Genomic DNA, 57,671 nt, shown 5'->3' on the forward strand with positions numbered 1-57,671 from the left:
GGTGAGAACGTCCATTGACAACAGGGCTTCACTGCCGGTAACATCGGGAACGGCATAACGGGTGGCAAGGCCAAAGCCAGGGTCATCGTCCCAAAAGTACTCCACGCGGTCGATTACACCATCTGAGGGAGCTATATTCTGAGCATGCAGCGAAATTACAAGCAGACACCCCAAACCACACATAGCCAACCACCGGACGCATTGTCTCTGTAGGCGGTGTGCATTATTCATTTTGAACCTTTATTTTCAGTTTAACGTTGATTTTGCCGTCAATGGGCCTATCGGAAACAACAGCATTCTCTACATAAGGCAGGAAATGAGGATGTCCGGAAACCACATACGGAAACATTCCGTCATAAGCACCGCAGTCACAACCATTATAACCGTAACCTTTAGCAGGGCTGTCCGCCTTCAGTCTGTAACGCTCTTCTTCCGTTCCTTGCATAGTAAACACATCCTCGGGCTTGGCGCCAATGAACTTGTTGTCGGGATGGTCGGCAAAAGCATGGGAAGCATCGGTACTCAACACGTTGTTGGTTATCGTATTATTGTCGGAAACAGAGACGTTGGCTATAGTATAGTTGCTGTAACTATCCGTCTGCTGGTCTCCGTCAGTAGCGTATTCTGTAGATGTGTTCAGTATTATGTTATTGGAGATTTTACTGTTTTGTATGTTAGTTAGTAAAGCACCTTTCTTTGAACACAAAATTGTATTGTTCGTAAAAGTTGAATATGAAAAATTATCAATTCTACCTTTTATTATACAATTAGAAATATCCACATCTAAAACGGTTCCTCTTTCATGAATCAATTCACCAGAAATATAGCAAGAATTTATTTTAATATTATTAATAGTGGTGTATGAGTCGCCAAGGTTAATGCTCCCCACCACCTTACATCGCTCTATTACGATATTGCTTATTCCTTTACCACCATATATATATAATGAATTTAAATAACATCCCTCTATCTTAACATTACTACTTGTTATATGAAGATTTATCAACGTTTCTTCGGTTACATTTTTCAGATTATATCCCGTACCTATTATAGTTACGGACTTTCTAACTTGCTGTGATGAAGTTAAAAGACATCCCGGATCAAGATAAAGAGTATCACCATTCAGTACGTCACTACTTGACGTAGCTTTCTCTATACTCAGAAAATTGGCCTTGGCTTCAGGCTTCGAGTTGATTCGCCATGAGCGGGCATCAACATTATTACTAAACAATGACAGCCCTATGGCTGCCATTGCTGAAAAAAGGATTCTTTTCATTATATATTATTTTTTCTTTATTATGAACTAAATTTACATCTTTCCTGACCGCCATCACCAGCGGCTCCTGTCTATATCGAGTTTCACGGTTGTAGTGCCTGAGCCACCGCAATTGCGGCATATGCCGGGATTCTGCGCACACTTACGGCATACGGACGGGTTAAGGAAACCGTCGCCGTCACAGTATTCGCACACACCCGTGCCGTCACACTTCACGCATGTGTGCTCCGCAGTGTCGGTGCCGCCACCGAACATAGCTCCCATGAGGCCGCCAAGATCCATACCGCCCATACTGCCACCACCGAACATATCGCTCAACACCTGTCCCTGAACAGCATTGCCGTCCACTTGTATCGAAGCGGGGTCCATACATATGACACTCGACCCTATCATCGGCTCCTCCTTACCGGACCCGAAGTCATACATAGACACCATAAAGTTAAATGATGTGGGCTTGTTCTGCAAATCGATCCATCCGTATGGAATCCTAACCTCCACCTCGCATGAATAACTGTTTGACGGCACCTGTACGGGAATGAGGTATCCTGTAGCGCCGTTGCCGTCGGCCTGTCCTTCTCCATTTTCGTCAAGCACATCAAACGACATTATAAGACGCTTTCCGGCCTGACCCTTAACAGTCATAGCCACTGTGCCTATCAGGCTCATGCCAGTATTACTGAGAAATATGCCCGCATCGCGCATCCTCACCACCGGCTTGCCCATACCGACATTGTTTATCACCATTCCTGTAACGCTGACAACATTCTCTCCTTCAAGCGCCGTTATTTTCGTGGGGCGTACCGGAACGTCCACCGTCTTCCCCTCCGCATTGGTTGCGGTTTTCCTGCGGCTTTGTGTCTGCGTCGACGAGCTGCCGACGTTCGACCGGGGTGTTTTCTGACCCGTAGATTGCCCCTGGCCTGCCATCTTCAGCAGGTCGAGTAATCCTTGCGCTTCCAACGGCTGTATACCCCCAAAAAGCATTGCCATCAAAGCGATGACAAAGCATGTCTTGTTTGCCTTTGTTTTCATTTCACTTTATGTTATTTTATGAGTTTCACAAAACGGGTGCCGTCCTTACGTGTCACAGCGACAATGACGGGAGACAGCCCATGCTGTACATCTACTGATATTTCCTGTGATCCCGCGGGCCATACGGCAGCGGCACGCTTCACACCGTCGACAGTGACAATGTCGACACAGGCCTCACCGATGTTGTCGGTACGGGTTAGGACAATGCGGCCGGCCATACGGCGGATGCCTACATCCATAATGCTCTTCACCTCCGCAACTCCCGCATTCACAGTTACGGAGAAAGGCGTTACAGTGAAAGGCAGCCAATTGCCTGCCGCGGTCCTGATTCTCACCGTAAGCGAATGGTTGCCTACTGCCATACCGGCCGTGGGCACGATAAACGCAGTCTCGGTTTTGCCGCTGATGTCGATGGCATTGGCTTTGCCCTCACCGGGGTCTGCATCGACAAACCATTCGGCTCCCGCCGCATCCAACGGCTCGGCCACATAGAGCGGCGATGTCAACGTGGGCGACCACTGGCCGGAAAGGCTGCGGCTGCGCACACAGATGAGGTGCATGCCCGACGACATTCCTTTGGTAGAGATTACCAAGACGTTGCTCCCCGCCGAAGCCGGCATGCTTGTGCCCTTGCCATAGCCCGGATCGGTGTCTACAAACCATTCGGCAGCGGCCACATCGGTCTTCGGAGCAAACACATATATGGGTGAAGTCAGCGTGGGCGACCAACGGCCCTCACCGTCCGCGCTGCGTATGCCAAGCAGATGCATACCTGCATCAAGCTGCGACGTGCGCAATGTCAAGGCGTTGTCTCCCGCCTTGGTTGTTTCCTGCGTTGCCTTGCCATGACCGGGGTCTGTATCGAAGAAATACTCAGTAGTGAGCTGTCCGTACATATCCACCGCTGCCGTCAGCAACACGCAGGTAATAAAATGTATGCGTTTCATCTTGATGTTCCTATCTTAACCGTTACCTTCATTTCATTGCCCTGCGCAACAGATACGGGAACTGTTATATCCTCGATATACGGACCGGGAGCTATGCCCGAAATCACATACGGGTCATCACCGGCAAAGGCACCGTGTTCGGTGGAGATTTCTGCGTCTTTTGTCATATATACGGTATCCAGATTGCCTGAATACATTGACTTTTCGATATTGTTAACGTAAGTGTTTCGTTTGTCATTATTATTAGAAGCTCCTATATTATATTCAAATACACAACCATCAGTATTCCATGGATCCAAGTAGTACTTGAAAGTATTGTATTTCACCACAGAATTAACCATAGAAATAATGTTCTTCATCTCATATGTAACAATATTGTTGGTTATTTGTAGATTAGAAGGACGTGGGTCTGTATGGCCACCTATTCCTCCAATAAAATTCTGATGAATAATAGCTCCTTTTATGCCAGAACCTATGTCCACTCCTGTATTACATCTTGTAACCACACATCCGTCCGCATTACATTTTATAGTACGGGCAGCAATAGAAGATACTTTCGCTCCGGAGGCGGTCATATTAATAGTACCAAAACTGGCTGTCTGCATTCCTTCCTGAATAATCCCGTTGTCAATAAGCCAATATCCCGGACCCTGAAGCGTCACGGTCTTGTTTATCTCCACATCACCGTAACTGTCTGGCGAAGCATCCACCATTATCACGTCACCGTCCTCGGCTGCCTCGAGTGCATCCTTTATTGTAGAATATGGTGCTGTGCTTCCGTTCACGTTGCTCACTCTGAGAATCTTCGCATTGGCACACACTACTGATGCTACAACACACAAAATAACTGCCAGTCTTTTCATTGTTTCAAAAGTTATAAGTTTATACTGAGATTATTGTTTAATGTACGGTATGACTTTTCACTATCATTTTTCGGAGGATAAAATCCGGTTTCTTGTTGTAAATTTAGCACTTTTTACAATCTTATACAAATGGTATTGCAGGCTATTTTCACCGGAAGATAAAAAATTAGGGAAAACCCAAGGCTTTTTATTAGGGTTTTCCCTAAGTAAAAAAAAGCGATACCCGATGGATAACGTTTTTTATGTAAGTCCGTCAACAGAGTTAAACCACATTATCGTCCGGACATAGGATGTGTGCGCCCTGGATGCGTCGCAATCTTCTGCAAACTTAAAGAAAAGGCAGCAAGTACACAGCCACCACGTTAATGTGCATTCAGCTATCCTAAAATGTCGATAAGTTCGTAGATGGATGCGCCTTGAAAAGGCAGCAAGCACATAGCCCGGGGCAGAGCGAAGCGGCACCCCGGGTATCCATGTGTTGGAATCCCCGCGCCCTGAAAGGGCAAAAGCATAAAAAACATACAATACACAAAACTGTAAACACTTGATAATTAATGCTTTTGTCCTTTTAGGGCGCGGGGTGTCGATGTTTGATTCCCAGGGTGCCGCTTCGCTCTGCCCCGGGCTATGTGCTTGCTGCCTTTTCAAGGCGCATCTGTTCAAGGCGCATCTGTTCCTATGTCTACACATGACATACTCATTCTTATACCACATCAGGCGTATTCATCCTTATACCATATTTGACGTATTCATAATATGCGGGGTCTTCTTTTCTAATTCTGGGACATCTTGACATGTATTGGTATTTGCATTCCGATACACATCTTAGTATGATTTTGCGTCGGAATGCACGAACTTGACATGTATGGGTATTTACATCCCGATACACATTATATTCTGTATTATTGTCATGTTAATTCTGAAATTTTAACTTTTCTTTTTTCCCAAATTAGAAAAGCCGTGAGGCCCTCTCTGCTTTCTTGACACACGTTTTTTGCATGGAAAACTTGCCGTAAGGGCCTCCCGGCACTCCCGCGAGGGCCGTTTCGCATTGCAACAAGGCCGTAGTTGCAATGTAATAAGGGCCTTATTGCAAGGTGATAAGGGTCTCTCTGCTTTATTGACAAAATGTCTCTGTCGTAACATGCTGAATATCAGGGCTTCCCTTTTGGACTGAAAATCGTGTTTTTCGGAACCTTGTCTGTAAATAGGACTTTTGTTGCTGCTTAACATATGTTAAAGTAAAGAAAAATCATATGTGTAAAAGCAATAATCAAGGTTCATGTTTTTATATGTCTAACTTTACGAAATTTGGGTGGTACAAAGTTACATATTACATTATAAGTTAATCAACAGAATCAAACTGTATTATCCTCCGGATATAGGATGGATAATGCTGTTTGATTCTGTTGACTAACTTACTTATGTTCGGGACAGAGTATTGTCCCGAACTCAAGCTAATATTTCAGGACATTGGCCGACACTTTCTTATATTGTGGCATAGTCACGCCAATGGGAGCACCTATATATGTAGGGTCGCATACAACATACTTCTGCCCGCCAACCATGACGAAATCGCCATTGACACTTTCATTGAAACGCACGGCAGTGGCAATATGGTCAGGATAGTCAAGCAAAACGACATCAAGCCCGAGAAGTTCCCTGACCAGAAAAGAATAGAGGATTGACCTGTCTTCACAGTCGCAATAAGGATAATAGAAAAGCTCTTCCACAAAGAAAGGCTTTTCGTAGCCGAACTGCTGGCCGTCCGTAGCATATTCAAAACCTGTCTGCACAAAATTTATCAGTATATTGGCGGCCTCTGCCTCTCCCTTGCCCTGGATGCACGGACGTAAAGATTCAAGCAACGGGGTTTTGACTTCCGAATTGACAGGAGCGGTGAAATAGACACGGTAGTCGCACTGCGGATACAACTTGTAGAACTCCATAAGCGAATTGGGTACTCCGAGCGTTACGGTCACGTCTTTACTGTCGTTCGTATGCGTAGAACTTGTAATCTTGCCTGAAAGATTCGGTGCACTTTTCAGGACCATGCCCATCTGCTTCCTGGCTTTTGCCGCATCCTGCTGGCACATATAGAACTGGCAAGGGTCACTCTGCGACATGCAATAGAATTTTTGTCCGTCTTTCACAAAGAACGGATGCGCATATACGGAACAATCGGTGGCGACAAAAAGAAGCATCTGGTTCGCTCCGGCCTTGCGTGCCATCTTTGCCTTGTAGCCCAACTCGTTGAAGAGGAATTGCTGCATCACTACAGCATCGTTGTTGTTGGCACAAAAAGATTTTGTCACCGCCTCAACCAGCAGATACAGCCCCCAATCATTCAGCCGTAGCTCAGAAATCACTTGCCTGAGATCTGACAGCAATGTCTTGTAATCGCTTTTGCACAATCTTTCGTATGCATCGGCAATGTCATTTTCCTTCAGTCCGCTCAACGAGCAACGACCTTTCAATCCATCACTCATATAGTATGTCATGCCTAAATACGTAATCCTGCTGCGCCCCTCACCTCCAACATGCAGAGGTGTGGACGGAGCCGGCTTAACGGCCGGTTTAGTCGGAGTTACTGACGGTTTCGCCACCGGCCTTTCAACCGGTTTGACCGGTGTGACGACCGGTCTGGCCGGTGCCTCTACAGGTTTCGTGACAGGTTCGTCCTTGGTTTTTTCCCCGACAGAAGGAACCGGCTTGTCCTTGGGCTTTTCCTTGACAACAACCGGTTTGTTCTGCTTTTTGGCCACAACCTCCGGCTCGTCAAATGTAATATCCTCGACATCGTTAATCTTTACGACCGGCTTTTGCTTGCCTTCGTTTGAAGTCAAATCCAATATTTCCTCAATCGTGAGACATACGGGCTTTTCATCTTTTGGCGATGTCTTCTCATCGTATTCAACAGGTTTGACCGGTTCCGGTTCTATCCTCTTCTCTACCGGCTGTTCCGACTTGAACTCCTTCCACGGGTTACGCAGGAAACTTATGAACTGCTTGTTCGCTTCGTCAATGAAATCGTCAAACGATTTCAGCTCACTATTCATAAAACTGTCAAAATCGTCATCTGTCTGCGCCATGGACACACAAGGACAGAGAAACAGCACCGTCAAAATAAATCCTATCTTCTTCATGATTGTAAGTCTTAACAATATTGGATAAAAAAAGCGGTAAAGATTGCCTGCAACCCGAAGTTACACGACAGCCTTTCCCGCTAAGACACGGAGTCAATACTCCTCTACCGGCTCACCGATGAAATCTTCAACCTGCTCGGAAAGATCTTTAAGCGCGGCCTTCTTTCTTGCCTCCCTGGCAGCTTCCTCGCGTGCTTTCTTTGCCAGTTTCTCATCAATGCTCATAAAGACATTGAACTCTTTCTTACCGTCTTTATCCCTGACCAGCACAAAATGCTGCTTCACAAGACCTGAGATCTTGGTATTCACACCCGATTCGTATGCAGCGCCGAACTTGTCGATCTCTTCGTCCATTGCCGTGGATGCATCTGAAGACATTACCGACTTCATCTTTCCCACCACCTGGGCTTTTGCACGCGAAGCATAGCTCGTGATACCGTTCATGATGGCATTCTCGCGGCCAATCTTAGGATTTGAGCCGACAGCAATTCCTATAAGTTCGATTCTGTTCTCTTCATCTTCCGCGATGTAATTGCGGTACTTTGTCAAGGCAAATTCCAAAGTCGACGTGCTGCCCAACAATGTCCAGCCCTCTTTCTTAAGTTCCTTAACTCTTTTCTTCGCATCTTTCTGCACAGCTTTAGACTGGGCCGAGACTGTGACAGATGCTCCGAACGCCATGGTAAGAAGCATCACGAAATACATAAAACACTTTTTCATAATCATTTCTTTTTAATGTTAATATATGGAACCGGCATGCACATCATGACACATACATGCCGTCCGATCATGTTTATTCCCAATTGGTGACATACGGAAGCGACAGACGAACACGCTCCACGGCCTGCGTCTGCGGATTGACAATCATGACGGCACCCTGAACAAAAGACAATGCGGAGCTTTTCTTCTGCCTGGCTGTAAATTCGCCCTCGGCAACTACGTTCACCTGAATCACACCCTTTGTCGTATAGACCGAATTGATGTCATCAAAAACGATAGGTACGGACAATTCCGGCACTTGCAGTTCAAGTGACTTCAATCCGAAAGGCTGACCGCCACGGTTGTTGAGTGTCAGACGTATACTGATATCCTTTATCTTCCTGTCGGCAGCCGACACCGACTTTGCAGCAAGCACCACCTTGCCCTCCGGGACAACAAGGAACTTGCCGTCAGTAGAGTTGGCATTGATGGAGAACTTGCTCTCAACGCGCTTGCCGTCGATACGGAACAGGACGTCAAGATAGTTTTCTTCCTCCGGAAGGCAGTCCGTGTCATCGTATGTAATGATGAACTTCCCGTCCGACTGGCGCACGACTATCTGAAAAGCACAATTCGACGTCACCTTGGGAACCACACCTACCTTCACCGGTCTGCCGTTGAGCATCATCTGGCACTCATACTTTCCTTTTCCCGCCGGTGTTCCGTGTATCGCCATAGTAGAATAAAGCTGCTTGTACTGCTCTATCAGGCCGTCGACCTGGCTCACACGTACATCGTCGAAGAAAAACTCTTTCAAGGAGGCAAGCCGGTTTATGGAACTTTTTATCTCTTCCACGCTCTCAAGATTACCTATCTTGTCTCTCAGAGCCTCATACTCTTCTGTCTTCTCTTTGTCGAGCTGCTCAAATTCTTTCTGAAGACGACGCTGTTCGACCGCAGAATAAGGATATTTCACCCAATATTCGTAGTGCTCCTTCTTCGTAGACTTGTCCTGGACTTTCTGCCAATATATCTCCTCTATCTTTGTCGGAGAGATACCTTTGAGAAACGGCAGGTTGGCAGACTTCATCTTCGACACACGCTTGTAGGCATCCGTCGACTCGACTCCACCATCGGTCGTGACCTCAGACATCACATCTGTCTGAGACACAGACACAGAGGTTGCCACCGACTGGATGATACGTTCCGTAATCTCCTGCACCGACTTCTTCTGAGCTTCGGCAAGCGTCGGTGCTGTCACAGACACTATCAGATAATCAGGCACAGCCGTATTGGCCCATGCCGGCATCTTCTTGGCACTCTTGTCCACTACTTTCGTCTGGGCGGTCGCACCCGCTGCCAACAGCACCAGGCAGACCATACTTATCAGTCTTTTCATTGAATTCATTGTTGTCAGATTACCATTGTACCGGGAGATTACGAATCTCGACAGTCGTTCCACCTATACCGAGCTTGACAAACGACAGCCCCGGAATCTTACTGTTAACCCCGGTGATATAGAAATTGCGCGGTCTGGTCACTCTCGAAGGATATTCCTGATAAAGTCCGTCTGTATCCAAGCTGTTCAGCTTAACTCCGTCGGTTGTGAAAGCCGAGCGAAACTCAACCCTCTCTTGATCGAAATTTCGATCTGTAACATTGGTTACCGCAGCCTGAATGGTGATTCGCTTCTGGGTCATGTCGCCGAAACACTTCAACACCTTGAAAGTATAGTCCTGAGTGGAAATGCTTATCTCACAATCGAGCTTTTCCGCTACCGGTTCTCTATCAACTGTTTTTTCTTCCACGGGAACAGGTTTTTCAACAACCTGTTCTACAGGAACAGGCTTTTCAACGACTCTGTCTATCACAACAATCACCGGCTTCTCCACAACCTGTTCTACAACCACAGTATCGGGAGAAGTGTTTGTCGGGATATTCCTTACAATCTCCTGTCTGAGCATGTTGGCCTCCTCGTAGCAAGGAAGAGACGGCGAAACGGCCTTAAGATAAAGCTGAGCCTCCTCGTAACGTCCTTCCTCAAACAATCTTTGCGCCTTCTGCAAAACAGTGCCGCAATTGGCTGCGTAATATTCATCTATCTTCTGACGTGCAATACGGATGAAACGGGTGTATACAGCGTCAGTCACCTTGATATTCGAAATCATCTTCAGCATGGCACTTTCCTTGCTGCCCAGCGCATCGCCCTTTACAGGAATGGTAGCTGAATAGTACATTGTCCCGTCTACCATGTTCCTGGCAATCAACGTAAGGTTGCCCTGTGCCACAGACACATTCTGCACCAGTCCCTCGGTAGAGACGACATCAGTAAGCTCAATGGCGGGGTCTATGGCAAACACGTTGTACACATCTGCCGCAGCGGCACTGTTACGGTTCATTACCTGCTTCAGTTTCAAGTCCAAAGCATCCGCCACTTTACCCGTTATGTTCTCCTGTGCCGAACGGTTGATATGAAACTGTATCTTCTCCTGTGAAAAGCCGGACAAAGCAGTCAGGCCAGACACTACAAACAGCAATAGTCTCTTCATCGCACTAAGTTTGTTTTTAAAGGTTCATAATAAAGACCGTCCGGGTCTATTCTATCGTCACTAAGAGCTTCTGTCCCAACGCTGTGACCGAAGCCTTATAAGAATCTCCGAACTGCTCTTTAAAGAACTTCCTTACGTCACTTCCGAAGTTGGAGATAGAGTAAGAACGGTTCTTCTCCATGTCCCAGAGCGGGATGTTGACCGTTGCATGGACATACTTGTCGGTGTTCAGACCCATGTCATAAACACCCTGATGCGAGTGCTTGCGGAGCCATTCGTCAAAAACGTCCTTGAAATTATTCGAACCGTTAGGAGTATCTTGGTCGAAATCCCAGTCGCTCACAGTCTCTGAGAGTGTCAGCTCGATTACAATCTCACGTCCCTTTTTCACAATATCCTCAAACGAGGACTGCAGACCGGTGAAGAAATCCTTTGATATTTTACCGAGAGCATGATCGGCCAGACGCACGGTATCGGTAGTCGAATACTGGCCGCTGACAAACGACGCACTGGCCAGATTGCCGCTTGTCTGTCCTTCAACGGCACTGATATTCAGCTGGCAGTCGCTTTTGCCATTTCCATTGGTGTTCACGATTACATCTACCGTCACCACAATGTCACCGGGTATCTGCTGTACTATTTTTGTCTTCTCGTCAGACTGGCTTCCAAGTGTCAGTACCGTATTCGTCTTTGAGTTCTGAAGCATTGTGATGAAGTCACGTGTCTTATAACCGTTCTTTCCGAACTCACCGGTCAGTTTACCTATGATTGTCTTAAGCGCAGGCCTTGCATTGACCTCATTGCGCATTGCCGCAAAGTCTGTATTCTCTCCTCTCACATAAGGCACAACCACAATTGTGGGGTTGAGGGCCGCTGTGGCCTTTACGGCTTTTGAATCTGACCAGCCCGGATTCAAGGCCATCTTGTTTTTCTCAAGGTCGGCAACAAGCGATTTGAGCTGTATGGAGACCCTCACTTTCACCCTGTATTTGCCTCCTATCTTCTCGTCGTCAATATTGTTTATTTCTCCGGATATATAACTGATGTAGCGCGATTCGTTGAAAAATCTGTAGTCATAGTCCTTACGTTCCACTGATACCATGGGGACACCGTTCTTCAGCCCGTCAACACCGGCATGGAACAAGGTGTGGAATGCCGACTTTGCCGCAAGCAGGCTTGCGTCCTTTTTCTTTTCGGCAACGGCCGTCGCTTCAAGAGTCACGGTGTTGCCGCTTTCTTCAACAAGAGTCACATCGGTTGAATAGTTCTGCGCGCGTAAATCTGCGCACAGAACCATCATGAATGTCAACAGTAATACAAATCTGTTCATAACGTTACATTATATTATAAGCTATTGGCGGCTTTCGCAGCCTTGTCAAGGAGTCCTCCACCTTTGTTTTTTGTCCTTACAATGACAGTCTGTCCCCCATCAATAGCGGCTTTAATCTCTTTGCCGCCTTTCTTTACCTCGCACAAAGTCAAATTCTCGCTTTCAACATTTTTCACCTTGAGTTCGCCAATCAACTTAAAAGACTTATGTTCTTGAATAGTGCGCTCAAGACAAGCCTCAAAATACGTACCGGCACCAACTCCATGGTCAGAACCGATGCTGATGTAAACTTCCTTAGCCTCATCTTTCTTCGTCTCGCTGATTTCAAGAATCTTTCCTTGAATCTTGAAAGCATCATCAACCAATTTGCGAACAGCCTTAATAGCCTGACGACAAACTTTTGCTATTGCCTCATCTTCCGTATTACCTGTTGCAAGATTGATAATTCCGTCACCATGCTTGAAGGTCTTCGTGGTAACCAGCTTACCGTTTGACGGATTGATCACTTTCAATGTGTATGCACAAGTCGCACCGTAATAGACAGTGCCGTCATCGAGCTTTTTCTTCTCGGTTGCCATCGAGGTGACATATCCCTGAATGAGAAAGTTAGCGCCTTCAGTGGTCATGACTTTCAAACGCTCCATGTCACCTCCGTCGGTCACATTCTCATCTGTACGGCGCTCTGCCTCCAACTTCAACGCAGCCTTGGAGTCAACATCAATAAGATAGACACGTCCTGTCGCATTGATTCCCTCTATGACGCAATTACGAAGATTCTCAACCCAAGGGAACGGCACCGATGTCGGGCGATAGAAATAGTCGATAAACACATTCGGCTTGCCGGCCGATTCTTCCTGGGCATGTCCTGCTACCGAAAACAATGCACATACCGCGAAAATCAACATCTTTAAATTCATTTTCATCACACAATAATTTTAAATAACCCGTTGTCGGAACTAATTTAGTGCGTACTTAGTTCCGCCTATGAGCTTTACATTAATGTTGTTTACATATTGTAAAACGGTTAGCGCACTAATTTTGCCAATTATCATGGCAAACAGACCGTTTGTATATTTAATACCAATGATAATATCCCGGACAAAAACGGGATTACTCCCTGACGTTATATGAAACTGACATGTATCATTGTAGATTGATTTTAAGATTATGCCTTATCACTTTTATGGGCCGAATCAGTAAAACGGCAGCCGATTTCTTCTTACAAATTTAGTACTTTTCACAATTTCAAACAAATGTTATTACGAACTATTTGCAGTGAGAAACAAGAAATTAGGGAAAACCCCAGGTGTTTTATTAGGGTTTTCCCTAATTTTTATGAAACATGCCAAATGTTATAGAACCAGAATATTCCCGGTAAGAAAGAACCGACTTACGCCAGTATGCCCATCTCTATGGCACGCTTGGTGGCCTCGGCTATTGTCTTTGAACCGAGCTTGTGCAATATGGAACGGCGGTGGAATTCGATGGTCTTCTCGCTTATGCACATTTTCTCGGCTATCTCACGGCTTTTGCAGCCCGACGATATTTCCTTTATTATCTCTATCTCCTTCTTGCTGAGAATACCGGTCGATGCCATTACCTCATTGCTCATCTTCTTGAATTTCGGACTGATATGTGTGTTCCCGTCAAGCACGTCTCTTATCGCGAGGAGCAGTTCATTGGGATTTTCACCTTTCAGCACTATCCCTTCGGCCCCGATGTCCATAATGGTCCTTATGTTCCACAGTTCGTCGTGCATGGTGAACACTATTACCGGCACGTGCGGCAGAATGCTACGAACATGCTCTATAAGCCTTATTCCATCGGTTGTAGTGGGGAGCGACAGGTCGCAGACCATGAGGCTTATGTCACTGACATGGCCGAACAATGTGGCCGCCTGTTCGCGGCTGGTCGCCGTAAGTACGCTGTAGCCATTGTCTGCAAGCATAGAGACAATGCCTTTAAGCACTATGGGATGGTCGTCGACAACAAGTATCTTCTTCATTTCCTTGTACTGATTATTAATGTTGTATTGTTATTCTGTATATATCTCCGTCGGCCCCGATGCTTATCGTAGCCCCGATGTTGGCGGCCCGTGCCTGCAGTGTCTGCCTGCCTATGCCGGTTCCTTCGCGCGGACCGGCCGTGCCGTCGGTTATAATGCCGTCGTTCTCTATTGTCATGCTGTAGCGGCCGGCAGCGTCACCGCCGAGTGTCACGGCAATGTAGCCCGGCCGGGCATGCTTGAGCGCGTTGCCCACCGCCTCCTGCATCATGCGGTAAAGTTCGAATCCGTGTTCTGACGGCAACGTAGTCCAGTCATAGCACCCCTCGTCGGTTATGGTGATGTCCGTTTCGGGATGAGTGGCGTTCATCATCATCACATAATTCATCAGCAGCTGGCATATGTTGCCGTCCTTGAACTGCGGCGGCATCAACTCGTGCGACAGCTGCCGCACCTTGACCGTCAGTGTGTTTATCTGTGCCAATGCCTCTTCGTCGTCGGCCAATGCGAATGTCATGGCGGCCATCTCGTTGCATATGCCGTCGTGCAGTTCCCTCGCTATGCGCTCGCGTTCGCTTTCAAGGCCGCGTATGTACACCTCCCTTTTCTCGAGTTCGGCTTTCTGCCTCATCTTCTCTTTCTTGTATCTCAGCAACGCCGTCACCGATATGACGAGAATTGCCAGAACAGCCGACACGGCTATCCATACGAGCCGCTCCTTTCCGAGCCTTTCGATCTCCAGTTCTTTCTGCAGGGTGCCATATCTTACCGACAGGTCGCTCATTTCGTCCTCCACCCCGCTTTTCCTTATAGAGTCGACTGCCGCATACGCCTGTTTCATCATTGTGTATGCACGGTGACCGTCGCCGAGATTGTCGTAGCATTCGGCACGTTCGAGCAGCAACATGTCTTTGGTCTTGCCGTGAGTGCCAAGCGAATCGATGCGGTTGTATATCTCCAGCTGCTCACGGTAGCGCTTTTCCTTGCCGAGCAGTTCGGCCTTGGCGTTGAGCATCACCACCGCTGTCTGGTGGTTTTCGGGGAATTGGGCGATAAACGGCTCGGCCATTTTCATGTAATACCTTACCGAGTCGGTCTTGTCAAGAGCCAGATAGGCCTTGATCACTGGTGTAAGGAACTTCATCACATAGCCTCCCGCCGCAATGCCCCTCACCATCGGCATGTAGGGCATCTGCACGTCAAGAGCCTTCCGGTATTGATGTTCTCTCGTGTAGATGTTACCTATGGTGGCTATGGCCGACACCATGGCTGTTGTGTCCCGCATTTCGCAGGCAATGTCGAAAGAACGCTTCGAGAAATGAAGTGCCTCCTCCGTACGAGAAGTCTCGCTATAGAGTATCGACAGCAGGTCGCTGATGTACTGCTCGTATTCGAGATTCTTCTCGTCGGTGGCCATATTCAGGGCCTCGCGGTAGAACATCAGTGCCGAGTCAGCCTTGCTATAGCGACGATAGAACACACCTTTTGACGCCAGTGCATTGATTGTCACTTCGCTTATGCCGTGCTTCCGTCCGAAGCCTATCACAGTGTCACTGTATTCCATCGCCCGACCGATCTCGCCCATATTGCCGAATGCCAGCATTCGCTCCAGCATTATGTAGGCCCTGAGCGAGTCGCCTATGTTGAGTGCATTGATTGAGTCGGCTGCCGCTATTGCCTCCTTGTACCGGCCTTCGGCCCCAAGCGTCATGACCTTGTCGTAGAGCCGGGTCTCGTCGTCGGGAGATACCGGCTGCGGCCTGTGGCAGGCACACAGCATAAGCACCGCGGTCAGCAGGCTGAATATTCCTCTTGTCATAAGAATGATGATGTTCGATCGCATGATTGTCAGATAGATTTAAAGATTTATATATTTGTCATATATTCCGCTTTATCGGATTTTATACGTCTCTTGGGTTATGGCTGATACCGGTTGTGACCTATTTTACAAGTCATAAAAACGGTTGTTCGCTTTGGTCATCACCTGTTCCATATGGCAATGCCCCAAATATCGGCTTGTCATTTCCATTTGCAAAGATAATGATTTTATACAATTTATGTTTTTACCCCCCGGAATAACATTCTTTAACGTTCAGATATTATGATTCCGGCACTACACAAACGGGCTCACCTATATTACAGCAATGAAAAAGCCTTAAAAAGGTAATAAATGTTCAATAAAATCGCGAGATGATACACTAGTATGATGACGAAAATGATTTTTATTTAGAGGAAATATTCAATAAAATCGCAAGATTATACACCGATATGATGAAAAAAATGATTTTTATTTAGAGGAAAACTACAAATATTAAGTTGGTCAACAAAATTAAACTACATTATCCTCTGGATACAGGATGAACATACTGTAATACGTAACTTTGTACCACCGTGCCCCGGATGGATGCGCCTCGGACAGATGCGCCCCAACGGGGCAACAAGCACATAGCCCGGGGCAGAGCGTAGCGGCACCCCGGGAATCATACATCGTCAATCCCCGCGCCCTGAAAGGGCAAAAGCATAAAAACATATGGATATAAAAATTGCAAGTGTTTGATAATTAACGCTTTTGCCCTTTCAGGGCGAATGAGTAATTGGACATAATACCCGGGGTGCCGCTACGCTCTGCCCCGGGCTATGTGCTTGTTGCCCCTGCGGGGCGCATCCATTTATGGTGCGTTCATTCAGAGCACGTTCATTCAGAGCACGTTCATCCAAAGCACACCATTCCCGACAACCCGCATTATTCCACGTCTTCAACACACCGGATAAAACATGCGGAACTGGTGGTGCCGTTTAACGGTTCATTTGCTCCAAGACTAAAGTCCAGGGTAAAATAATTGATATCAAGATATGATTTACTGCCATCATACTTATTAACCCAGTAAACTGCACCGGGGCCGATATACACGTTCTCAAACAATGGTCTGTACTGGAGTGTCCCCCATCCGTCGTTGTAATCAGAATACCTCTTGCTGCGCCACGCATATTGCAGCGCACCGGGAAGATATACTCCGGAACCATACCATGACTTGTCTGTTCTACGTCTGCCGTATCCGGATGCACCTATAGGGAAGAACAGATTCTTGCCATTGGTTTTATTATACACGAAGCATCCACGCATTCCGAACCTCGCATCTCCATCCCTATAATATCCGTATACCTCACTGACCTTGTCCAAAGTTTCCGTGGCACTGTCACCATAAAGCACGCCGTAGCCAAATTCCCTGTTTTCTCCATTACGCAAGTTTTCATAATCAGCCTGAGATGCCACACGGACCTTAACTTTGCTTCCACCCGGATTGACAACATCGGCCACGCTTATCTCGTGTTTGGAGAATCCGTCCGGAAAATCTCCCTCTCCGCCTTTTATAGTGCCCCATGCCTTTGACCCGCCGCCGGCCAGGTCGAGCGGCTCCGAACCCACCGGAATCTGAAAGCCGTACTTCTTGTTGTTTTCGGCAAGAATCGCATCATCCAGGTTTCCGTATTTGAAAAGCGAGCCTTCCTCTACCGGCGACTTGGTCTCTTCCGTGGAACTATACAAATTGAAAGAGTGCCATTTTATTTTCCTGTCATTCAGAGACAGCGGCGCATAACCCTGACGTACAAATATACGATGATGGCAGGTGTAATTGTTGTATTCAACCAAAACAATGGCCGAACGTACTGTGTTGGCGTCCTGACACCGACCGGTGAAATCGATATGAAAATCCATCGGAGTGTCGATGGTTCCGTGGACATAACCGTCATTATCGGCCTCCCTGAGCCTGATCATATGGTCTTGGTCTATTTCAACTTTTGCACGCCAAGGGCCTTTAGAGTCGTATGTCTCGAATTCATCCGCACCTTCGTTGGGAAGAATTTTCATTACGACATGAAAACTTTTCGTGTTATCCCAACTTCGCCATACGCCTTTAGGATTTACACATCTGCGCACCTGAATGATAGATATCGTATCAATCAGGTCCTTGCCCTTGCTGTCCAACAGCACCTGTCCGTTATTCTTATCCACCAGCTTCACTTCCAGCTTCGCCTCACGGGGATAAGCCACATAAACATTGTTTCCGGTATAGCCGCTGGTTGGAATCATCTGCTTAGGGCGCGTATAAAACGGCATTTTCAGATTTCGGGTGCCATTCTCAGCCGCCACCACCGAGTAGCTGCCGTGGGAACCAATCGTCAAGTCGTCGAACGTCCGCTTTCCATTTCCGGAAACACGATTCCATTCTTCTTCGTTCCAGTCCTTATTATTCAGGTAATGCTTGTCGTCTCCAATAATCTTTCTGCCATCATAAGAAAGCGACAGGAAACCATTCCACACGGCCTCACGCACACGCCCTACAGGATAGACTTTTGTCGTATCTGCAAACTCATAGCCATCACCTTCTTCCAATGTGGGCCACCAATGGTTTTCGATTATACGTATTTCCATCTTTACATTTTCATAACCGCTTCCTCTGAGTGTGATAGGAAGCGAGGCAGACTGGTTGTAAAGATAGGAAATGTAATAAGGGTTGGGAATGATTATTTCCTTGTCCTCTTTATACTCTATGTGCCAGTCGACATCGTTTGCATAACCGTTAAACCTGAGCGTCAGCTTATAGTGGATATTGCGTTCGGCATTGTAGTCTTTGTAAACATCCCTGCCGAGCATGAAACGATAGATAATCTTACCTTCACCGGGACGGTCGCTCAGACGCGCGTCGTAGTAGCCCTCGACCTCTATATATGTCCCGAACTCGACCCCATCCTTCAGGATATAAGTAGTGTCCCCGGGCAATCCGCCGGCATCGAGTCTGCCATCTTCGTCGGCGTCCTGCCGTTTGTCTTTAATCCCGGGTTTGGTGCTTTCGTCTCCCTGCAGGTTTTCATAGAAATAGAGGGCCGGTGTGTCTTCCGTATGAAAATCGGCTATCTCCGGAGACTCGGGCAAGGGCTGGCCGTCCGGCATAAGGCCATATACGGATTTGCCACGCGAAACGTACGGCCATGATTCGAAATCCTGATTGTCAGGATCACCGGGTTTTCCGTTATAGTAGTACACTTCTCCGTTTTCGAGAAGTTCTTCCGCCGGAGTCTTTCCGTTCTTATCCTTAAACGTTTCCGATGTATACCCGGGCGTGTTTCCGCGACCCAGATAGCATGTCTTGGGGATATGTTTTATTTTCACCGATTTAAGATATATTCGGATACCGTCTTTAAGACCGGTGGCATCAAAAGCCACCGTCACTTTCGACGCTGCACGACGCAGCCAGGCATGCAGGCCCAGCGTGCTGCTGTTGACAACAAGCGGCTGGTCCTCGTCCTGCCTGGAGTCTTTCTTAGTGAAGTAACCTATCATCTGGCCATTGGCCGACACATTGTCGTTATCCCATGTAAGGACAATGCCCTTCAGTCCGTCCACAGTCTGTATGGCTCCGGAATATTCCGCATTTACAAGCAAGTCTGGGATGTTGGCCACAGCATACATATAATACTCACCGAAGTCTATATCCTCCGGCAGCTTGAATACGGCACGTTTAGTGGTTGTTTCAGCATTCGGCCTCTTGTATTCCGGGGCACTGTCCTTGCGGACTTCATCCGACACGGTATATTCTTCTATCTTCCAGCTCTTTTTCAGTTGTCTCGTATTACCGTCATACAACAACACATACAGGCTTCCTATACCTTTCAAGGCATTCCCGGCGGCCCGTGTCCGGGTAAGTGCCGAAGACATGGGTTTGAAGTCTACCGTGGCTGTAACCATCGCCCTGCCGTCACCGTAGGATTCTCCCATCATAAGGTCATCATGACAACCTGCTGCGGCAAGCGCCATCAGGGAGACTATCATAAACCGTACAAAATGCTTCATACTAATTCTTCTCTTTGTTCTTTTCTACATCCAATCCAAAAACCGGATCAAGCTTCACCTCGCCGTATGGAATGACATCCACTACGATTTCCCTGTTATTCATCGATACATCCACCACCACACTCGTGTTGCGGAAAAGGGATTTCAGATTTGGCAGCGGACAGACGAACGGGTCTTTCTTTCCGGCTATATTGATTGTCATAGTGTACTCCTGTTCGCCGTGCGCCGCTTCTCCGGCCTTGAGGTTCATACTCTCAGGCAGGTAGAAGACGGGAGTCTCATCCGCCACACCGGGTCTTGAGTTGTCAGGGTAGTCTATATCAACATGCGGCCGTCCTACCGTCACCGTCCCATGCGTATAGGTCAATCCGCTGTTTGCCTGTTCCGGCAGGTCGTAGTCCTTCAACCAGCCGGCGGCCTCGGTGGTGGCGTAAGAGTCGTTCTCGGACGAGGCGTCGGATACCTCCTTCAGCCACTCTATCCAAGTTTTCCCTTTGAAGAGCAGGCGGTTTTGTTCGCTGTCGTTGACATGCGCCATCAGAAAGTTCCTGTCGGCATGGCCGGATATGGAGAAGCTGCTTACGGTCACATCCTCGCCCTGACGCCAGTTGTTGAAGTTCACGGTGAACTTGGTGGCCACACGCACCACATATAGCGTCTGTCTGACCACACCGCGGGCCGGAACCGCTATCTCGTACATCGATGACATCGGAATAGGCTTGCCGTCCGAATAGTCGGGAGCGAAATAGAGACCGGTCACAGCGTCCTCAAAGCCAGACGATCCCGCCGTATAGGATTCGAAGAAGCGGGTCAGCGACCGCCTATCGTCCTGAACACCCTCAACCACGGCCACGCTTTCCTCGTTGGCAAATAGAAATATCTTCTTTGTCTCGTCGGGCGCTACATTGAGCAATACGCCGAATTCCTCCCGTGCGCCCTCCAAGGCATAGAAGCGGTTGTGTTCCACCGTCCCGTTCTGACGCAGAACAACTACACGCAGGCTGTGCATCTCCTCATTCTCGGACTGAACCGCCGCTCTTGTCTGCTTCATTGAAGCAATGTTCAGATACAGAACTCCTCTCGTAGAGTCGTCAGACGAAGCCCCATCCTGACCGCTGCACGCCACCATCATAAAAGACAGTGCCAATGTAGCCAGGCAAACCACAATGCTTTGTATAATGTTAGGTCTCATCTGTCCAATGCTTATTGCCGATTGTTAAAGATTGACGTCGTCCAACACCACCATCCAGGAGTGAATCAATATCTGACTGCTGAGCCACTCGTTGTTCTCGTCAAGGAACAAGGTCATCACATAGTCGTCCTCACGGTCGAGAAACTCCTGGTCGCTCATCGGATGTCTGTACTCCTCCTCGTAATAGTCCTTTGCCAACAAGGCATAGTCAATCACCGGTATGCGGGCCACCGTATGCCCGTCGCGGCCGGTTACGGTCAGCACCATATCCTTACGGTGCGACTCCATCATACGCCCCACGGTAAGGTCAGCTATGGCTCCCCTGACACTGACGACGGCACGGGTGTCCACCTTGCCCACACCAGCCTCACCGCTCTGCGTTTTCCACGGGCGATATGTGATGTTCTCGTCAGGCACCAGCTCGTTGTCATGGGCCATCAACCCATTCTCATCGTCTATGCGGAAAGAAAACTGATTGACATCGACATCCACACCTGAAAGATGCTGCAATATGACGCGTATATGGTTGGTGTTCTTGGTCAGATACATGGTGTAATCATAGCTGCCTCCGTCCTCGTTGGCGGGCAGCGACACGTCCATCGCTCCGTGGAACAGCCGATACAGACTTTCATCGCTGTAGGCACCGGCCTCGTCGCGCTTGCGGTCCAATGCACACTGCAGCTGCTCGATCCGCGTCTCGCCGATACGGGCTTCGGGCACAGAGAAAGATTCTGCGCGGACACCGTCGTTGCGCAGACCGCACCACGCCAAGAGCCGATAGTCGCCTGCGGGCAGATCGAGCGACATGTAATAGTCACCCGCCACCGACGGGTCGACCCGCTCCTCCTGCTGCCATACCAGTATGCCCGACGGGTCGAAGGCATACAGATGTACCGACGACACTTCATTGGCGAAAGCGTCCGCCCACTTCAGGTTCATGTCGTAGCGGAACTTGAGCCGGTAATACACCGAGCAGTCGCCTTCCTCGTCATAAACCACTCCATCGCAGGCAGCAAGCGGGAACAGCAAAACTGCAGCCGCCACAAGCCAGACATTTCTGATACAAGCCGATATATTCATGTCAATCTTCTTTGTTCACCGTATATAATCGTATCCGGCCAATGCCGGAGTATGAATTTCCATTTCAAGTGGGAAACGCCTTACAGACAGGGTGTTTCCTGAACCGCATCTCTCCTTGCACCGATGCGGAAGTGCCTGTTCTGTGAAATAAGTGAAAACGGGGAGGATTTCACTCCGGAATATGCCTCCCCGCAAGTATGAATCATTATTTTTGCACTGTCAGCAATCTGAATTACCAGTCGAGAGTCACGTCGTTTGCTACAACACGCCAAGAGAGGATGTTGATTTGGGCTGCAATGAAAGAGTTGTCATCGTCTTCCGGCTTCTCAGGATAGATAATCTCGTCAGGATTATAGACCGGAGTGCCAAGACCTGTCAGCGCAGTGATGTTGGCGTCATAGATATGGTTACGTACTACACCGTTCTTTTTGTTACCGAGATGCTTGATGTCGAAGTAATAGTAGGTCCGGCCTTCGCTCCATACCTTGGCTGTGCCGAGAGCCTTCAACGAGCCATTGGCATCTGCCGTAGACAATGCCACCGCATCCTTATTGTTGCTTGGATACCATTCTGTTTTTTCGGCATCGGTTGTGAGCTGGGCGTACACCTTGTAGCGGCCTGCTTTATTAATGTCGGGTTTGTGATTGTCGTTGTCCAAATCACTGATTGTCTTGAAAGTAATATCTTTTGGCTCTATCTTTGTAAATGTCGTTACAGCATCGGCGCCTTCACCCGTTACGGTCTTTCTGTAAAGACCGCAGTTGTCGGCATACAGTTTTTTGAGTTCGGAAACTGTTGTCCGGGTGTCACCATACTCTGCAATATCAATCGGGTTGCCATTCTCATCTACGAGCTGTGCCGATATAATAACCTTGGTAGGTGTTGTAGGATCTTTACCGTCATCCATGTTTGCCACATCGGTTGCATTCTCATTGATATATACCCACTGCGACTTATCGAATTTGGTCATGGCCTGAGCCTGGAATTTATTGTCGTCAGCAGATCCGTTCTGGAATGCGCCATACTGGTAAGCAACACCGGAAGCATTGACAGCCCAGAAAGAACGTGAGAATTCGGACCAGTTCCAAGGCATGTTTTCACCTAACAGGTTTGCGGGCCACTTAGTGCTGATCTCCTTTACAAGCCGTGACTTGTCGGCAACGGCGGTGGTGTTCCAGCCGAGGAACTTCACAAATATCTCCTTCTCCACAGACTCACCTCCTGTCATTTCCGTAAACGTCTGCTTTTCTTCGCCTTTAGCAGTCGAATAGATTTTCACACCTTCAATTTCTTTTACAGCTGTAAGGCCGCTGTTTAGGCGGACCTTGGCCATCGTACGCTCTACATAGATCTGCACAGGGTCGTTAAGTGCCTCACCGGAAGTCGCTTTAACCTTGCCCTCCACGCTGACTGTCATTTTCTTGTTCTTGACATCACCCGCCGCCATATAATAGGTGGAGTTGCTCATCACAAATCCATTGCTGACATCTCCATAGTTGCCGGTTATCTCAGCCAAAGAGGCAAGTGAAAGTTTATCGTTTGCATCACCTTCCGGATTGACAATGGCAACGAGCTGGGTCGTCTCGGTTGTATTATCTCCTAAAGGGGACTGTAGAACCAATGTGGCACTGAGAACCTTTTCTACATTAGGCATATCTGAGCCCTCATCAGATATATTCTTGTTCCAGTCCAGATAGTTGGAAAAACCGTCGGTTGTCTTTCTCACTGCTGCCGGATTGCCGCTTGCATCGAAGAAATAGAAGCGCACCTTCTTCACTTCGTTCTCATTGGCCAGTCCCTCCTCATACTTTGCATTGTTCGGGTCGTCTTCAGTCAGGTCGCCTGCTGCACGGGTGCCGTTGGTAGAATTGGTTACAAGATTCACAGTAAGATACTGTGTCTCGCTTGCGATACCTTTGTTGTCGCCACCATCGACAACCGCATCGTCGCTCGAACAGCCAACAAGCGCCGTTCCGACGCACATTGACATAAATAAAGTTTTAAATCTCATGTTGTTTAAATTAAAAATTAGTATTGTATTTATTTCTCACTACGTCATTTCCTGCGTCCGTTGTCCAAATCCTCCAAGACAAGCGCAGCCTGCTCCAACCCTATCTCTTTAGCCTTGTTCAGGCAGATGCGTGCGGCCTCATAGTCTTCTTCGCGTATGGCCAGTGAGGCGCGCGCATAATGGGCTTCAGCCGAATTGCCCGCCTTGTCAAGATATTTGCGTGCCGTCCTGAAGTCATCCCTGCGGATGGCGGCATTGGCGGCATTGAGATTGGCCACCGTATCGTTTGGGAACATGCGCACCGCCGTCTCATACACTTCGGTAAATTCTTTGGTGCCCTCTTCGTATGAACCTGCCACAAGATAAAACTCGTTCAGGCTCAGGTTCTGCGGACGTTCCGCCATGATGCGCCTTATTTCCTCCACCCGGTTGAACTTGCGTATGGTATAGTCTATACGGTAGTCTGTGCGCCGAAGTGCCGGATAGCAGTTTTGCAGCAGGAAGCGGTAGTCGGCAGGGTAAAGACGCTTTATCTTCGCCTCCTTGGCATCCGGTTCCATATCGCTGTCTATCAACGCAAGAATCTCCGTGCGGTGGTCTATGTTGGATTTCTCCACGTAGCGTCGCAGTCCCTCCCAATTCTCCGGTTCGTAATCGGTCCGGATTATGCTGTCGGCAAAATGGTACAGCCGCTTTATATGCTTTTTAAGGGCGGCTGTACGTCCGATGGAAAGGTCGGTGTTGTGTCTATACGGGCTCTCCGGCGAGGCAAAGCCCTTGAGCCATACGGAAGTGATGGTGACATCCTCATCATTGCGCACGGAGTCGATGGTAGCCTCTATTTTGGCAAGTTCGTGCATATTGCGGCGGTAATCGGGATAGATTACCGTCTGGTCTACAGGGAAGTCAATGAAAGCCGAGCCTGACAACGAGCGGCTTTTTACGATTTCCGCCGCGGGCTGCACAAATATCAGATCCGGGAAGAAAGCCTCGTCATGGCGTCCCAGTATGCCTTCGTATTCTGCAAGTATCTCCTGGCAGCATCCCCAGTCACTACGGTGAAACTTCAGCGTGGCACCGTTCATCCAGTCCTCGTAGATGATGGGGCTGTTGTACGCCAGCCGTTCCGGTTTTTCCGACACCCGGAAAGCCTGTTCCGAATCGCCCGAGATGGTGTTCATACCGTTACGTACATAATAATAATACCGGCGGCGTCCATAGACACCCACCGACGGCAGGTCCAGCGAGTCGGTCCCGTTGACCAACCGCGGTGTAAGCAGCACGGCACGATTGGAATTGACGTCAAGTCCGGCCATATCGATGCCCATCTCAACGGTGAGATATTTACCGTTGCGGCTCATATCGAAATTGTCGATGGAGACACCGGGTATGATACTTTTTGTATGTTGGGCCACCGCCTCCGGCACATTTAACATGCCCAGCATGGCCGCCAGTATGAATATAGTCCTTTTCATCTTTGTTGCAATTTTAGAATAGATAAACCAAGTTTACGGCCGCCTTAGTGGGTCCCACATAATGATGCGGCCGGTCCGTCTCCACCTTTTTCCCGCATCCCGCACACCGGAACCGGTCATAACGGGTATAGGAATAGCCTATGCCGATTTCGCCCTCCATATTCCAATGGCGGCCAAGCACCAAAGCATAGCCATAGGATACACCCGCACCGGCAAACCAACCTTGAAAGCGCGATTTCTTCAGTTTACGGGCATCCGTTCCCAACATGTTGAGTCTGCCGTCGAAACCACCGATATTGAACTGACCCCCATGCAAATGGGCGCCAAAGAAATGCCCTCCGAACCGGTCGCACAGCCAATATCTTACGCCCGGCTGTACCGACCAGTGTTTCCAACGTCTGTTGTGCGAAAGGGTCCATCCGTTGAACTGTCCCACGACACCAGCCGTCCACTTCGGTGCCAATCCTATTTCAGCACCAACATTAGGGCTTAAGACCGCATCGGAGAGCAGATTGGTTTTTATCGCAACATCTTGTCCACAGACGCGTTGAACCGCACCGGCAAAGACCATTGCCAAAAATAAAAGATTCCGTTTCATTATCCTATTTTCCATATCTGTCATATTTGTAATTTTATCTCTTTTATCACTTCTCTCCGTAAGAGAAGTAACCGGTTTTCTCCGTAAGAGAAGTAATAAGGGAAACGCGAATTGAAACAGATCAAGCAAAGGGAGAAAACAAATTAGTTAAGTTAGTCAACAAAATTAAAAACAACATAATCGTCCGGACATAGAAAGAACGCGCCCCGCCGGGGCAACGAGCACACAGCCCGGGGCAGAGCGTAGCGGCACCCCGGGAACAATACGATTGCACATATGCGCCCTGCAAGGGCAAAAGCGTTAATTATCAGATATTTACAATTTCTATATCCCATATATTTTTATGCTTTTGCCCTTGCAGGGCGCGGGGACGTCGATGTTATATTCCCGGGGTGCCGCTACGCTCTGCCCCGGGCTGTGTGCTCGTTGCCCCGGCGGGGCGCGTTCTAGTTTAATGCTATGACTGACTTAATATATTTTGACTATGATTTCAGAAATGAACGACAAGTTTTGGACACCCTACCCGGCGGGGCGCGTTCATCCTATGTCCAAACAATAATGTAGTTTAATTCTGTTGACTAACTTATAAATGAGATTTGCTCAACATTCTGCACTCAAATATTAAAAAAAAAAAAAAATGCAAGTTTTTAGAGTTTTCTTACATCTATATTCAATAATATTAAGTAATTTTGCACTCTAATACTTCTCTTACGGAGAGAAATACATTCTATCACCAACCGTTTTAGATTTTACAATGATTTCAAGATAATACTGTTTGCCTTGTCTACAACCGAAGTATCCAAAGAGGCAAGATAGATACGTGTGGTCATTTCCGAATCGTGTCCCATTGCCTCGCTGATTGTTGCAATAGGAATATTCTTACTTTTTGCGATGCTTGCCCAACCGTGGCGCGCCACATATGTCGTCAGCGGAATGGGCAGTCCCAGCCGTTCGCCGATTCTCTTCAAGTAGGTATTTATTAGATGCGCCTCGCTCTTGTACTGCCGTCTTTCATCCTTACCGTTATTCTTGATGATGGGCAGCAGATAAGGCGAGCCGGTGGTGTCGTACTTGTCGACAATGTCCTGCATGGGTTTCTCCCATTTGATGAACAGCCGCATATTGGTCTTATGTCTCCGGTAGGACAGTATACCGTTCTGCAAGTCCTTCTTTTTCAGAAACGCCATATCCACAAATGACATGCCGCGCGTATAAAACGAGAACATGAACACATCTCTCGAATAATCCATCATCGGACAAAAGCTCAAATCCATATTCCGTATCTGCCGGATAACATTCAGTGGTACGGCTCGCTTTGTCGTCTTATCGATTCCGGTATACACATGTTTAAACGGAAAACGCTGCACAGTCAGTTCCTTCTCTACGGCACGGTTGTAAATAGCCCGCAGATTGCGCATATAAAAGGAAATGCTGTTAGGACAGATGCCGACCGACTTGAGATATGTTTCGTATGCCGTCATAAGGTCAGAGTCCATGTCATCCCAAGAGACGTCACGGCTGTTCCTGAACCTCAGAAAACTATTGATGGCGGTAGTGTATGTCTCTGCCGTACATCGTTTGCCTATTTTCGCCAACCGGTCTACAAGATTTCGGGCAAAGGATATAAAACAACTGTTGTCTGCCGGCATCAGATATGCAGCCACCACATCTTCTGCCGTATAACGATTGCCCGTACATTCAAGATGTGAGATGACGCTTTTCAGTCGCTTCGTGTCTTCCTGTACATTATTTATTAATGTGACAAGATAGTCGCGGCGCGTCTCCTCTATTCCGGAAGGAAAAACGATTTTCCCATTTTCCGCATCCCATTCCTCAGGATACAGTCTATAACCGGCATTGATCTGCCTGGCCACCCGGTTGTGAATCACTTGATAGAACAATGTGCCCTCTTTCGTTTCGGAAGAGGATGCACGAAATTTGGTTCTTACTGTTGCCATAAATTTTATCGGATTAAGTAAGTGAACAAAATTAGCGCTTTTTCTGTATAGAAAAGTATGCTCAATAAACGAACTCTATTACTTAACCCGTTAGCAGTACAAGGCCGTTGAACTGTCAGTACAAGGCCGTTGAACCGACAGTACAAGGCCGCTGAACCGACAGTACGGGAGCCTTGTATCAGACTGGCAACACCGTAACACCGATATTCCGACATGGGCAATTCATCATAACACCCGTCCGGCTACATCCAAGGATTATCCTGTCAAACATATATACAACTGCCGCCAACCGTCCGAATACAGTCAAATTATACACCGGAGATTTACATTTTTCACGGAAAAGCGTTAAAAATAAAAAAAAAACCGTACTTTTGCAGAAAGTATTTACTCACCTATTATATTGCAACGATATCAATGTCTGAAAGAAGAGTAAGGGTGCGCTTCGCACCAAGCCCTACGGGGGCCCTGCATATCGGTGGAGTACGCACCGCATTGTACAACTATCTGTTTGCCCGTCAGCACGGCGGCGATCTGGTATTCCGCATTGAGGACACCGACTCCAACCGTTTCGTTCCCGGAGCCGAAGAATACATAATCGAATCGTTCAGATGGCTCGGCATCAAGTTTGACGAAGGTGTATCTTTCGGAGGCAATCACGGCCCGTACCGACAGAGCGAACGCCGCGACATCTACAAGACTTACGTGAAACAGCTGCTCGATGCGGGCAAGGCATACATCGCATTCGACACGCCCGAGGAACTGGAGGCCAAACGCAAGGAGACAGACAATTTCCAGTATGACGCCCGCACACGAATGCAGATGCGCAACTCGCTGACCATGAGCAAAGAAGAGGTGGAGGCACTCATCGCCGGAGGCAACCAGTATGTGGTACGTTTCCTGATAGAGCCGGGCGTGGCCGTACATGTGGACGACCTGATACGCGGTGACGTACGTATAATGAGCGACATTCTTGACGACAAGGTATTATACAAGAGTGCCGACGAGTTGCCCACATACCATCTGGCCAATATCGTCGACGACCATCTGATGGAGATTACCCACGTGATACGCGGTGAGGAGTGGCTGCCCAGCGCACCGCTCCACGTGTTGCTCTACCGTGCTTTCGGATGGGAGGACACCATGCCGCGCTTCGCCCATCTGCCGCTGCTGCTCAAGCCCGAAGGAAAGGGCAAACTGTCGAAACGCGACGGCGACCGTCTGGGATTCCCCGTATTCCCGCTCGAGTGGCACGACCCGAAGACGGGCGAAGTGTCGTCGGGATACCGCGAGAGCGGATATTTCCCCGAGGCCATAGTCAATTTCCTCGCACTGCTCGGATGGAATCCGGGCACGGAACAGGAACTCTTCAGTCTTGACGAACTGGTACCGCTGTTCGACATCACCAAGTGCAGCAAGGCCGGTGCGCGCTTCGACTATCAGAAGTGTATATGGTTCAACCACGAGTACATACTGAAAAAGACTCCCGAAGAGATTGCAGCGCTCTTCGCTCCTATAGTACGCGAGCACGTACCGGGCGAGACGACGGAAAGAATCACCGAGGTCACACGGATGATGAAAGACCGCGTGAGCTTTGTCAGCGAGCTGTGGCCGCTGTGCTCGTTCTTCTTTGAAGCGCCCTCGACATACGACGAGAAGACACGCAAGAAGCGTTGGAAAGAGGACTCGCCCGCACAGATGGCCGAGCTGATAGCGGTGCTCGAAGGCATCGACGACTTCTCGATGGAAAACCAGGAGCGCGTTGTGGAACAGTGGATTGAGGAAAAGGATTACAAGCTGGGCAACATCATGAACGCATGGCGACTGATGCTCGTGGGCGAAGGCAAAGGTCCGGGCATGTTCGACATATCGGCATTCTTGGGCAAGGAAGAGACTATAAAGCGCATGAAGAAAGCTTTGGAGTGCATTTAATTCAGTGAAGAGTGCAGAGTTGGGAGTGCAGAGGTATGATTACCTTTGTTGATTCACTTTACAAGAGTAATCATACCTCTTCATCCATCACTCTAAACTCTGAACCATATATAAGGTAATCATACCTCTAAACTCATCACTCTGCACTCTGAACCACATAAAGGTAATCATACCTCTTCACTCATCACTCCAAACTCTGAACCATATAAAGGTAATCATACCTCTTCACTCATCACTCTAAACTCTGAACCACATAAAGGTAATCATACCTCTTCACTCATCACTCTAAACTCTGAACCATAAAGATAAAGTGTATAACATAGCTATATATTTTTACCTGCTGGGCGTGGCCGTGGCAAGCCTGTTCAACAAGAAAGTAAAAAAGATGTGGCAGGGCGAACGCCGGGCGTTCGACGTGCTCAAGGAGAAGGTGGACCCCACGGACAGCTATGTGTGGTTTCACGCCGCATCGCTTGGAGAGTTCGAACAGGGACGCCCGCTGATAGAGCGTCTGCGCCGCGATCACCCTGAATATAAGATACTGCTGACGTTCTTCTCGCCATCCGGATATGAGGTGCGAAAGAACTACGATGGCGCCGACGTGGTATGCTATCTGCCGCTCGACACTCCTATTAACGCCATCCGGTTCCTGAGAATGGTAAGGCCGGTGATGGCTTTCTTCATCAAATACGAGTTCTGGTACAACTATCTGCACATACTGAAGCACCGCAAAATACCGGTGTACAGCGTGAGCAGCATATTCAGGGACGACCAGATATTCTTCAAGTGGTACGGGCGGAGCTACTCGAAAGTACTGCACTGCTTCACCCACTTCTACGTACAGAACGAGAAGAGCAAGCAACTGCTCGGAGGTATAGGCATCGACAACGTGACCATCACCGGCGACACACGCTTCGACCGCGTACTTCAGATAAAGGAACAAGCCAGACAGCTGCCGCTGATAGAGGCTTTCGCCAATGGGAAAAAGGTGTTTGTGGCCGGCTCGAGTTGGGCGCCCGACGAAGACATTTTCATACGCTTCTTCAACGAACACCGCGACTGGAAACTGATTATTGCCCCACACGTGATTGCAGAGGACCATCTGCAACAGATAATGCACAAGGCCGTACACAGGACCGTGCGATACACAAATACTACCGAGGAGGAGGCACGCAAGGCCGACTGCATGATAATCGACTGCTTCGGGCTGCTGTCGAGCATCTACCGCTATGGCAACGTGGCATACGTGGGCGGAGGCTTCGGCGTGGGAATACACAACGTGCTTGAGGCCGCCGTATGGGGCATGCCCGTGATATTCGGCCCCAACAACAAGAACTTCATTGAGGCACAGGGGCTCATCGCCAAAGGCGGAGGATTCGAGATTGCGTCATACGACGACTTTGAAACCGTGATGACGCGCCTTACCAACAACGATGACGTACTGAAAAAAGCCGGAGACAAAGCCGGCAGATTCGTGAAAAGCTGCACGGGAGCCACAGCCAAGATTCTGTCGGAGGTGTACGTACATGCCGCACAGAAGGGCATGACCACTCCGTAAACAAGGCGACAAGAACCATAAACATGACAGAACTGAAAGAATATACCGCCGAGGCCGTAAGGCTGCTAAGCCGGCTGATAGCCACACCATCGGTGAGTCGTGACGAAAAGGCTGCAGCCGACGTGATGGAGGCATTTATGAAAGAGCACGGCATTGACAGCCGGCGCGAAGCGAACAATGTGTGGGCCGTGGGGCGTGATTACGACGCTGCACGGCCCACACTGCTGCTCAACGCCCACATTGACACTGTGAAGCCGGTGGGGACTTGGACACGCGACCCGTTCGGCCCTGTAGTCGAAGACGACCGCCTGTACGGACTTGGCAGCAACGACTGCGGCGGAGGTCTGGTGGCCTTGTTGCAGGCGTTCAGAATATTGGAAGACCCCTGTAATCCCCTCAAGGAGGATATTGTGAACACACAGCCACATCGCCTTGACAATATCAGCCCGTCAAATCCGTCATCACTTTTGCCATACAATCTGGTATTCCTTTCATCGGCCGAAGAGGAGGTTTCGGGACGCGACGGAATAAGCCGTGTGCTGCCGCTGCTGCCGCATATCGACGTGGCCATTGTCGGTGAACCCACAGGCATGCAGCCTGCCATTGCAGAGAAAGGGCTTATGGTAATAGACGCCACATCACACGGCCGCTCAGGCCACGCCGCCCGCAACGAGGGTGTGAATGCAATATACGAGGCTCTCGACGACCTTCTCTGGCTGCGTGACTATCGTTTCAGCCGTGTCAGCAAATTGCTCGGACCGGTAAAGATGAGCGTGACGGTAATCGGCGCAGGCACACAGCATAATGTGATACCCGATGAATGCCGCTTTGTCATCGACGTGCGTTCAAACGAACTGTACACCAACGAAGAACTGTTCGGCATCATCAGCAGCCACGTGAAGAGCGAATTGCATGCACGTTCGTTCCGTCTCGGTTCGTCGCGGATAGACGCCTCCCATCCGCTCGTAAGGCGGATGACGGCCATGGGCATGAAGCCCTTCGGCTCGCCCACTCTCTCCGATCAGGCCCTGATGCCGTTCCCGTCGTTCAAACTGGGACCGGGCGACTCCGCCCGCTCTCACTCGGCAGACGAATACATCTGTGTGAGCGAGATTGAGAATGCCATCAGGACATATGTGGAGATATTGTCATCATATTGAACCTATCTGACAACTAAAAAATATCCTGATAACCGCTATCGAAACTATCACTGGATGTTTATGATTTCCGTTGTTTTAATTTCGTTACTTTGCACCACGAAATCAAAACAACAACAGTTATGAACTACCCATTATTGACATGGAGCTGCATAGCAGGACTGACAGCACTCATTATCATTGTGCGCATCATACGTGCAGCCGGAATATGCATGAAAGGCAGACATCCTTTCATTGAAATAGGAAGCGAGCGGGATGAGTTTTTTGTCCCGGGTGACCCACGCGAAACAGACGAATACGACGATGAGGACGACTACTGTCTATAAATGCGGCAGCCCGTCGCCACAGGAACTATGCCGGTTCCTGTCAGAATACAGCGCACTGCTGCTGGGTTGCGGCGCCACCTGTATACGGCTGGAAAACAACGTACAACGCATTGCCGAAGCGTACGGCAAAGAAATAAGCATGGTCATAATGCCAAGACATGTACAGATATCGGTATGGGAAAAGGGGAACGATGAAGCAGTGACGGCAATATCCACGGTGAAAAGCTCACCGATAAGTTTCAATGTCAACACCCGGCTGAGTGAACTGAGCTGGGAAGTAGCCGACGGAAAGACCGACTTCAACCAAGCCGCAGAGCGGTTGGGAAAGATTGTAAAAGACGACAGACAGGACAAATGGACCGTACCGGTGCTTGTGGCTTTGGCCAATGCCTCGTTCTGCCGGCTGTTCAGCGGTGATGCAGTGGCGATGCTCACAGTGCTGGCTGCCACACTGGCCGGATATTCATTGAAAACATTTCTTCTCGGACGTGGTACCGACAACCGTCTCGCATTTTTCATATGCTCGTTCGTATCGTCAGTTCTCGGAGCCACAGACATACTGTTTGCCATAGGTGACACTCCGACCACAGCCATGGCTACAAGCGTGCTGTATCTCGTGCCGGGCATACCATACCTCAATTCGTTCAGTGACATGCTATGCAGGCATTATATATGCGCCTTCTGCCGGTTCATGGACGCCATTGTGCTCACAGGATGCCTTTCTGCCGGCCTTTGCTGCGGAATGCTACTTATGAACGTTGGAATGTTCTAACCAACCGAACTGACAGACAATACAGTAACACGCACCATACAACATTACTATGTGGAATATATATTTTCAGGATGCATTATTCGCAGCAATAGCCGCTATCGGTTTCGCATCCATCAGCAAGCCGCCGAAAAGGGCGTATATATATTGTGCGCTGACAGCTGCCGCAGGACATTCGTTCCGGCTTATGCTTACCAACGGAAGTACAATGCATATGCACATCACCATAGCCACTCTGTTGGCGGCATTTCTCATCGGCACTATCGCCGTATTTCTGTCACCGCTGGCCAAGACTCCCGCCGAGACTTACCTGTTTCCGGCACTGTTGCCAATGATTCCGGGTATATATGCCTACAAGGCTTTCGGAGGACTGGCCATGTGCATACTGAGAAACGGACACGACATATTCAACTCTTATTTCTATCTGTTTGCCACCAACGCCATCACATGCACGTCCATCATTCTGTGCATGGTAATAGGGGCTACCACACCTATATTCATATTCAAAAAAACATCGTTTCAAGCCACAAGATAGTTTTTTGTATATATCTTTGCACAATGAATTATATTATATATGTATCATGGAACTGCGTCAACTGAAATATTTCGTCAAAGTAGCGGAAACGCTCAACTTCTCGGAGGCTGCCAAAATACTATGCGTAACACAAAGCACACTCTCGCAACAGGTGAAACAGCTCGAGTCAGAACTTGGCACGGAACTCCTTACAAGAAGCAGTCACAAAGTGAGTCTTACTGAAGCCGGTAGCGAACTGCTGCCGCACGCGCAACAGACGCTGAACGAGGCAGAAATGTGCAAGATCAGAATAAAAGACCTGAACAGTCTGTCTACAGGCAAACTAAATATAGGCGTGACATACTCCTTCAGCCCCATACTCACCGAGACACTCATCACATTCGTCAAGATGTACCCGAAAATCAGACTGAACATCTTATACAAACCAATGACAGAACTGATGGAACTGCTCCGGGAACGTGAGGTGGACTTTGTACTGGCATTCAGACCCACACAACACATGGAAGGCGTGGAATCACATATACTGTTCCAGAACTACCTGTCGGCCATTGTAGGAATGAACCATCCGCTGGCTTCAAAAGACAAGGTTACCGTTAACGAACTCGAAAACTATGACCTCGCCCTACCTTCACAAGGTCTGCAAGCGCGAAACGCTTTCGAGCAGATAGTGACCCCATACAACAAATTCCGCGTAAGGATTGAGCTTAACGAAGCAAACATGTTGTTGAAACTCGTCAGACAAAGCAAGTTCATATCCGTTCTTGCCGAAGCCACGATATACAACGAGACCGGAGTAAAAGCCATACCACTCGACATTCCCGACAACGAAATGAGCGGATGTGTACACACACTGAAAGACACATACCACAAAAAATCCATGCAGGAATTTATAAGGCTGCTCAACGAGTCTCTCGCAGTGAAAGAACGGCAGAATGCATGGATATAAAGAAACTAAGAGTTAAGAATTAAGAAGTAAGAGGTATGATTAGCTTCATATATTACAGACCGGAGTATATACAACTTTACTTCTGCACGGTGCCAATCAAACCTCTTAACTCTTAATTCTTAACTCTTAATTCTTCCCAAGCCATACCTCGGGATTCAGTTTGGCTTTCTCGCGGCGCAATTGGAACTGGAGTATATGGTCGGGGCCTACCGTACCGAGAATCTGACGGGTGGTCACTTTCTGACCCTTATGGACACTGACAGACGACAGATTGCAGTATACCGATATGTAACTGCCGTGACGCACCATCACACCTGTTATTCCTCCGAAACTGAACACGGCGCTCACCTCTCCGTCGAATATACTGCGGGCCTGTGCACCGGCCTTTCCCTCAATGTTGATACCTTTATTGTCGAGACGCACATTGCGCAGCCCGTCAACATTGTACTGTCCGAAACGGCTCACTATCCTGTAAGCACCCGTTATAGGCATGGGCAGACGGCCACGGTTGCTCTCAAAACCACCACTGATGCGTCTGTCTTCCGAAGATATATGGAAAATCTCGCCTGACGGTTTGCGTGAAGTTGTCTCCACTCGTTCGGACGACTTGCCCGTAGTCTTTTTCCCGGATGTCTTCCTCTGCGCTGTAGTGCTTTCCGTACTCCGGCGCTCAACCTGTCTGCGGGCCTGTTCCTCGGCGCGTCGTTTTGCGGCAGCTTCGGCTTCCGCCCTGCGTCTGGCCTCAGCCTCCGCACGGGCACGGGCCCGCTCTACCTCCTCGGCTATCAGCCTGTCTATCTGTTCGTTGAGAGCTATATCCTTCTTGCGTTGCTGTTCGATAATCTGTTGTATTGTCTTCTGCTGCTTCTGTAACGTACTGACCATCTGCTTCTGTTCAGTCTGCCTGTTCTCCAGATTGCGGCGTTCCTGCTCCCCTTTGTCCAAAAGCACGCTTTTCTGTCGTTTCGCAGCAGTAAGCTGGTTGTATTTGGCAGTGACCTCCTCGCGCTTTGTCTTCACCATCTCGCCCTGCGCACGCTGATAGGCAGCATATTCGCGGGTAAAACGAAGACGGCGGTACATCTGTGTAAAGTTCTTGGCACTGAAAACAAACATCAGCTGGTTCTGTATCGAGCTATTACGGTGCATATAACGCATCGACTTGACATATTTGTCCTTACGGTCTGCCAATTCTGCCTCAAGCTCTTCCAACTGTTTGCCAAACATCATGATATTACCGTCGAGAGTTGTTATGTCACGGCGTATGGTGTCTATTGTCTTCCTATTGTCCTCGATTTCGTTGTTGATGACCATCAGGTTCTGCAAGCGCTGCCTGACGTCACGCTCGTTCGAACGCAGACGCTGCTCATGCTGCTTTATCTGTTTCTTTATCCTTGCACTTTCGTTCTGCAATCCTTTTATGGATGTTTTACTCCCGGATGCTTTCTTAGTTACGGTCTTTTTCCCCTTTGCGGAAGAAGTTTTCTTCTTTATAGTACTTCTTTTCACGGTTTGGGTTGTACGTTGCCTTGCAGTGGAGGTTTTGCGCGTCTGTGCACCCACCGCCACTGTAAATGTAAACAAGATGACAAATATCCTGAACAGTCTCATTTATGTTTATGATACCACTATTTTTATGATGCCTTAATGATGCCTATTATGCTTACAATGCCATGAAACGGCGCAAAATGTCATCAACCTTCACTTGCTTGTATTTACCCGACACCTCCGTACGTGTCTCCCAATCGCTCTCGTTGCCGATGTAGTTGAGTTTCATGTTCAGCTTTATCTCCTTGCCTGACGATGTGGTGAAAGTGATTGCATTGTCCGTGGGGAACTGCTTGGAACCAAGCGGTTTGAAATTGTTATAGTCCCAATTGAGCTGCGTATTACCCCTCAGTTTGTCCTTATACAATATGTTGGCCATCTTTATCTCGGCTTTCGAACTGCCGGCCAGCCATTTATACGACATTTTGTCGTGCTCAAGAGAAATGACAACGTCACCGTCACCAACGCTTGTCTCATATTCGTTCATGGCTTCGTCCGTAAGCCTCATCTTTCCCGGTTGGAAAAGTTCGTTCCAGAAAAGCGCCTGAAGCGAATAGAAGTTAAGCCCGCTGGTACGCAGAAAGTCAAGCTGATTGTACGGTACCTTGAGATATTGCTTGTTGATGCGGTCCATGATAAGAACATAATCCTTGGTAAACTCCAGACGTCCGGCCTCGACAAATCCGAAAGCCATAAGCTGCAAGCGTATCACGTCGTCGCGCTTCATCTTCAGATTGCCTGTCAGCGTAAGATCCTGAGCACCTACCTGAACCTGAAACTTTATCTTGGAAGTGATAAACTTGACCGACTGAACATTGTTGTCCGATACCTTTTGCAGGAAGTTCTGCGTGTCTGCCGTGGTTACCGGTTTTGACGGTTCGGACTTTTCCAATGACTTTGACGACTTGCACGCCCCCAATACCAACAGCATTGCCATCAGGGCAATATTAAATAAATTCACTGATTTCATCATTTCTTCAGGTATTTTTTCTGTTTTATCTTTTTCTTCAGCAGTTTGTTCCCCGCATCCTTTTCTGCGGCTTTCCGCCACAGTTCCACAGCCTTGTCCATATCGCCGCACATTGCATGTATGTCGCCGGCGTGATCCAGTATCACCGCACCGGCATCTGCGTCGTGCTGCACAGCCTGATCTATATATACACGGGACTCGGCATAACGCCCTTCAAGAAACAATATCCACGCATACGTATCGAGATAAGTGGCATTCTCCGGTTCGGCCTTTATCGTCTTGTAACTCATACGCTCCGCCTTTTCCAGTTCGCGCTCCTCGAGGCTCAGATAATATGCGTAATTGTTCAGACATCCTATGTTGTCGGCTTTCCACTGCAGACACGAGTCGTAAGCGGCAAAAGCCTCGGCCCCTCGGCCCCGCTGAAACAGCAGGTCGCCCATGACGGAATAAAAATCGGAGGCGAGGTCAGGATTGCTGTCTTCCGCTATTACACTGATACCATTCTGAAAAGCCTCCAACGCACTGTCCTCGTCCTCCATACGGTAGTAGGCCATGCCCTGATAATAATAGAAGCCCATGTTGTCAGGATTGTACTGACGGGCTGCACGACACAGTTCGACAACTGCCGGCATGTCGTCACGGTTCCACGCATAAGACACAAGCTCAAGCCGCGCCGCTGCGTTGTCAGGAGCCACACCGAGTATCCATTCCAACACTTTCCGCATGTCATCACGCGGCATCTTCTTCAAATTCATATATGCAACCTGCAACATCGCCACGTCGACATCAGGCTGAGACAGACTTCCACGCATCCTGTCGAAATATTCCATTATGCGTATGCTGTCGCCGCCGTTCTCCTCGCTCTCGGCTATTTCCTGACGCATTATATATACACGATTGGCAGACGTCGTGTTCTTGTTCATCAGAATGTCCATAGTAACAGAGTCGGCACGTGCCGTGTCGGCTTCCTGCTTATAGTGTGCCCGCATCGAGAGCATGGCCCTGACATTGTCAGGCTCTTCGTCAAGTATGCTTCGAAGTATGCCAATAGCCGCGGTATCTTCTCCGTTCATCAACAGCATGTCGGCATACATACCGCGATAGTTCAAATCGTTGGGATATTGGTCGGCCAGCATCTTCATTTCGCTGATGGCCGCTTTCTTGTCACCTTTCTTTGTATATATATCACTCTTGGTGAACGAAAGCCGCTCGTTCTTTCCCTCGAGTTCCTCCATCCGTTCAAGCGTAGCTATGGCATTGTCGTAGTCACCTTGCTGCAAATACAATTGCACGAGCATCGAAAGCATGTCGTCACGTCCCTTGTTACGCTGTGTGAGACGTTCGATAGCAGCTATAGCCTCCTCATATCGTCCATTGGCCACATATGCCTGAGCCAGCGTCTCAAGATATGTGCTGTTGTCGGGATTCAGTTCGGCCGCCTTTTTAAAATGGGCCAGCGCACGCTCCTTGTCTTTAAGCGATGTATAATACTGTGCAAGATAGAAATATACTTCCGGAGCCTGCGGGTTCAGCTCCTCACAATAGCGCAACAGGTCGAAAGCAGCCGTATTGTTGCCTTTCTGCCTCTGCACCATGGCCTCAAGAAAGAACATGTCGTACTTTCGCTTCGCGTCATATCCGGATATATCCCCGTCAGCCGGCCTCCATGCCGATGCCGACGACGGCCGCACCATGCCTGCCGCAATCGTGAGTACAACGGCTATAAATGCCTGCAAAGACTTCACCCTTAACAAATTTGCCATCAGATTACAGTTCATACGATATTCATTTCACGCCCGTATGGCCATACCCTCCCTCGCCACGTTCGGTGTCATCCAGTTCCCCAACAACTGCAAACACGGATTGTTCGTGACGCGCTATCACCATCTGGGCAATGCGCTCGCCGCTGTTCACGACAAAATCGTCGGACGAAAGATTTACGAGCAGCACCTTTATCTCGCCGCGATAATCGGCATCGATTGTACCGGGAGAGTTTAGCACGGTCACACCATGTTTCAAAGCCAGTCCGCTGCGTGGTCTTACCTGTGCCTCATATCCCTCGGGCAATGCCATGTACAGTCCCGTACCTATCAGCCGACGCTCCATGGAGTGTAGCACCACCGGTTCGTCTATGTCGGCCCTGAGGTCCATGCCGGCACTCTGTTCTGTAGCATATACCGGCAATGGCTGACGGCCCCGGTTTATAACTTTTATCTCAATCATTATCTATGTCGGTCTTTATTTATATTTAAAATGCAAAAATAACGATTAATCCTCAAACACCGGCATTTTAATGGCTAAAAAGTATTTATTCCATTATTTTGAGCAAGAGCGTCACTAAATCAGGTTATAATTTGGGGATTTTACTCCTTTTGTGTACTTTTGCGCAATCACATTCATACAATGATACGACTATGGACTGGAAACAACTCATAACCAACAAACGGCTCGGTCAGGAACAACGACACATTGAGCGGCACGACGACCGCACGGAGTTCAAACGCGACTACGACCGTCTGATATTTTCGGCACCGTTCCGCCGGCTGCAGAACAAGACCCAGGTGTTTCCTCTGCCGGGAAGCATATTCGTGCACAACCGTCTGACCCACAGCCTCGAAGTGGCCAGTGTGGGCATGTCGCTCGGCAACGACGTTGCGGCCGCACTGACGAAACTTCATCCCGAACTGCACGACACCATGATAAACGAGATAGGACAGATTGTTGCCACGGCATGCCTCGCCCACGATATGGGCAACCCGCCGTTCGGCCATTCAGGCGAGAAGGCCATACAGACATTCTTCACCGAAGGAGCCGGACTGGCACTGAAAGACATGGTGGGCCGCGAACTGTGGAACGACATAACCCGCTTCGAAGGCAATGCCAACGCCTTCCGACTGCTCACACACCGCTTCTGCGGACGGCGGACAGGCGGTTTTGTGATGACATACTCCACACTGGCCGCTGTGGTAAAATATCCGTTCGAATCGGCCGCCGCAGGCAGCCATGGCAAGTTCGGATTCTTCAATACGGAGAAGGAGACATACTGCAAAATTGCCGATGAAATGGGCATAAAACGGCTGTCGGCGCCCGGTGAGCCCTTGCGTTATGCCCGCCATCCACTGGTATATCTGGTAGAGGCCGCCGACGATATATGTTACGAGATAATGGACCTCGAGGATGCCAACAAACTGAAGATACTGTCGTATCAGGACACGGCCGGGCTGATGCTCGGTTTCTTCGACGACGACACGAAACAGAAGATAATGCAGCGCATTGATGACGAGCAACTGACCGACGACAACGAAAAAATAGTGTATATGCGGGCCTGCGTCATCGGCAAGCTGGTCAGCGAATGCGTAAAGGCATTCATAGAAAACGAAGAGGATATACTCAATGCGCGTTTCAGCGGAAGCCTGATAGACCACATTGCCGAAACACCGCGCAACGCCTACCGCAGATGCACGGAAATATCAAAGAAGAACATATATTGCAGTAAACCGGTGCTCGACGTGGAGCTGTCAGGTTATAAAATAATGGAGACACTCATGGCACAGATGGTCGAGGCCGCCCTTCATCCCGAACGCTTCTACTCCAAACAGCTGATAGGCCGGGTGAGCAGTCAGTATGACATCCACTCGCCACAACTCGAAACGCGCATCATGGCTGTGATAGACTACATAAGCGGCATGACAGACATATACGCACTCGACATCTACCAGAAAATTAACGGCATCAGCCTGCCGATAGTATAGCCGTATTACCTGTTGTCCTTATATATCACGTTGTTGGCACCGCTCGTTATCTTGAGCGCCTCGGGGTGTTCCTTTATATAAGAGTCGATGTGACGGACACGCTTCTGGTCGAGAATCTCGTCGACGGCTATGAGTATGCCCGTCTCCTCCACGTCGCCGAATCCGTAGTTGATAGCCGTACCGAAGAGCTTCATCGTGGGGCTAAGCCCCATATATGCATTCACCAGCGGTGGAATGTTGTATCCCAGATTGCGTATCTCGCGGTTGAGTATGCGGTAATCCTCCTTGAACGAATCTTCACAGAACAATGCATCCAACTCCTTCGGGTCGGCTTCTATAACGAGCGGTTTCACCGGTATCACCAAGTTGTCCTTATCCTCGAAATGCTTCTTGAGGAAATACAATATCATGTCGCGTCCCTTGCGGATATACGACGGATACATGGTCATCTTACCGAAGAAATACTTCACATTGGGCTGTATCACGGTGAGTGCGCCCAGTCCGTCCCAAAGATTGTCCAGTGCGAAAAGGCTCTTGGTGCCGTTCTTGCTTGTGTTCTGATAGCCCAGTGAAACGAAACTGCGCCCCAGCTCAATGGTCTGCGGCATATACTCACGCATGAACTTTTCGGAGAAGTGGAACATGTGACTCGTGGCAAGCAACGGCTGACCGTCGGCTCCCACCTCTACGTCGGTGCCGAGGATATAACGGTAGCCACCTATTATTTCTTCCTCTTCAGGGTTCCACACGATGAGTTGCTTATAACAATTGTCCATCGTGTCAAACTCGTCAAGGTCGAGAGCCTTGCCCGTGCCGCCGCCGGCCTCACGAAATGCCATTTCGCGCAAACGTCCTATCTCACGAAGCACATTCGGCGCATTATGAGCGTCGATAATGTAAATCTCGTTATGACTCTTGTTTGTCATGCGCAACTGACGTTCAGGAGTCAGTTCGCTTTTCAGCAACGCCTTGTCTATCGGCTTTATTATCTCTTGTTCCATAAGTTATTGTCACTCTGCTCTTACCTGAAGTCAGCAAACAGATGAGCGATGATAGCCTCTCCGTGTGTCACCACGGTCTTCCTGTTGCATAAGATGCCTTCGGAAACGCTTGTTATTGTTTATAATGGTTGTTGTATATACATCCCGACATCACAGTTCGTACACCCTATCCTGCACATACTGCGCCCACTCTGCCGGAGTACGGCTGCGATCGAAAGTCTGCCACGGAATAGGCTTGCCTATGGCTACCCGGAATGTCTTGTGCACATTCTTGTACATCTCGTCCACAAGGAAAAGCATGGCGATGTTCACTTTCTTCACATAGCGGTCGGAGATATTGGCCAGACGGTAAAAGAAATCAGAGTTCTGACCGCCGAAATGTATAGGCACCACGTCACGCCTGTACTCTACACTCTTGGTGACGAACGTCTTCTTCCATGCCACATCGCGTATCTCTCCGCCACGTCGGCGTGAACAGATGCCGGCAGGAAACATCAGCATATGGTTGTCGCTGCGGAATCCGCTCTCCACCATCGCCGGAAAACCGCGGCTTTGGCCTCCTGTCTTGTTGATGGGGATGCACACCAGTGCCAGGCCGGGCAGATTCATCAGCAGATCGTTGACCAGATAACGGAAACGTCCGTCATAGTGACGTCCTATTATCGCACCGAGAGCCACTCCGTCGGCACCTCCAAGAGGATGATTACTCACAAAGGTGTAAAGTCTGCCGTCGTCCTTTGCCGGCAGATTCTCCATCCCAACTACATCAAGCGTCATGTCAAGATAGCGCACACACTCTTCAAGCCAATCAGTGCCACTAAGATGGCGGCTTTCCCAAAGATATGCGTTAACCCTGTCTTGATGTATGATATGCTTCAGCCAACTCACGAGAGGACGGGGCACAAACTTGGCCTTGGTTCCCATCTTGCTGAGCAACAATCTGTCGATGTCGATGGTCTTCTCTGTGATTTGTTCCATTTCTCTCCAATTCTAACGATTTGCAAAAGTAACAGAAATCTTTGAGAATGTACACACTTTTATCGGGAATTTAGTCAAAAAACAATAAAATGCAAGAAAAATGCCATTAAAAGCAGGCAACACTTAAACCAACTCATTGATATCTGATTGCAAAAAAACAGGAATAGCATAGATGGCAGAACACCACACAGTCAGAACCGGATTGATACATGATTGCAAAAACAGAAATAGCATAGATGCCAGAACACCATACTGTCAGAACCGAATTGATACATGATTGCAAAAACAGAAATAGCATAGATGGCAGAACACCATACTGTCAGAACCGAATTGATACCTGATTGTATAAAATAAGTTAGTCAACAAAATCAAACTGCATTATCGTCCGGACAGTAGGATGGATGCGCCTTGAAAAGGCAACGAGCGCATAGCCCGGGGCAGAGCGTAGCGGCACCCCGGGATTCATGCATAGCGAGGCCGCGCCCTGCAAGGGCAAAAGCAAATAATCACATATGGTAAAATATAAGTATCTGATAATTAACGCTTTTGCCCTTGCAGGGCGAATGGATGCAATCGTGTTGTTCCCGGGGTGCCGCTACGCTCTGCCCCGGGCTATGCGCTTGCTGCCTTTTCAAGGCGAACCCGTTAAGAATTTCGCAAATTTCAACAGGCTTAACCTGATATGTGACTATGATACTATACATGTTGAAAGAACATCTACTCATATTCCCTCCATTAAAAATACCTTTTTATGCATTTATGCACAAAAGAAATATTATGTTGTTATATACAATACGGCAAGAAAGATTATGTTGATTATACCGTTATATACAATACGGCAAGAAAAATATATGTTGGTTATATACAAAGTAGTCATGTCTGTATGTCTTGATTATTCTGAAAAAAACGCTTTTTATTTTTTCCGAAATAGAAAAGCCGTTAGGCCCTCTCTGCTTTCTTTACAGGCATTTTTTGGGGAGTCAACCCGCCGTAAGGGCCTCCCGACACTCCCGCAAGGGCCGTTTCACCTTGCAATAAGGCCGCCGTCGCAATGCAATAACGGCCTTATTGCAAGGCGAAACGGCCCTCTCTGCTTTCTTGACAAAGCCCCACCGTTGTAACATACTGATAATCAGCGCTCCCCATTTGAAGCAAAAAACGCGATTTTCGGAGCCTTGTCTGAAAATTGCGGAACGGATGCCGCTTAACATACGTTAAAGTAAAAGAAATTCCAATACTCCGATTTACATTGTCAACAACACAGGCATATCGGATGTCCGCACCATGCCGAAATCAACCGGACTGCAATACAATGCCGATGTCGCATTCCACAGACAGCACTAACCGCCACATAAGCCCCACCGTTAACACTTTCACCGTCAGATAATAACATCCTGACAATCAATAATATACAATACAACAACCGTGAGCGTTCCAAATACCTCGCAAAAATAATGGCGATAAGTGGGGGAATGTGGGGAATTTTATGTAACTTTGACGCCAAAATCTTTATAAGAGGTACGTATGCGATTCTTAGGCAACATAGAAGCTAAAACAGATGCCAAAGGCAGAGCTTTTCTGCCCGCCGCGTTCCGCAAGGTGCTGCAATGCGCCGGTGAGGAACGGCTTGTGCTAAGAAAGGACATCCATCAGCCGTGCCTCGTACTGTATCCCGAAAGTGTATGGAACAGCCGTACCGACGATTTGCGTGCCAGACTCAGCCTGTGGAACAAGGAGCACCGTATGGTGTTCAGACAGTTCGTGTCGGAAGTTGAGCCGGTAACACTTGACGGCAACGGCCGTTTTCTAATTCCAAAGCGTTTTCAGACCATGGCATCCATCAGACAGAGCATAAGATTCATCGGCATGGACGACACTATCGAGATATGGAACAACGACACACCCGGGCAACCGTTCATGGAGCCGGCCGATTTCAGCAGAACCATGGAAGAACTGATGGGCGGTGTTTTTTAACTTTTAAGAGTTGATGATGACTGACGAAACGACATATCATGTGCCCGTGCTTCTGCGGCAGAGCGTTGACGGGCTTGCTATAAAACCCGACGGAATATATGTAGACACGACTTTCGGCGGAGGCGGACACAGCAGTGAGATTTTCTCAAGGCTGGCCGACGGTGGCCGGCTCTACGGCTTCGACCAAGATGAGGATGCCGAGAGGAGGCTGACAGGCAATGGAACTCCACTGCCTTCACAAGGGGAAGGAGCCGCACGGTTCACCTTTGTGCGCAGCAATTTCAGATATCTGAAAAACTGGATGCGTTACTACGGTGTGGAACACATCGACGGGCTTCTGGCCGATCTCGGAGTGTCGAGCCACCACCTTGACGACGAGTCGCGCGGGTTCTCGTTCCGGTTCGACGCCCCACTTGACATGCGAATGAACAAACGCGACGGCAAGACGGCGGCCGACATCATCAACGAGTACGACGAGGAGCGGCTGGCCGACATCATCTATCTGTATGGCGAACTGAAGACGGCACGCCGCATAGCGTCGGCTATAGTAAAGACACGGTGTGAAAAGCGCATCGAGACTACCGGCGACCTGATGAAGACGGTGGAGAAACTGTTTCCGAGGGAGAGGGGGAAAAAGGATATGGCAAAACTGTTCCAGGCACTGCGCATAGAGGTGAACCACGAGATGGATGCCCTGCGCGAGATGTTGGCTGCCGCCACCGGACTGCTTGCCCCGGGCGGACGTCTGTCGGTGATAACCTATCACTCGCTGGAAGACCGGATTGTGAAGAACATCATGAAGACCGGCAATGCCGACGGACATGTGTCACAGGACTTTTTCGGACGCACGGACACTCCGTTCCGGCTGATAAACAACAAGGTCATTGTGCCCGACAACGAAGAGCAACTGCGCAACCCGCGCAGCCGCAGCGCCAAACTCAGAATTGCAGAGAAAAAATAAATAATACATAAGGAATACTACATCCAGCCGTCATGCCAAAAGAAGACAAGGTAAAAAGGACCGACAACGTCATCACATCCGGAGAAAGAGCGGACGAGACCGTGGACGGACAAATGCCGCTACAGCCGGAAAGCCCGAAGGAGACAGCACTCCAGATTCTTAAAGAGAACGCCAAGGAGGACGATCCGAAGCCGTCGGCGTCCCTCACGTTCAAGAAAATCATAGGCGGTGACATCCTCAGTGCCGATATCGTGCGCAGTCAGATATGGCTGTTCGTGCTCATCGTGGTATTCACCATAGTCTATGTTGCTTTCAGATATCAGTGCCAACAGGATATGATTGCCATCGACAAACTTGAAAACGAACTGAAAGATGCCAAATACAAGGCTCTGTCAAGTTCGAGCACGCTGACGGAACGCTGCCGCGAAAGCCACGTGCTGGAACTGCTGAAAAACAGGAACGACAGCCTGCTGCGCCCGTCCGATCAGCCTCCGTACATAATCAATGTGCCGGAGAAATAAGAAAACATACGTATATCATGAGCAAGTTTGACAACAAGAAAATAATGCCGCGCTATTTTGCCATCGCCGTCGTGCTCACACTGACGGGGATAGCCATACTCTGCAAGGCCGCATACATAATGTCTGCAAAAAAGGAATATTGGACAGAGGTGGCCGCTCGCCTCAAGAGCGACAGCCTGAGCGTAAAACCCACCCGCGGCAACATTCTGAGTTGCGACGGACGGCTGATGGCAAGCAGTATACCGGAATACCGTATATTTATGGACTTCAAGGCCGGCGGTGAGAAGAAAGACAGCGTGTGGCGTGACAGCATAGACGTGATATGCGAAGGTCTGCACCGTATATTCCCAAGCAAAACGGCAAAGGAGTTCAAGCAACATCTGGAGAAGGGACATGCCAAGATGAGCCGCAACTGGCCGATATGGAAAAAGCGCATAGACTACAACACGTTCACCGAAGTGAAAAAACTCCCGGTATTCAACATGTCGAAATACAAGGGCGGATTCCACTGGGAAGAGTTCAACTCACGCCGCCGCCCGTTCGGCTCGCTGGCACAGCGCACCGTGGGCGACATGTTCGGCGCCAAAGACACGGCACGGTTCGGACTGGAACTGTCATACGACTCGATTCTGCGCGGAAAGAACGGTCTGATACACCGCCGGAAGATACTGAACAAATTCATGAGCATACCCATCATGCCGCCTGACGACGGAGCAGACATCGTGACTACCATTGATGTGGGAATGCAGGATCTGGCAGAACGGGCTTTGGTGGAAGAACTTAAAGAGATTAACGGGAACGTGGGCGTGGTGATACTTATGGAGGTGGAAACCGGCGACATCAAGGCGATAGTGAATATGGTGAAATGCGCCGACGGCGGCTACCGTGAGACAGTAAACAAGGCCATCAGCCACCGCTGCGAGCCGGGGTCGGTGTTCAAGGTGGCGTCGTTCCTCGTGGCACTCGATGACGGCGTGGTCGACACGAGTTTTGTCATACATACCGGCAGCGGCGTAATGCCCATGCACGGTCGTGATATGAAAGACCACAACTGGCGGCGTGGCGGCTATCAGGACATCAACGTAGCCCGCACCCTCGAGGTGAGCAGCAACATCGGCGTAAGTCATGTGATAGACAAATTCTACTTCAACAACCCTGAGAAATATGTGGACGGGCTGCACCGTGTAGGCATCGCCGAAGACCTGCAGTTGCCGCTCGTAGGCTATACGCCGCCCATAATACGCCGCCCGCACAAGAACAGCCGCGGACAATACGACAACTGGAGCAAGACGGCACTGGCATGGATGAGCATAGGTTACGAGACACAGGTAGCACCGATAAACACAGTGACATTCTACAATGCCATAGCCAACAACGGAAGGATGATGCGGCCGCGTTTCGTCAAGAAAGTGATAAAAAACGGTGAAACGCTCAAAGAGTATCCGCCGGAAGTGATAAAGGAGCAGATTGCCAAGCCGCAGACCATCAAGACCATGCAGACCATACTGGAACATGTGGTCAGCCAAGGCCTTGGCAAGAAAGCCGGCTCGCCGATGTTCAAGGTGGCGGGCAAGACCGGCACGGCGCAGGTGTCGAAAGGAAAGGCCGGATACAAAAGCGGTACGGTGGACTACTGGCTGAGTTTCGCCGGATTCTTCCCCGCCGACAAACCGCGCTACAGTTGTATCGTCTGCATAGAAAAGTCGGGCTTGCCGGCATCGGGCGGCGGAATGAGCGGAGTGGTGTTCCACCATATTGCCGAAGGCGTGATGGCCAAACATCTGAAGATGAGTGTTGACGATGCACGTGATACGTCGTCGGTGATGATTCCCGATGTCAAGAATGGTAATATCATGGCTGCCGACTACGTGCTCGGAAGGCTCGATATAAAGACAGACACGCAGTGGGAAGGCAGCTATGCCTACGGCAATCCGATATGGGGCAAAGCTGCAAGACATGCAGGCGAGGTCACACTGACAAAGACCAAGACACCGCGCAACATCGTGCCAGACGTCAAGGGTATGGGTGCACGCGATGCGGTGTACATGCTCGAAAGCCGCGGCCTGACGGTCAAGGTGCAGGGCCGGGGAAAGGTGAAGTCGCAGAGTTACGCTCCGGGACGGACCGCCATCAGCGGGGCCGAATGTGTGTTGGTGATGGAATAACGACACCGGAACATGAAATGACGGCAAAATGAAATCATACAATAAGACAATAAAAGGTACAACAGTATAACAATAAAGATTATGAAACTAAGCGAGTTGCTCAAAACAATAAAGCCCCTGAGCATTGAAGGCAGTGCCGAGGTTGAAATAACGGGAGTAGACATCGACTCCAGACGCATTGCGCCCGGACATCTTTTCGTTGCAATAAAGGGAACTCAGACCGACGGACACGCCTATATTGCCAAAGCCACAGAACTGGGTGCGGCAGCTGTGCTTTGCGAGGAACTGCCTGCCGAGGTAAAGGAGGGAGTCACTTACGTCACGGTAGAATCCACAGAGAGCGCCGTCGGCCCGGTGGCGACACTGTTCAACGGAGATCCGTCGAGAAAACTGAAACTCGTAGGAGTGACGGGGACAAACGGCAAGACCACCATCGCCACATTATTATATAAAATGTTCCGACAGATGGGACACCGCTGCGGACTGCTCTCGACCGTATGCAACTACATAGAAGACGAAGCCATACCGGCCAGCCACACCACCCCCGACCCCATCGAGCTCAACGCGCTTCTGGCACGCATGGCCGATGCAGGCTGCGAATATGTGTTCATGGAATGCTCAAGCCACGCCATCGCACAGAAACGAATAGGCGGCCTGAAGTTTGCCGGAGGCCTGTTTACCAACCTTACACGCGACCATCTGGACTATCACAAGACCTTCGAGAACTACCGTGACGCGAAAAAGGCGTTCTTCGACACTCTCTCCAAAGACGCTTTCGCCATAACCAACGCCGACGACAAGAACGGCATGTTCATGGTCCAGAACACCAAGGCCAGGGTCAAGACATACTCGACACGCAGCATGGCCGACTTCAAGGCCAGGATAATAGAATGCCATTTCGAAGGCATGTATCTCGAGATTGACAACCACGAGGTAGGTGTGCAGTTCATCGGCAAGTTCAACGTAAGCAATCTGCTGGCTGTATACGGCGCCGCCGTCATGCTCGGAAAGCAGCCTGAAGAAATTCTTGTGGTCATGAGCACCCTGAAAAGCGTGAGCGGACGCCTCGAACCGATACGTTCGCAGAATGGAGAGTACACGGCCATCGTAGACTATGCCCATACTCCCGACGCGCTTGAGAACGTTCTATGCGCCATTCACGAGGTGCTCGACGGCAAGGGGCGCGTAATCACCGTATGCGGAGCGGGCGGCAACCGCGACAAGGGCAAGCGCCCGCTGATGGCCCGGGAAGCAGTGAAACAGAGCGACATAGTGATAATAACAAGTGACAACCCGCGCTTTGAAGAGCCGCAAGACATAATCAACGACATGCTGGCAGGTATCAACACCCAACAGATGAAGAAGGTGATGACCAACATCGACCGTCGCGAAGCCATCCGCACAGCCTGCATGATGGCCCGCAAGGGTGACGTGATACTCGTAGCCGGAAAAGGACATGAGGACTATCAGGAGATAAAAGGCGTGAAACATCATTTCGACGACAAAGAGGTGATATCTTCAATCATAAACCTCCAATAACTTAAAAAACAGAAGACATGCTATATTATCTTTTCAGATTCCTGGACCAATTCGGCATCCCCGGTTCACACATCTGGTCGTACATATCGTTCCGCGCCCTGTTGGCATTGATATTGTCATTGGTCATTTCTGCATGGTTCGGCGAGAAATTCATAAAGTTCCTCAAGAAAAAGCAGATAACGGAGACGCAGCGCGACAAGGCCATCGACCCGTTCGGAATAAAGAAAACAGGCGTTCCGTCGATGGGCGGTGTTATAATAATCATCGCCATCCTGCTGCCCATCATCCTGCTTGGGCGCATGCGCAACATCTATCTCATACTGATGATTATCACTACGGTGTGGCTCGGTGTGCTCGGCGGGCTTGACGACTACATAAAGATATTCCGTCACGACAAGGAAGGCTTGAAAGGAAAGTTCAAGATTGTGGGACAGGTGGGGCTCGGGCTCATTGTCGGCATCGTGCTTTACCTCAGTCCCGACGCCAAGATACGCGAAAACGTTGCCATGGAAAAGACCCAGACGCAGGAACTCGTGGTGAAGCACCGCAGCGAAGCCACCAAGTCATTGAAGACCACAATACCATTTGTCAAAGGCCACAATCTCGACTATTCTGACATGATGGCATTCTTCGGCAAGTACAAGACTGCCGCCGGCTGGATACTCTTCGTCGTAATGACCATTTTCGTGGTCACGGCTGTGAGCAACGGTGCCAACCTCAACGACGGCATGGACGGCATGTGTGCCGGCGTATCGGCCATCATCGGCGTCGCCCTTGGCATATTTGCATACGTGTCGAGCCATATCGAGTTTGCATCATACCTCAACATCATGTACATTCCCGGCAGTCAGGAACTTGTAGTGTTCCTGTGCGCTTTTGTGGGCGCCCTTATCGGCTTTCTGTGGTACAACGCGTATCCCGCCCAGATATTCATGGGCGATACCGGTTCGCTCACCATCGGCGGCATCATTGCCGTGGGGGCCATCATCATCCACAAAGAACTGATGCTCCCCATACTTTGCGGCATATTCTTCGTAGAAAGCCTGAGCGTGATGATGCAGGTATGGTACTATAAAATGGGGAAGCGTCGAGGCATAAGGCAACGCATATTCCGTCGCACACCAATCCATGATGCCTTCCGCACTCAGGACAGCCAGCTCGACCCCGATTGCCGCTACCTGATAAAAGGTTCGGGCAATGTAGTGCACGAATCGAAGATAACCATCCGTTTCTGGATTGTGACCATCATACTGGCGGCAATGACCATTATAACATTGAAGATAAGATAAGACGAAGACTACACATATGAAAAGAATAGTAATACTGGGAGCCGGAGAGAGCGGTGCCGGAGCCGCCGTACTGGCCAAGAAAGAAGGTTTCGACGTGTTTGTATCAGACATGTCCGTCATCAGCGACAAATATAAGAAAATGCTCGACGACCACCATATCGCATGGGAGGAAGGCCGCCACAGCGAAGAACTCATACTTAATGCCGATGAAGTGATAAAGAGTCCCGGCATTCCCGACACAGCCCCCATGGTGGCAAAAATAAAGGAAAAAGGAACAAGCATAATCAGCGAGATTGAGTTCGCCGGCCGCTATACCCGCTCGAAGATGGTGTGCATCACGGGCAGCAACGGCAAAACCACCACAACATCGCTCATCCACCACATATTCCGCGAGGCCGGACTCGACGCAGGTCTGGCCGGCAACATAGGCCGCTCACTGGCGCTGCAGGTGGCTGAGGACCCACACGAGTGGTATGTGATAGAACTGAGTTCGTTCCAGCTCGACAACATGTACGACTTCCGTGCCCACATTGCCATACTGCTCAACATCACGCCCGACCATCTTGACCGCTACGACAACTGTATGCAGAACTACACCGATGCGAAAATGCGCATCATACGCAATCAGACACCCGACGATGCCTTCATCTACTGGAGCGGTGATCCCATCATCAGCCGTGAGCTCGATAAATACGACATACAGTCGATGCTCTGCCCGTTCTCCGACCGCAAGGAAGTGATGGAGGCAGGATATGTCTCGGCCGACGGACAGTTCACCGTCGAGCGCCCCGCCATGTTCACCATGCCGCAGGAAGAGCTCAGCCTCACCGGCCGTCACAACCTGTACAACAGTCTGGCCGCAGCATTGGCCGCCGACGTGGCAGGCATATCCCAAGAGGCCATACGCCGCGGTCTGAGCACGTTCCCCGGAGTGGAACACCGGCTGGAAAAGGTGGCCACTGTTGACGGGATACATTATGTCAACGACTCGAAAGCCACCAACGTCGATGCCTGCATGTATGCTCTGGAAAGCATGAAGACACCCGTAATTCTCATCATCGGCGGACGCGACAAGGGCAACGACTACACAACGTTAAAGCCCCTTGTGGCCGAGAAGTGCGCCGGACTGGTGTACCTCGGTGCAGACAATGCCAAACTGCATGCCAACTTCGACGATATGGGCATACCCGTGAGCGACACCCACTCCATGCGCGACTGCATGGAAGCCTGCCGCCGCATGGCCCGTCCGGGCGACACTGTGCTGTTGAGTCCCTGCTGCGCCAGTTTCGACCTGTTCCGCAACATGGAAGACCGGGGCGAACAATTCAAGACACTCGTAACCGCCACAATATGACGAAGCAGCGGACACCACTGACCATGCTATGGCAACAATCCGAATGATTCAATACGATATAAAAGGAACACAACAATTACAACAACCGTTTTAAAAGTAATTCCCTCTGTCGCCTGCATCCTTACACACAATTGAGGCAACATGACGGGAACCAACGTTCTGCAATGAAAATAGGCAACATATTCAAAGGCGACAAAGGCATCTGGATGGTGTTCTTCTTTCTCTGCGTGATAAGCGTGGTCGAGGTGTTCAGTGCTTCAAGCGGACTCACCTACAAAAGCAACAACTTCATCACTCCGATATTCAAGCATTCGGGAATGCTTGTTTTCGGTGTGTTTGTAACAGTGGTCACCACCAACATTCCGTGCCGCTACTTCAAGCTGATGACACCCTTCCTGCTAATCTTCTCGTTCGTCACACTGCTGTGGGTGCTCTTCTCCGGTGAAGCCATCAACGGTGCACAACGGGTCATCGAGATTCCCGGATTCACATTCCAGCCTTCGGAGATAGCCAAGGGCACCATGATACTCGCCGAGGCACAGATACTCAGCGCCATGCAGCTTGACAACGGCACCGACAAGAAAGCCTTCAAGTACATAATGTGGCTGGCCGTGCCTATGGCCTTCCTGATAATGCTCGAGAACCTTTCAACAGCGGCATTATTGTGTCTTGTGGTGCTGCTGATGATGTTCGTAGGCCGAGTTCCGATGATACAGATAGGCAAACTGATGGGGGCTGTGACACTGATGGTGGTACTGGCATTGTCGTTCGTGATGCTGGCCGGTGACGCCGAAAAGGCCGGCAACAACAAGAAGACAAGCAAAACCGAGACTCTGGCAGCCCCGCCGACAGCCGACAGCGGCAAGACAGCAACGACACTCACTGCCGACAGAAAAACCATAGACGCTGCCGGCAAGAACAAAGACGATAAGGAGGGAACCTTGAGCAAGATGTTCCACCGTGCCGACACATGGAAAGCACGCATTCTCGATTTCAACAGCGAAGAGGTTCCGCCACGAGACTATGACCTCGACAAAGGTGCCCAGGTGGCCCATGCCAACATCGCCATCGTATCGAGCAACTTCATCGGCAAGGGGCCGGGCAACTCCGTGGAGCGCGACTTCCTGGCACAGGCGTTCTCCGACTTCATATATGCCATCATCATCGAAGAGCTCGGTATCGTGGGCGCGGCTTTCGTGGTCTTTCTCTACATCATTCTTCTATTCCGCACGGCACGCATTGCCAACCGCTGCGAAAACTATTTCCCGGCTCTGCTTGCCATGGGACTGGCTCTGCTGCTCGTCGTCCAAGCCACGTTCAACATGCTCGTGGCAGTGGGGTTCGTCCCCGTAACAGGTCAGCCCCTACCGCTTATCAGCAAGGGCGGCACCTCCACCATCATCAACTGTGCCTACATCGGTGCCATACTCAGCGTGAGCCGCACGGCAAAACGCAAACAGAACATTGCGGATGAAGACGATGATATGAAAGAAAAGCCCTACAATCCAAAGTAAGAAAATAAGGCAGCAAAATCACTAATTTAAGATTCAAAAGAAAGGGCAGTTTTATAACTATAAATTATCAACCTATCAACTATAAATTATAAAAAACATGAGAAATATTCATTTGTTTGCAATGGCTGTATTCGCAACGATTTCCATACAGGCGAAGGACATTGTGGTGAACACACCAAACACATCGTTACTGCTAAAAGCAGAAGAGGGGCAACCACTACATGTAAGCTACTACGGTGAACGTATAGACAACATCAGCCAGGTATATTCGGCCTACAGCCTTTGGGAACAGGCATATCCCGCTTTCGGAGCCGGTGGCAACAGTATGCCCGCACTCAACGTAAAGCACGCCGACGGCAACATGAGCACCGAGCTGGTATACCATAGCGACAAACAGCAGAACGAGCCCAACGCTACGGTATACACCATCACGATGAAAGACCGTGCCTACGACTTTTGGGTAGACGTGTGCTACCGTGCCTACACCAACAGCGACGTAATAGAAACATGGACAGTGATACGCAACAACGAAAAGAAGCCCGTCAGACTGCTCAAATACGCCAGTGGATTCGTGCCACTACGACAGAGCGATGCGTGGGTGAGCCATCAGCACGGCACATGGGGAGCCGAGGCATACATATACGAAGAACCACTGCAGGCCGGAGTGTTCGAAGTAAACGAGATGAGCGGCACTAAGAACGCCGTATACAACCGTCCCAACATCATGATTTCGCTCGACGGAAAGCCCCGCGAGAACGAGGGCCGCACCATCGGCGCCGTGCTCTGCTGGGCCGGTCCCTACCGCATCACCATCGACACGCACGATCAGAAAGAGCACCAGCTCATAGCAGGCATAAACGAGACCAACGCCGAGTACACCCTCAATCGCGGGGAGAGCTTCACCACACCGGAGCTGGCATTGGCCTACAGTGACGGGGGCATGGGTGGTGTGAGCCGCAGCTACCATCGTTGGGCACGCCTCAACAATAAGGTGTACAACGGCACAGCGCTGCGCAAGATTTTACTGAACAGCTGGGAAGGAGTCTACCTCAACGTGAGCCAAGAAGGTATGGAGAAGATGATGGACGGCGTGCAGACACTCGGCGGAGAACTCTTCGTCATGGACGACGGATGGTTCGGCAACAAGTACAAACGCTCAGTAGACGACTGCGCTTTGGGCGACTGGGTGACAGACACGCAGAAACTCCCCGACGGAGTTCCATCCCTCGAAAAAGCCGCCGCACAGCGCGGACTTAAATGGGGTATATGGATTGAGCCGGAGATGACCAACACCAAAAGCGAACTATACGAGAAACATCCCGATTGGATAGTATGCCACCCCAACCGCAAGCCCATCACCGGACGCGGCGGCACACAGCTCATCCTCGACCTCAGCAACCCCAAGGTGCAGGATTTCGTGTTCGGTGTGGTGGATGACATCATGAAAGAGACTCCCAACACATACTACATCAAGTGGGACGCAAATTTCGACATCGCCAACTTCGGGTCGAGCTACCTCAGCGCAGACAACCAAAGCCATCTGTATGTCGATTATCATCTGGGCCTCAAGAAAACCCTTGAACGCATCCGCGCAAAATATCCAGACCTCGTAATCCAATGTTGCGCCAGCGGCGGCGGACGGGTGAACTACGGTCTGATGCCTTATTTCGACGAATTCTGGGTGAGCGACAACACCGACGCGCAGCAACGCCTCTTCATACAATGGGGCACAAGCATGTTCTTCCCTGCCTGTGCCATGGCACAGCACGTGAGCACATCGCCCAACCATCAGACGGGCCGCGTAGTGCCGCTCAAGTTCCGGTTTGCCGTAGCCATGACAGGACGCCTCGGCATGGAGATGAAGCCCAGCGATCTGACAGACAAGGAGTTGGAATATGCCAAGAACGCCGTGGCCACCTACAAGAAGATACGTCCCGTCATACAGCAGGGCAACCAGTACCGCCTCATCTCGCCTTATGGCAAGACCGGCTTCGCCTCGGAGATGTACATCGACGACAGCAAGTCGGAGGCCGTGTTCTTCGCCTACAAGTTTGAACAGTACGTCAACATAAACCGCCCACGCTTCCACTTCGCCGGTCTTGACCCGCAGGCTACCTACCGTCTTAACGAACTGTGCCGCGATGGCCGTGAAGACCACTGGGAAAACAAGTCATTCACCGGCCGCTTCCTTATGCAGCAGGGCATTGAGCTCAATCTCAACGGAGTGTTCGACTCGAAAGTGATAAAGCTGAAAAAGCTGTAAGGCGGAGCAGGGAAAAACTCTACTCATTAGATTTGTAGGGACATATTTTTCACAGTATTTGCATTTTGACACACTTTCATTATTTACGTGAATATTCCCGTTTATATTTTCCTTTACAAATCACTTCGTCGCCCGTCACAAAATCGCGTTTTTCCGCCAAGAGACCCAAAATCGCGATTTTTGCTTCAAATGGGACACACTGATTATCAGTGCGTTACGCTGACAGGGCTTTATCAAGAAAGCAGAGAGGGCCGTTTCACATTGCAATAAGGCCGTTATTACATTGCGAAACAGGCCTCCTTGCAATGCGAAACGGCCCTCGTGGGAGCGTCGGGAGGCCCTTACGGCGAGTTGACCATGTATAAAACATGCATAAAAGAAGTAGGAATGGCATTCCAACTTTTCTATTTCGCAAAAAACGAAATGCGTTTTTTTCAGAATAATCAAGACATAAATACCTCTATTGGACATACAGACATAATCCTTTTCAGACATGAAGATGTGTTCTTGACATAAAGAACGAGGGCGCCTTGAAAAGGCAGCAAGCACATAGCCCGGGGCAGAGCGTAGCGGCACCCCGGGAACAACACAATTGCACGCATTC

At 49.5% G+C, this 57,671-nt stretch carries 44 protein-coding genes and 1 pseudogene; 18 read left to right on the forward strand and 27 right to left on the reverse strand.

All coding sequences use genetic code 11. The annotated features are described in order from the left end of the window. The 21 genes and pseudogenes from HPS55_RS08510 to HPS55_RS08610 form a co-directional block, all read right to left on the reverse strand. Nucleotides 1-231, reverse strand: a 231-nt coding sequence (locus HPS55_RS08510; protein ID WP_172324905.1) for a hypothetical protein, incomplete at its 3' end; no start/stop codon positions are given. After that, nucleotides 224-1,276 carry a right-handed parallel beta-helix repeat-containing protein gene (locus tag HPS55_RS08515; protein ID WP_172174343.1) on the reverse strand — a complete coding sequence of 351 codons (1,053 nt, stop codon included), beginning with the start codon at nt 1,274-1,276 and terminating at the stop codon, nt 224-226. The genes HPS55_RS08510 and HPS55_RS08515, both read right to left, overlap by 8 nt. Before the next feature lie 54 nt (nt 1,277-1,330). Then, nucleotides 1,331-2,308: a hypothetical protein gene (locus HPS55_RS08520; protein WP_172174346.1), complete on the reverse strand. Its 978-nt coding sequence runs from the start codon at nt 2,306-2,308 to the stop codon at nt 1,331-1,333. A gap of 11 nt (nt 2,309-2,319) precedes the next feature. Beyond that, on the reverse strand, nt 2,320-3,255 hold the full coding sequence (locus tag HPS55_RS08525; protein WP_172174349.1) for a hypothetical protein: 936 nt from the start codon (nt 3,253-3,255) through the stop codon (nt 2,320-2,322). Continuing rightward, entirely contained in the window at nt 3,252-4,118 is an 867-nt protein-coding gene (locus tag HPS55_RS08530; RefSeq protein ID WP_172174352.1) for a right-handed parallel beta-helix repeat-containing protein, read from the reverse strand. The genes HPS55_RS08525 and HPS55_RS08530 overlap by 4 nt, the downstream gene beginning before the upstream one ends. A gap of 1,457 nt (nt 4,119-5,575) precedes the next feature. Further along, nucleotides 5,576-7,264 carry a hypothetical protein gene (locus HPS55_RS08535; RefSeq protein ID WP_253945785.1) on the reverse strand — a complete coding sequence of 563 codons (1,689 nt, stop codon included), beginning with the start codon at nt 7,262-7,264 and terminating at the stop codon, nt 5,576-5,578. A 93-nt stretch (nt 7,265-7,357) separates the two neighbouring features. Next, on the reverse strand, nt 7,358-7,984 hold the full coding sequence (locus HPS55_RS08540; protein WP_172175094.1) for a hypothetical protein: 627 nt from the start codon (nt 7,982-7,984) through the stop codon (nt 7,358-7,360). Between the two features lie 73 nt (nt 7,985-8,057). Next, on the reverse strand, nt 8,058-9,362 hold the full coding sequence (locus tag HPS55_RS08545; RefSeq protein ID WP_172175091.1) for a plethodontid receptivity factor PRF: 1,305 nt from the start codon (nt 9,360-9,362) through the stop codon (nt 8,058-8,060). Between the two features lie 19 nt (nt 9,363-9,381). After that, the gene (locus HPS55_RS08550) at nt 9,382-10,512 is read right to left on the reverse strand and encodes a hypothetical protein (protein WP_172175089.1); all 1,131 of its coding nucleotides are present in this window, start codon (nt 10,510-10,512) and stop codon (nt 9,382-9,384) included. Between the two features lie 46 nt (nt 10,513-10,558). Beyond that, entirely contained in the window at nt 10,559-11,842 is a 1,284-nt protein-coding gene (locus tag HPS55_RS08555; RefSeq protein ID WP_172175086.1) for a DUF6175 family protein, read from the reverse strand. Nucleotides 11,843-11,856: 14 nt separating this feature from the next. Further along, nucleotides 11,857-12,765 (reverse strand): hypothetical protein, encoded by a 909-nt coding sequence (locus HPS55_RS08560; RefSeq protein WP_172175083.1) that lies wholly within the window; start codon nt 12,763-12,765, stop codon nt 11,857-11,859. 33 nt (nt 12,766-12,798) lie between these two features. Then, a pseudogene (locus tag HPS55_RS08565) lies at nt 12,799-12,918 on the reverse strand (IS982 family transposase); the annotation flags it as partial. 314 nt (nt 12,919-13,232) lie between these two features. Next, nucleotides 13,233-13,847, reverse strand: a complete 615-nt coding sequence (locus tag HPS55_RS08570) for a response regulator transcription factor (RefSeq protein ID WP_172175080.1) — start codon at nt 13,845-13,847, stop codon at nt 13,233-13,235. Nucleotides 13,848-13,863: 16 nt separating this feature from the next. After that, the gene (locus HPS55_RS08575) at nt 13,864-15,666 is read right to left on the reverse strand and encodes a sensor histidine kinase (protein WP_172175077.1); all 1,803 of its coding nucleotides are present in this window, start codon (nt 15,664-15,666) and stop codon (nt 13,864-13,866) included. 924 nt (nt 15,667-16,590) lie between these two features. Continuing rightward, nucleotides 16,591-19,701: a DUF4906 domain-containing protein gene (locus HPS55_RS08580; protein ID WP_172175074.1), complete on the reverse strand. Its 3,111-nt coding sequence runs from the start codon at nt 19,699-19,701 to the stop codon at nt 16,591-16,593. A 1-nt stretch (nt 19,702) separates the two neighbouring features. Next, on the reverse strand, nt 19,703-20,893 hold the full coding sequence (locus HPS55_RS08585; RefSeq protein WP_172175071.1) for a glycoside hydrolase family protein: 1,191 nt from the start codon (nt 20,891-20,893) through the stop codon (nt 19,703-19,705). A 24-nt stretch (nt 20,894-20,917) separates the two neighbouring features. Then, a complete protein-coding gene (locus HPS55_RS08590; protein WP_172175068.1) occupies nt 20,918-21,973 on the reverse strand; it encodes a FimB/Mfa2 family fimbrial subunit in 1,056 nt (351 codons plus the stop codon). A 232-nt stretch (nt 21,974-22,205) separates the two neighbouring features. Beyond that, complete coding sequence (locus HPS55_RS08595; protein ID WP_172175065.1) at nt 22,206-23,963, reverse strand: fimbria major subunit; 1,758 nt, start codon at nt 23,961-23,963, stop codon at nt 22,206-22,208. Nucleotides 23,964-24,028: 65 nt separating this feature from the next. Further along, on the reverse strand, nt 24,029-25,459 hold the full coding sequence (locus HPS55_RS08600) for a DUF3868 domain-containing protein (RefSeq protein ID WP_172175062.1): 1,431 nt from the start codon (nt 25,457-25,459) through the stop codon (nt 24,029-24,031). Nucleotides 25,460-25,472: 13 nt separating this feature from the next. Then, a complete protein-coding gene (locus HPS55_RS08605) occupies nt 25,473-26,057 on the reverse strand; it encodes a DUF3575 domain-containing protein (protein ID WP_253945784.1) in 585 nt (194 codons plus the stop codon). Nucleotides 26,058-26,806: 749 nt separating this feature from the next. Further along, a complete protein-coding gene (locus HPS55_RS08610; RefSeq protein WP_172175056.1) occupies nt 26,807-28,015 on the reverse strand; it encodes a site-specific integrase in 1,209 nt (402 codons plus the stop codon). A gap of 414 nt (nt 28,016-28,429) precedes the next feature. Here HPS55_RS08610 and gltX point away from each other — a divergent pair, with 414 nt between their 5' ends. The 7 genes from gltX (at nt 28,430) to HPS55_RS08645 (ending at nt 35,235) form a co-directional block, all read left to right on the forward strand. Next, nucleotides 28,430-29,944: a glutamate--tRNA ligase gene (gltX, locus tag HPS55_RS08615; protein ID WP_172175053.1), complete on the forward strand. Its 1,515-nt coding sequence runs from the start codon at nt 28,430-28,432 to the stop codon at nt 29,942-29,944. 310 nt (nt 29,945-30,254) lie between these two features. Beyond that, nucleotides 30,255-31,502, forward strand: a complete 1,248-nt coding sequence (locus HPS55_RS08620) for a 3-deoxy-D-manno-octulosonic acid transferase (RefSeq protein WP_172175050.1) — start codon at nt 30,255-30,257, stop codon at nt 31,500-31,502. 23 nt (nt 31,503-31,525) lie between these two features. Beyond that, nucleotides 31,526-32,662 (forward strand): M20 family metallo-hydrolase, encoded by a 1,137-nt coding sequence (locus tag HPS55_RS08625; protein ID WP_172175047.1) that lies wholly within the window; start codon nt 31,526-31,528, stop codon nt 32,660-32,662. Nucleotides 32,663-32,781: 119 nt separating this feature from the next. Then, complete coding sequence (locus tag HPS55_RS08630) at nt 32,782-32,985, forward strand: hypothetical protein (RefSeq protein WP_172175044.1); 204 nt, start codon at nt 32,782-32,784, stop codon at nt 32,983-32,985. Then, nucleotides 32,963-33,757 carry a threonine/serine exporter family protein gene (locus HPS55_RS08635; protein WP_172175041.1) on the forward strand — a complete coding sequence of 265 codons (795 nt, stop codon included), beginning with the start codon at nt 32,963-32,965 and terminating at the stop codon, nt 33,755-33,757. Before HPS55_RS08630 ends, HPS55_RS08635 begins: the two co-directional genes overlap by 23 nt. Nucleotides 33,758-33,806: 49 nt before the next feature. Then, on the forward strand, nt 33,807-34,289 hold the full coding sequence (locus HPS55_RS08640; protein ID WP_172175038.1) for a threonine/serine exporter family protein: 483 nt from the start codon (nt 33,807-33,809) through the stop codon (nt 34,287-34,289). Between the two features lie 46 nt (nt 34,290-34,335). Continuing rightward, the gene (locus HPS55_RS08645; RefSeq protein ID WP_172175035.1) at nt 34,336-35,235 is read left to right on the forward strand and encodes a LysR family transcriptional regulator; all 900 of its coding nucleotides are present in this window, start codon (nt 34,336-34,338) and stop codon (nt 35,233-35,235) included. Nucleotides 35,236-35,361: 126 nt separating this feature from the next. Here HPS55_RS08645 and HPS55_RS08650 read toward each other — a convergent pair whose 3' ends face one another. Genes HPS55_RS08650 through dut form a run of 4 tightly spaced genes read right to left on the reverse strand, consistent with a single transcriptional unit; the run spans nt 35,362 to nt 39,979 of the window. Further along, nucleotides 35,362-36,846 carry a murein hydrolase activator EnvC family protein gene (locus HPS55_RS08650; protein WP_172175032.1) on the reverse strand — a complete coding sequence of 495 codons (1,485 nt, stop codon included), beginning with the start codon at nt 36,844-36,846 and terminating at the stop codon, nt 35,362-35,364. Between the two features lie 52 nt (nt 36,847-36,898). Next, on the reverse strand, nt 36,899-37,744 hold the full coding sequence (locus tag HPS55_RS08655; protein WP_172323458.1) for a DUF4292 domain-containing protein: 846 nt from the start codon (nt 37,742-37,744) through the stop codon (nt 36,899-36,901). 8 nt (nt 37,745-37,752) lie between these two features. Beyond that, a complete protein-coding gene (locus HPS55_RS08660; protein WP_172175026.1) occupies nt 37,753-39,519 on the reverse strand; it encodes a tetratricopeptide repeat protein in 1,767 nt (588 codons plus the stop codon). A 22-nt stretch (nt 39,520-39,541) separates the two neighbouring features. Beyond that, complete coding sequence (dut, locus tag HPS55_RS08665; RefSeq protein ID WP_172175023.1) at nt 39,542-39,979, reverse strand: dUTP diphosphatase; 438 nt, start codon at nt 39,977-39,979, stop codon at nt 39,542-39,544. Nucleotides 39,980-40,170: 191 nt separating this feature from the next. Here dut and dgt point away from each other — a divergent pair, with 191 nt between their 5' ends. Continuing rightward, a complete protein-coding gene (gene dgt / locus HPS55_RS08670; RefSeq protein ID WP_172175020.1) occupies nt 40,171-41,508 on the forward strand; it encodes a dGTP triphosphohydrolase in 1,338 nt (445 codons plus the stop codon). 5 nt (nt 41,509-41,513) lie between these two features. Here the strand turns inward: dgt and HPS55_RS08675 are convergent, their stop codons facing one another. After that, entirely contained in the window at nt 41,514-42,509 is a 996-nt protein-coding gene (locus HPS55_RS08675; protein WP_172175017.1) for a GNAT family N-acetyltransferase, read from the reverse strand. A 150-nt stretch (nt 42,510-42,659) separates the two neighbouring features. Further along, complete coding sequence (locus tag HPS55_RS08680; RefSeq protein WP_172175014.1) at nt 42,660-43,487, reverse strand: glycerol acyltransferase; 828 nt, start codon at nt 43,485-43,487, stop codon at nt 42,660-42,662. A gap of 512 nt (nt 43,488-43,999) precedes the next feature. On the opposite strand from HPS55_RS08680, the gene HPS55_RS08685 reads away from it, so the two are divergent. The 10 genes from HPS55_RS08685 to HPS55_RS08730 all read left to right on the forward strand — a co-directional run bounded on the left by HPS55_RS08685 (nt 44,000) and on the right by HPS55_RS08730 (nt 57,067). Then, nucleotides 44,000-44,608, forward strand: a complete 609-nt coding sequence (locus HPS55_RS08685) for a hypothetical protein (RefSeq protein ID WP_172175011.1) — start codon at nt 44,000-44,002, stop codon at nt 44,606-44,608. Nucleotides 44,609-45,011: 403 nt separating this feature from the next. Further along, the gene (gene mraZ / locus HPS55_RS08690) at nt 45,012-45,461 is read left to right on the forward strand and encodes a division/cell wall cluster transcriptional repressor MraZ (protein WP_172175008.1); all 450 of its coding nucleotides are present in this window, start codon (nt 45,012-45,014) and stop codon (nt 45,459-45,461) included. A 13-nt stretch (nt 45,462-45,474) separates the two neighbouring features. Then, nucleotides 45,475-46,422, forward strand: coding sequence for a 16S rRNA (cytosine(1402)-N(4))-methyltransferase RsmH (rsmH, locus tag HPS55_RS08695; protein WP_172175005.1), 948 nt, complete (start codon nt 45,475-45,477; stop codon nt 46,420-46,422). A gap of 32 nt (nt 46,423-46,454) precedes the next feature. Then, nucleotides 46,455-46,943 (forward strand): FtsL-like putative cell division protein, encoded by a 489-nt coding sequence (locus HPS55_RS08700; protein ID WP_253945783.1) that lies wholly within the window; start codon nt 46,455-46,457, stop codon nt 46,941-46,943. A gap of 17 nt (nt 46,944-46,960) precedes the next feature. Next, complete coding sequence (locus HPS55_RS08705; protein WP_172175002.1) at nt 46,961-49,108, forward strand: penicillin-binding protein; 2,148 nt, start codon at nt 46,961-46,963, stop codon at nt 49,106-49,108. An 81-nt stretch (nt 49,109-49,189) separates the two neighbouring features. Beyond that, nucleotides 49,190-50,647 (forward strand): UDP-N-acetylmuramoyl-L-alanyl-D-glutamate--2,6-diaminopimelate ligase, encoded by a 1,458-nt coding sequence (locus HPS55_RS08710; RefSeq protein WP_172174999.1) that lies wholly within the window; start codon nt 49,190-49,192, stop codon nt 50,645-50,647. Between the two features lie 17 nt (nt 50,648-50,664). Next, nucleotides 50,665-51,936 carry a phospho-N-acetylmuramoyl-pentapeptide-transferase gene (locus HPS55_RS08715; protein ID WP_172174996.1) on the forward strand — a complete coding sequence of 424 codons (1,272 nt, stop codon included), beginning with the start codon at nt 50,665-50,667 and terminating at the stop codon, nt 51,934-51,936. A 16-nt stretch (nt 51,937-51,952) separates the two neighbouring features. Next, nucleotides 51,953-53,290, forward strand: coding sequence for a UDP-N-acetylmuramoyl-L-alanine--D-glutamate ligase (gene murD / locus HPS55_RS08720; protein WP_172174993.1), 1,338 nt, complete (start codon nt 51,953-51,955; stop codon nt 53,288-53,290). Nucleotides 53,291-53,454: 164 nt separating this feature from the next. Beyond that, nucleotides 53,455-54,804 (forward strand): FtsW/RodA/SpoVE family cell cycle protein, encoded by a 1,350-nt coding sequence (locus tag HPS55_RS08725; RefSeq protein ID WP_172174990.1) that lies wholly within the window; start codon nt 53,455-53,457, stop codon nt 54,802-54,804. 97 nt (nt 54,805-54,901) lie between these two features. Then, nucleotides 54,902-57,067, forward strand: coding sequence for an alpha-galactosidase (locus HPS55_RS08730; RefSeq protein WP_172174987.1), 2,166 nt, complete (start codon nt 54,902-54,904; stop codon nt 57,065-57,067). Nucleotides 57,068-57,671 lie beyond the last annotated feature (604 nt).

Source organism: Xylanibacter rodentium, from assembly GCF_013166575.1.
Taxonomy (GTDB): Bacteria; Bacteroidota; Bacteroidia; order Bacteroidales; family Bacteroidaceae; genus Prevotella; species Prevotella rodentium.

Excerpts from the sequence above, each read along its gene's own strand:
- HPS55_RS08515 (WP_172174343.1), bottom strand. The coding sequence starts at position 1,276 with ATGAAAAGAATCCTTTTTTCAGCAATGGCAGCCATAGGGCTGTCATTG.
- HPS55_RS08520 (WP_172174346.1), bottom strand. The coding sequence starts at position 2,308 with ATGAAAACAAAGGCAAACAAGACATGCTTTGTCATCGCTTTGATGGCA.
- HPS55_RS08525 (WP_172174349.1), bottom strand. The coding sequence starts at position 3,255 with ATGAAACGCATACATTTTATTACCTGCGTGTTGCTGACGGCAGCGGTG.
- HPS55_RS08530 (WP_172174352.1), bottom strand. The coding sequence starts at position 4,118 with ATGAAAAGACTGGCAGTTATTTTGTGTGTTGTAGCATCAGTAGTGTGT.
- HPS55_RS08535 (WP_253945785.1), bottom strand. The coding sequence starts at position 7,264 with ATGAAGAAGATAGGATTTATTTTGACGGTGCTGTTTCTCTGTCCTTGT.
- HPS55_RS08540 (WP_172175094.1), bottom strand. The coding sequence starts at position 7,984 with ATGAAAAAGTGTTTTATGTATTTCGTGATGCTTCTTACCATGGCGTTC.
- HPS55_RS08545 (WP_172175091.1), bottom strand. The coding sequence starts at position 9,362 with ATGAAAAGACTGATAAGTATGGTCTGCCTGGTGCTGTTGGCAGCGGGT.
- HPS55_RS08550 (WP_172175089.1), bottom strand. The coding sequence starts at position 10,512 with ATGAAGAGACTATTGCTGTTTGTAGTGTCTGGCCTGACTGCTTTGTCC.
- HPS55_RS08555 (WP_172175086.1), bottom strand. The coding sequence starts at position 11,842 with ATGAACAGATTTGTATTACTGTTGACATTCATGATGGTTCTGTGCGCA.
- HPS55_RS08560 (WP_172175083.1), bottom strand. The coding sequence starts at position 12,765 with ATGAAAATGAATTTAAAGATGTTGATTTTCGCGGTATGTGCATTGTTT.
- HPS55_RS08570 (WP_172175080.1), bottom strand. The coding sequence starts at position 13,847 with ATGAAGAAGATACTTGTTGTCGACGACCATCCCATAGTGCTTAAAGGC.
- HPS55_RS08575 (WP_172175077.1), bottom strand. The coding sequence starts at position 15,666 with ATGACAAGAGGAATATTCAGCCTGCTGACCGCGGTGCTTATGCTGTGT.
- HPS55_RS08580 (WP_172175074.1), bottom strand. The coding sequence starts at position 19,701 with ATGAAGCATTTTGTACGGTTTATGATAGTCTCCCTGATGGCGCTTGCC.
- HPS55_RS08585 (WP_172175071.1), bottom strand. The coding sequence starts at position 20,893 with ATGAGACCTAACATTATACAAAGCATTGTGGTTTGCCTGGCTACATTG.
- HPS55_RS08590 (WP_172175068.1), bottom strand. The coding sequence starts at position 21,973 with ATGAATATATCGGCTTGTATCAGAAATGTCTGGCTTGTGGCGGCTGCA.
- HPS55_RS08595 (WP_172175065.1), bottom strand. The coding sequence starts at position 23,963 with ATGTCAATGTGCGTCGGAACGGCGCTTGTTGGCTGTTCGAGCGACGAT.
- HPS55_RS08600 (WP_172175062.1), bottom strand. The coding sequence starts at position 25,459 with ATGAAAAGGACTATATTCATACTGGCGGCCATGCTGGGCATGTTAAAT.
- HPS55_RS08605 (WP_253945784.1), bottom strand. The coding sequence starts at position 26,057 with ATGAAACGGAATCTTTTATTTTTGGCAATGGTCTTTGCCGGTGCGGTT.
- HPS55_RS08610 (WP_172175056.1), bottom strand. The coding sequence starts at position 28,015 with ATGGCAACAGTAAGAACCAAATTTCGTGCATCCTCTTCCGAAACGAAA.
- gltX (WP_172175053.1), top strand. The coding sequence starts at position 28,430 with ATGTCTGAAAGAAGAGTAAGGGTGCGCTTCGCACCAAGCCCTACGGGG.
- HPS55_RS08625 (WP_172175047.1), top strand. The coding sequence starts at position 31,526 with ATGACAGAACTGAAAGAATATACCGCCGAGGCCGTAAGGCTGCTAAGC.
- HPS55_RS08630 (WP_172175044.1), top strand. The coding sequence starts at position 32,782 with ATGAACTACCCATTATTGACATGGAGCTGCATAGCAGGACTGACAGCA.
- HPS55_RS08635 (WP_172175041.1), top strand. The coding sequence starts at position 32,963 with ATGAGGACGACTACTGTCTATAAATGCGGCAGCCCGTCGCCACAGGAA.
- HPS55_RS08640 (WP_172175038.1), top strand. The coding sequence starts at position 33,807 with ATGTGGAATATATATTTTCAGGATGCATTATTCGCAGCAATAGCCGCT.
- HPS55_RS08645 (WP_172175035.1), top strand. The coding sequence starts at position 34,336 with ATGGAACTGCGTCAACTGAAATATTTCGTCAAAGTAGCGGAAACGCTC.
- HPS55_RS08650 (WP_172175032.1), bottom strand. The coding sequence starts at position 36,846 with ATGAGACTGTTCAGGATATTTGTCATCTTGTTTACATTTACAGTGGCG.
- HPS55_RS08660 (WP_172175026.1), bottom strand. The coding sequence starts at position 39,519 with ATGGCAAATTTGTTAAGGGTGAAGTCTTTGCAGGCATTTATAGCCGTT.
- dut (WP_172175023.1), bottom strand. The coding sequence starts at position 39,979 with ATGATTGAGATAAAAGTTATAAACCGGGGCCGTCAGCCATTGCCGGTA.
- dgt (WP_172175020.1), top strand. The coding sequence starts at position 40,171 with ATGGACTGGAAACAACTCATAACCAACAAACGGCTCGGTCAGGAACAA.
- HPS55_RS08675 (WP_172175017.1), bottom strand. The coding sequence starts at position 42,509 with ATGGAACAAGAGATAATAAAGCCGATAGACAAGGCGTTGCTGAAAAGC.
- HPS55_RS08680 (WP_172175014.1), bottom strand. The coding sequence starts at position 43,487 with ATGGAACAAATCACAGAGAAGACCATCGACATCGACAGATTGTTGCTC.
- HPS55_RS08685 (WP_172175011.1), top strand. The coding sequence starts at position 44,000 with ATGGTAAAATATAAGTATCTGATAATTAACGCTTTTGCCCTTGCAGGG.
- mraZ (WP_172175008.1), top strand. The coding sequence starts at position 45,012 with ATGCGATTCTTAGGCAACATAGAAGCTAAAACAGATGCCAAAGGCAGA.
- rsmH (WP_172175005.1), top strand. The coding sequence starts at position 45,475 with ATGATGACTGACGAAACGACATATCATGTGCCCGTGCTTCTGCGGCAG.
- HPS55_RS08700 (WP_253945783.1), top strand. The coding sequence starts at position 46,455 with ATGCCAAAAGAAGACAAGGTAAAAAGGACCGACAACGTCATCACATCC.
- HPS55_RS08705 (WP_172175002.1), top strand. The coding sequence starts at position 46,961 with ATGAGCAAGTTTGACAACAAGAAAATAATGCCGCGCTATTTTGCCATC.
- HPS55_RS08710 (WP_172174999.1), top strand. The coding sequence starts at position 49,190 with ATGAAACTAAGCGAGTTGCTCAAAACAATAAAGCCCCTGAGCATTGAA.
- HPS55_RS08715 (WP_172174996.1), top strand. The coding sequence starts at position 50,665 with ATGCTATATTATCTTTTCAGATTCCTGGACCAATTCGGCATCCCCGGT.
- murD (WP_172174993.1), top strand. The coding sequence starts at position 51,953 with ATGAAAAGAATAGTAATACTGGGAGCCGGAGAGAGCGGTGCCGGAGCC.
- HPS55_RS08725 (WP_172174990.1), top strand. The coding sequence starts at position 53,455 with ATGAAAATAGGCAACATATTCAAAGGCGACAAAGGCATCTGGATGGTG.
- HPS55_RS08730 (WP_172174987.1), top strand. The coding sequence starts at position 54,902 with ATGAGAAATATTCATTTGTTTGCAATGGCTGTATTCGCAACGATTTCC.